Source organism: Lacticaseibacillus thailandensis DSM 22698 = JCM 13996, from assembly GCF_001436135.1.
GTDB lineage: Bacteria > Bacillota > Bacilli > Lactobacillales > Lactobacillaceae > Lacticaseibacillus > Lacticaseibacillus thailandensis.
Genome location: NZ_AYZK01000003.1, coordinates 115,344 through 173,014, shown reverse-complemented (window position 1 = coordinate 173,014; position 57,671 = coordinate 115,344). Strand labels below are relative to the sequence as shown.

Genomic DNA, 57,671 nt, shown 5'->3' with positions numbered 1-57,671 from the left:
AGCCGGTCGGAAACGTACCCCGTATCGGTCAGAATGGTAAACGCCTTGTCATCGTGGTGAAACTGGTAGAACTGGGGTTCAGCGGCATCGTGCGATACACCGAAACTCTCAATGTCGAGGTCGCCTAGGCTTAACGTGGTGCCCCGCTTGAAGATGGATAGCTGGTCATAGGGCAACTTGCCCACGCTCTTGGGCAACGCCGCAAAGGTGCCCTCATTGGCGTAAATACGCAGTTTCGGGTAGCGTCGAGCGAGCACCCCCATCCCCTGTACGTGATCCGTATGTTCATGGGTGATAAATAGGCTATCCACGTCATTCAGATCGCGCCCGATGCTAGCTAACAACGCCGCAATCTTTTTGCCGGAAAAGCCCGCGTCAACTAGCACCTTATGCTGAGGGGTCTCGATATAAGTAGTATTACCAGAACTGGAACTTGCTAGTACGCATACCCGCATACCGAAATCAGCATCTGCTGTCGTCAACATTATTACCTCCGTTGTGCGGCTTGCCAAAACAAACCACTATTGGTGCCATTCTATCACTTTTATGATGGTCTGTATTGCGGGCGCACGGTTCGCAATAGCGGTCTTGGCACCCTTTCTAACCCTGCTCGCGCACGCTAGCTGGGGGTGCCCATGACTGCGCTGTGCGCCTCACGCCCGTACCGGGCTAGCACGAACCGGGCGCAGTGTGGCAAGCCATAGTGCAGTCGCCAGTTCCAAATTCAAACAGCTAAATAACGGCTAACCATCCACACACAAAAAAATCCATTCCCCAAGTGTTTCACGTGAAACACCGCGAATGGATTTTGGCTTAACGTTCCTTAATGACGGCTTTACTCATCGCGTTAACTTTATGCACGGTCACGTTCTTCGAGTTTTTACTCGAAATGCCCACGGACCACGTCGGAATATACACCGTGGTGCCCTTCGTCGTTAGTAGCTCCGTGTACCCCAGCTTGGTCCACGTAACCGACGAATTATTCACAATTTCATTATCCCGGTACAGCGTCAACACCGCTTCCCGCGCGCTGATCAACTTCTGCGCGTGGTGCATCGTCTTCACGTTGGTCACGTAAGTCTGCGTGTACCCCGTGATCTTGTGGTCGCGCACGCTGACTGCCAGCCGCCCGTGGCCATCGACAATCACCCCGTACTGAGTTTTCTGACAAAAGACGTAGTTGGTTCTGCTACTCATGTCCGCTTCAAATTCATACTGGTTACCACGCCAAACATTGTTGGTATCCGTCACAAACTTACGAACCTGCGCTGCAATCCCTTTGTGGCCTAATGCCAAGGGGGTCTTCAACTTAGCGGTGAGTTGTTCCACGCCGTTAGTAGTCTTCACCGTCGTCTCCGTGTTGCTCTCCCGCACCCGGTCAGCAGTACTGTTTTGTAGCACCTTATTATCACTATTACCGGCCAGGTACGAACCACGACTATTCGTCTTGCTGAGTGACGGCAGTGAAATCTGGTCCCGCTTCATTTCCGACAACGTTTCGGTCGTGGCGCCGGTGGCTGTAGTGGACATAAACACCTGCCGGTTCTGGGCCAAGCTCCACCCGAGGAAAATATCCATGCACAAAAAGACGACCAGTAAAATCCACTCGATGCGTCGAAAGTCCATTGGTATCCCCCCTAGTTGTCCGAATTAATAAGCGTTGACAATGCTACTTTGCCACTCAACAAATCGTTATAGTCCACAAACGTGCCGTTAATATTAACGTAATACGTTGGCGTTAGGTTCACCACCAGGCCGCTGTTCGTATCGCGCTCCCACTTATACGCCACCGTCAAGTCATCAATGTCACTCGGCTGGGCACCCATGCTGGCCAATTTATTCAGTACGTCCTGCCCAGCTGGCAGCTTCACTGCCGTTTGGCTAGTGGGAATCGCCGCCTCCAGGTTACTACCGGAAAACTCGATACGCTTACTGCTCGTGTTGTGTACCACGCGCACGGTGCCGTTGGATGTCTGGTTAAAGACGGGCACCCCGCGCACGTATGTCCGGAAGGTGACCGCATTTTCCTGCGTATTATACCCAAAGTAGCGGATGCCCTGCTTGCTAGCAAAGCTCAGGCTCGATAACGAAGTGAACGCCGCGCGTAACACCCCACGGTAGCTGGTCGCTGGGGCCGCGGCCGCGAAGTCCTCGTACTGCATCAAGCTATCATTCTTGTCGACCGCCAGCCGCTGGTTACTGTTCACAGTGTAAACGGTCTGGTTACCTATTTGCTTGGTGTCCACCGCACTGGTCGACGTGTTATCCGTCATCAGTAGTGCAATGTAATGCGTGGCGCTTTGCTTATCGATCAAATAGGTTTGCGGTGTGACCGCAATGCTTTGGTCCAGCAACGCGACCTCGTGGTGGTCAAAACGCTGCTCAGTGACCGCATACTTGGTAGTAGCATCCCCGAGCAGGTCCGCTATCGCCCCGTAATTAGGCTGCTTGATCGATAGCGGCCGCACCGTTTCGTGGTAGTCGTTGACTAGGTACGTCCGCTGGTTCCGCGTATCAAAGACGATGCGGTCAAAGACGTAGTTGGCGGCCGCCTTGGTCGTGCGCTTAAACAGGAGCGTACGAATCAGTGACCAAGAAACACTGCCCTGATATGTTAGTTGCAGCGACTGCGGTAACGTCAGGAGGTGATTGTACGCGTTGACCGATAGCTGCTTCACCGGTCCCACTTTGGTGACTTGCCACTTGGCAAGTTTAGTCCGCGCCTGAGCCGGCACGCCATTCCCCTTAGCGATGAGCTGATACTTTTGGTTACTTCCTTGCCAGAGGGCCTCCGTAGGGAGAAAGGTGTTCCGTTCGACCGCCTCGTTGGTGGTCTTAGTGGCCTTCTGTACGGTAACGTTACTGCTTTGCTGGCGGGCAAAGTTGGACGGGTTGTACCAAATAAACCACGTCAACAGGAGACTAATGGCAACCAGGCCGGTCAAACAAAGTCGTAATATTAGGCTTCTAAGCTTCATCCCAGTCATCCCCCCCGTCAGCAATATCTTCATACGGTAGGGAAATGTAGAAGGTACTGCCTTTGCCTTCTACCGAGTCGACCCAGATGCGGCCGCCCATTGCCTCAATAACTTCCTTACTGATGGCCAGGCCGAGACCCGTACCACCCTGCTTCCGGGACCGCGCCTTGTCGACACGATAGAACCGCTCAAAGACGTGGTTAATATCTTTGGCGGGGATTCCCAACCCCTGGTCGCTAATTGAAAGAATCACGTGGTTATTCGTTTCGACCAGCCGGGCCGTGATGGTACCCCCATCAGGTGAGTACTTGATCGCGTTGTTCATGATGTTGTCCACCACTTGCATAAACTTGTCCTGGTCCACATCGACCCACAGGCTGCGCTTGGTGATCTCCCGCTTGATGGTGTAATGCTTGTGCGGCTGACCCTGGTCATCCAACAGGGCGTGCCGGGAATCACCCGCGTGCTCATTATCGGTCTGCAACATCATGTCAAAGCGATTCAGGATGTAGTTGAAGAACTCATTTAAGTTGATGGTTTCAATGTCCATCTTGCTGGTCCCCATGTCCAGACGGGACAGCGACAGCAAGTCGTTGATCATCCGGATCATGCGGTCGGTTTCATCCTGGGTCACCTTGAGAAACTTTGGGGCCAGCTTGGGGTCCTGCCATGCCCCGTCGTTCAGGGCCTCAATGTAGCTACGCACCGAGGTGAGCGGCGTCCGCAGTTCGTGACTCACGTTCGACACGAACTGACGCCGTTCGCGTTCGTTCTTTTGCTGCTCGGTAACGTCGTGTAGCACCACGACCAACCCACTGATGAAGCCAGTCTCCCGCTGAATCATGGAAAAGTCCGCGCGCAGGATCATTTCCTGGTGATCCTCGGTCTCCATGTTCAGGAGCAATTCCGTCTGGCTATCCAGTAGGTCACGTAAAGTGTATTCTTTGTTGATCTTGAGCATCCGTAGAATCGACATGCCAATAGCGTCCTCATTCTTGATGTTCAAGAACTCGAGGGCGGTTTCGTTGATGATAATGACGTTACCCCGACGGTCGGTGGCAATCACCCCATCGGTCATGTGCGCCAGCACGCTATCCAGCCGCCGGCGTTCGGCCTCACTGGCTTCCTGGGCTTCCTCCACACGCACGGACAGGTCGTTGACCGCAATGGCCAACTGCCCTAACTCATCTTGGCTGTATACCCGCACCTGCCCGGAATAGTCGCCCTGGGCCATGCGGCTAGCCTGCCGCTTCATGGCGTCGATTGGCCGGGTAATTGCCCGGCTAATGACAATGGCGATAAAGATGCCTAACAAGACCGCCACCATGCTGGCAATAAAGAAAATACGGGTGATCGAGCTAATGTTGTCGTAGACCGAATCCATGTTGGCCCGGATGTAGATGGCACCAATAACACTGTTATCGTCACCAGTTGAGTTACTGCTCTTGAGCGGCGTAATTTTTACGTAGTAGGACGACCCGCCCGCCTTCGTAAACCCCTCGTAGTTTTGGCCCGTATACAGGGTGTTCTTAACCTGAGTGGACCCATTTTTTTGCCCAATGACCGTCTGGGAGTTAACGTTACTGTCACCACGCAAAACTCCCTTCGCGTCCACCACCTGGATATCCGCGGAGTTCACAATGCTTGATTCATTTAAGGCATTACGAATTTGGCGGTCAGCCTTCGTGGTGTTACTTTCCTCGAGGGCATTGATCACCTTGTCTTCAACGTAGGTCTCAATCGTAATCTGCGACTTAAAACTATCGATATTCTGTTGCTCTAGCTGTTTGACAAAATACGCCCCGATCACCTCGACAGTCACGACGACTACAAGGATGAACACGAGCGCAATTTTGAAGTGAATCGAATGGAAAAACCGGATCTTTTTATTCATGCCGGCCACTTACCCCTGATCAGATTCTGGACTCCGTAAGTAATAACCCACACCCCGACGTGTCATCAACCAATCGGGATGACTAGGAGTGTCCTCAATCTTTTCGCGAAGCCGCCGCACCGTGACGTCGACCGTGCGGACATCACCAAAGTAGTCGTAGCCCCACACCGTCTGCAACAAGTGCTCACGGGTCATGACTTGCCCCTGGTGCCGGGCGAGGTAGTGCAACAATTCAAACTCACGGTGGGTGAGTTCAATGTTTTCACCACGCTTATTCACCGTGTAGGCTTCTGGCTTAATGACCAGGTCACCCACTTGAATATCCTTGTTTTCCTCTTCCTGCTCGGTTGGTGCTGGCGTTGAATTCTGGCGCCGTAAGTTGGCCTTCACGCGGGCGACCAGTTCCCGGTTGGAGAACGGCTTCGTGACATAATCGTCGGCACCAAGTTCAAGACCGAGCACCTTATCGATCTCGCTGTCCTTGGCCGTCAGCATAATAATCGGCACATCGCTGTCCTTACGAATCCGCCGGGCGACTTCCAAACCATCGATCTTTGGTAGCATTAAGTCCAGTAGGATGAGATCAGGCTTTTCATCAGCAAACTGCTGTAACGCCGCTTCACCATCAAACGCGGTAACAACGTCAAAACCTTCTTTGTTCAAATTAAACTTGACGATATCCGAAATCGGTTTTTCATCATCAACCACAAGTATTTTCTTAGCCATAATCGGCCCTCCATTAGGTGCTGTTCTGTTACTATTATACCGGTAAGACCGGTGAGTCGCAAAAATCACCCACCACAAACACACCGATAATTATTTCCCGGGAAATAATGGCGCAAGGAGGAGCAACATGTATCTAACAGTCAACCACACGACACTTTACTATACCCAGCATGGACACGGACACCCGCTGATCCTGTTACACGGTAACGGCACTAGCCACGCCATCTTTGCAGACCTCATTCCCCAGCTGGCGCCAAACTTCACGGTGTACGCGTTGGACGCACGCGACCACGGCCAAAGTAGCACCACGGATTACATTAGTTATCAGTTAATGGCCACGGATGTCAGGGACTTTATCCAAACATTGAACCTGCGCGCACCCACCGTCATTGGTGTTGGTGACGGTGGTATCAGTGCCCTCTTGGTCGCCAGCGCGCATCCTACCATCATTGGCCGGTTGATCCTGGCAGGTGTCCACACCCAACCACGTGACCTGCGGCTACGCAAGCGTATCGCCTTGGCGGCCGACTACTTCTCCCGTCCGCGGAAGAAACTGGGACTACAAATGTGGGGGCCCCACATTACCAATGAACAGCTGGCGCGGGTCAGCGCACCCACCCTCATCTTGGCGGGCGCCCAAGGTGACATCCACCTCCGGGCAGCACGGCACCTCGCCGCAGGCATTCCGGATGCCCACCTACGCTTGGTTGCGCATGCCAACCATATGTCCTACATTGAGGACACTGACCGTTTCTACAGTTTGATCCACGCCTTTCTGCAGGCATAAACAGGCCACCGGATGTTGGCGACGTATACGTCGTCGCACCCGGTGGCCTGTTTGTCGCTCAGGACTATTTATTTTCTTTACGGCCAAACCGCTTGGTGACGTTCTGCCACAGATTGTGGAACCGCTTGTTCATGGTCCCAGTCAACGTCGCCGCCTTGACGAGTTTGGCGCTACCTAGGTGGTCCCGCATGATTCGCAGCGCCTCCACGGCTTTGCTGGCTACAAAGTTGAAGCTGCGCCCGTCGTCAACATCAATAAAGAAGCCACGTATGTGCGTCTTCATGTAGACCTGTGCGCGCACCCGTTTGATGTTGGCCCAAGGAATCATGATGTACCCATGCCCACTATCAGCACGGAACTCGAGCCCCCCGTCACCCAAAATCAGAAAACCCGGTTTAGGGTCACTGGCACTCACCATGGAATTGACTTTAAAGGTCCCCTCCGCGGTATGGTTTAATATTTCGACTTCCACCATGATGTTTCCTCCTCATCGACAGCAACTATTAATAATTATGCCCTGATTATAACAAACCTCGTGAAAATAAAAACAGAACCGGCCTATTGCCGATTCTGTCGTTCAATAGCACATTGACGAGATTATGCGCCGAGGATACCTGCCCAGTAGGCCAGAATACCAACAACGAACAGTCCCAGAATGATAACGATTGGACTAACTTTCTTCCGTAGCAACCATACACATACCAGGGTGAGCAGCAAAGGCATCAGACCTGGAGTCAATTCATCAAAGATATCACCAAGAGTGGTAGTCTTTGTTGGCGTGACGGAGTTACCAGCGTTAACGGAAGCAATGACAGCGCGAATCTTGCCAACAGTCAGGTGACCGTGGTTAGCGGCATTGATGACTGGCTGGAAGTTAACCTGCGCGTCCTTGTCAACCTTAACGTTAGAAACAACGGCTGGGAAGTTCATGGTCATCCAACGAGGAACTAGGACACCCATGATGAACATACCTAGGACAGAAGCACCAACAGTGATCTTCTGCAGCAAACCACCAGAAACGTCGTTAGTGATCGCTTCACCTTGCTTGTAACCCATTTCTTGCGTGAACCACAGGAAACCCATACGGATAATCTGCCATACAACGAAGAACAGGATTGGACCAAGCCAGCTACCAGACAAGGCAAATGACGCCGTGAAGGCACCGAGGATAGGACGAGCGGTCGCCCAGAACACTGGGTCACCAACACCGGCCAGAGGGCCCATCATACCAACTTTAACACCCTGGATGGTTTGGTCGGTAACAGGAGCCCCGTTAGCACGACTTTCTTCCAGAGACATTTCAACACCAAGAATAGGTGCAACCAGGTATGGGTGCGTGTTAAAGAATTCCAGGTGACGCTTCAAAGCAGCGGCACGGTCTTCCTTAGTCTTGTACAACTTCTTCAGCGCTGGTGCGAGGGCAAAGGCCCAGCCAACGTTCTGCATACGTTCGTAGTTCCAGGAAGCCTGGAGGAATTGACTGTTCCAGAAGACCCAGAAACGGTCTGTTTTAGTTAACTTAATTTCATTAGCCATTATTATTTCCTCCCTTCCTAGTAATCATTCAGGATGTCGTCGATTGGGTCGCCGCCATCACTAGATGAAGAACCGCCGGACGTCTTGTTGAATTCTGGGTCAACCTGCAGGAACAGCAGGGCCATAACAACACCGATAATACCCATACCGATCAGAGTAATTTCGGATAGTGCAGCCAAGGCAAAGCCCAGGAAGAACCATGGCCACAGAGCAGGCGTAGCCATCATGTTGATAACCATGGCGTACCCAACGGCAACGATCATACCACCACCGACTTTCAAACCGTTGGTGACAACGTCTGGCAAAGCTGCCAGCAAGTCAGTCACAACGTGAGTTGGTACGGCAACGATCAGGGCTGCAGGAATCGCGATACGCAGACCCTGCAGGGCCAAAGCGATAAAGTGGAATGCGTAAACACCAGCAAATGAACCGCGCTTACCAGCACCGTCAGCACCATGAGCCAAGAAGGTTGCAATGGTACGAACGATAATGGTCAGAACCAAACCGGCAACAGCCAGTGGAATGGCCAACGCGACACCGTTGGAAACACTGGTACCCTTAACACATACCAGGATTGCAGCGGCAACGGATGCCAGGGCGGCGTCAGGTGCAACAGCGGCACCAATGTTCATCCAGCCCAAGGCGATCAATTGGAGAGACCCACCTAATGCCAAACCTTCAGCTGGGTGGCCAGATACCAGACCGATCAACGGGCAAGCCAAAATTGGCTGATGGAAATCGAATTCGTCCAAGATACCTTCCATACCAGCAAGGAATGACACGATTAGGATCCCAATAACAGAAATAAATGACATTGTGGTCCTCCTTATATAATTGCGGACGCGAAGACGCGTCGATTAAAAGTCAAATCCCGCTTTCTTAAGCAAGTTACCCAAGTTCTCAGGGCTGTCAGCAGGCACCTTGCGAACATCGAACTTAACGCCCTTGTCCCGCAATGCCTTAAATGCGTCAACATCCTTTTGGTCAACCGAGAGAACCTTGTTGATAACCGTCTTACCTTCCGAGTGCGCCATGGAACCAATGTTCAGGGTTGGAATATCAACACCCGCATTGACAACTTCCAGTGCATCCTCAGGAGTTTCAAACAGAATCAACGCCTTCGTGTTACCGAACCGAGGATCTTTGCAAACGTCGATGAACTTCTTAATAGGAACGACGTTTGCCTTAACCCCAGGCGGTGCGGCCTCCACAATCATGGTCTTACGTAACTTGTCTTTTGCGACACCATCAGAAACAACGATAATCCGGTTCGGGCCAGTAGTCTTGGTCCAAGTCGTTGCAACTTGCCCATGCAACAGACGTGAGTCGACACGTGCGAGCACAAGCTTGATCTTACCATCACCGACAACCGTGCCTTCAGGCAATGCAGCTGCGTGCTTCTTAGCAGCAGGTGCGGCCTTTGGCTTCGGTTCGAGGGCTTCTGGCTTAACCTTGACACCATCGCGTCCAGCGGCAACTAGATGTGCGGCCAGTTCGTGAGCGGAGTTCATCGTCAAACGAGAACCGTATGCTTCAATCAGCATCGGTAGGTTCAGGCCAGTAACGATTGCCCACTTGTCCTTGTGTTCCTCAAAGATTCCGCTTGCCTGATTGAATGGTGAGCCACCCCACAAATCAATCAGAAACAGTACGTCGTCTTCGGGGTCGAACTTAGTCGTAGCATCTAGAAGATGTTGCTTCAGATCGTCAGGACTTTCGCCGTTCTTGAACGTGACAACTTCGACCTTGTCCTGCTCACCGAAGATCATTTCACCAGACTGCTTGATGCCTGCAGCGAATTCGCCGTGGCTGGCTAGAATGATTCCGACCATTGTTTCGCCTCCCAAAATATATTTATTTAGAAAGCCCCACACTTTAGGTTTACCTAAATAATGTACAATTGCTACTAAACTCGAAATGTAAGGGGTTTTCTTAACAGTGTTAAGTATGCGCAGATAGGGCACGTTTTGCAAGCCCTTTCTTGACAAAACCAACTTGTGTTTCATGAAAAGTCACTAATAGCAACCAAAAGCTCAAAAAAATTTTTTCGAATTTTGTTTACTTTGTTTGCCTAAAGGGCAAAATGCGCAACACCATACCCACAAAGGGGTACAGCATTTTTAGTCATCCCTAATCCACCGATACTCATTCCATCACTACCCAACATTGGCGCGGAGAGGGGCAGACACGTCTTGACAGGTTGCGTAAAACCGGGTAATTTTAGAGGCAACATGATATATACCACGACGAAATAGAGGTCGCGGGGACGACCACAGCTAGACGAGTAGCGGATACGATGACTCTAGTTGAAAGCAACCCCGCCGAAACGACAGTTGCTCCGCAGCAACTGTCGTTGGGCCGGTCGACGAAAGTCGCCGGACTGTCTTGCCACTGGCAAGGAGCGCTATGATTGTTGGTTTTACTACTTATATAGTGAGATTAGCGGGCCCATTGAGTTGTTCATTCAATTCAATGGGTCTTTTTCATACCCCTGTTTCCCCTCACGGTATGTGGGCCGCGCCCAACGCGTAGCTTGATCGACCGTTAGCCACGGTAGTCAGATGAAGGGAGAACACCAATGAAGAAAGTTTGGTTCGCAATTGTGAGCGCACTGATACTGACCGGGCTGTGGGTCACCGCGCCTAGTCACCAAGTAAGTGCCGCCAGCAGTAGTCAGTATTACAAAATTGGTATGGAGGCCGGGTACGCACCCTTTAACTGGACACAAAACTCTAGTAAACACGGCGCCGTAAGAATCCAGGGTTCAAAACTCTGGGCCAATGGGTATGACGTACAGATGGGCAAGAAGATTGCCCGTGCGTTAGGCAAAAAGCCCATCGTCGTTAAGACAAAGTGGGACGGACTGTTACCGTCATTAACCTCCGGCAAGATTGACGCTATCATCGCCGGTATGTCCCCCACACCAGCCCGGCGCAAGTCGATCGACTTCAGTAACACTTACTACGCATCTAAACTAACTATTGTTGTACGCAAAGATTCCAAGTACGCCCACGCCACTAAGTTATCGGACTTTAAAGGCGCCAAGCTAACCGCACAACTATCCACCTACCACTACACCGCCATCAAGCAGATCAAGGGCGTTAAGCGTCAATCCGCCATGGATGACTTTCCGGCCATGCGGGTTGCGCTGGAATCCGGTACCATTGACGGGTACGTCTCCGAAATTCCGGAAGGGATCACAGCAGAGCACGCCAATAACAAGCTCACCTACATCCACTTTGCCAAGAACAAAGGCTTCAAAACGGATGCAAGTGACACCGACCTCGCCATCGGCCTGCGCAAACAGGACCCTAATGAAGCCAAGATCAATCAAGTTTTGGCGGGAATTTCCACCAAGGAACGGAACCACATGATGACTCAGGCCGTCAAGGATCAGCCCGTCACCAATTCGAGTGGCAATTGGTTCACGAACATTCTTAAGCAGTATGGTGCTATGCTACTGCGCGGGACCGGGATGACATTGCTGTTAGCGTTAATTGGTACGCTCGTTGGGTTCATCATTGGCCTGCTAGTCGGCATCGTCCGGACCATTCCCCGTGCAAAAAAGCCCGCCCAGCGGGGCTTGATGGCTATCATCAACTGGCTGTTATCCGTCTACATTGAGGTCTTCCGGGGCACACCAATGATTGTTCAGGCGGCCGTACTTTACTACGGGGCTGCCCAGGCCTTTGGGGTCAATATGGACCGGACCGTTGCCGCCCTGGTCATTGTATCGATCAACACCGGGGCCTACATTTCCGAAATCATCCGTGGCGGGATTATTTCCGTGGACGAGGGCCAGTTCGAAGCGGCCCACGCGCTCGGCTTCACCCATTGGCAAACCATGACCAAAGTCATCCTGCCACAAGCCATCCGCAACAGTTTGCCAGCCGTGACCAACGAATTTATCGTTAATATCAAGGACACTTCGGTGCTGTCCATCATCAGTGTGTCCGAACTGTTCTTTACCGCCGAAACCATTTCGGGGCAAAGCTTCCAGTTCTTCCACACCTACCTGATCGTGTGTGGCATCTATCTAATCATGACGTTTACCATCTCACGGCTCTTCCGTCTCATCGAAAAACACCTCGATGGGCCCAAAAACTACAACGTGATGAACAACCAGATGCAGGTGGAGACGCCATCCATTAAGGATACGGAAGGAGATGCTGAATAATGACGGAATCAGCTTTGCTAGAAGTACGCAACCTGCAGAAGCGGTTCGGCAACCACGAGGTGCTAAAAGACATCAACCTCGCCGTCACTAAGGGTGAAGTGTTAACTATCATCGGTCGTTCAGGGTCCGGTAAGTCCACCCTGTTGCGTGGGCTCAACCTACTAGAGCCACCAACCAGCGGCCAAATTCTGTTTCACGGCGAGAATGTTCTCGCTGATAACTTCGACCTCATCCGTTACCGCACCAAGGTAGGAATGGTGTTCCAAAACTTCAACCTATTCAATAACCTGTCCGTGCTCGACAACGTGGTGGTACCCCAAGTCACGGTCCTGAAGCGTGACAAAGGTGCAGCCAAAAAGCACGGCATGGAGATCCTCCAGCAAATGAATATGGGGCCCTTCGTCAACGCCAAGCCCGCCCAACTCTCCGGGGGCCAGAAGCAGCGGGTCGCTATTGCGCGTTCCGTAGCGATGGACCCAGAAATGCTGCTGTTCGACGAGCCAACCAGCGCGCTAGACCCAGAAATGGTGGACGACGTGCTCGCCGCCATGAAGGACCTAGCCAGCACCGGCCTCACCATGATCGTCGTCACTCACGAAATGGCTTTTGCCCGTGATGTCTCTGACACGGTCATCTTCATGCATGATGGCGTTGTTGGTGAGCAGGGCACGCCAGCACAAATCTTTGAGCACCCGCGTGAAGCCGCCACCCGGGACTTCCTTAAGCGGTACCTGAACCGGGCTTAACAGCATAATACTGCCAATTACCTTGACTACTAACAGTGGCCATCACCTGAACGCACCGGGTGGTGGCCATGACTGATGTGGGCCAATTATTTCCCGGGAAATAATTTCTCTTGATGCTGATAGTCCTTAGTGATTGTCAGTCACCCCGTTTTCGCCTAAGATAGGGGTTAAGTTATGCCGTAGGAGGGCAACCATCATGAACGTTTTTCAGGCACTCAAGTTATTGCAGGTCAACCACCGGCCCGTGAGCCAACACGAACTCGTTATCACCGATCCCAGTGGCAAACCCGATGCAGCCATGTCAGACCTACTGGCTGACGTGGTGGGTAAACTAGCGATTTTTGCCGACCTGGATAGCGCGCTGACCCCCGCAGATCTGATTAAGCAGTTACACGGTTGCACCCCCTTACCCGGCGATGTCTTGGCTGAATACAATAAAATTCTGACCCAAGAATTAGAGCACGTGAACTTTGCTACCCGCAAAGGCGTAATCGAACTGGTTTATCACCCCTTCGTTTAAAATAATGTTAGTCTTGCCCGGATGCCTGCATGCATCCGGGTTATTTTTGTCCGCTCATGATTAGTAGCGGTCAATCCGCCTGACAGGCTATTTTCAACTTTCAAATCAGCTAAAAAGCCTTGATTTCTTTAGGAAAGCGCTATCAGCGTTTCCAGAAGCAGCCGCTTTGCCAAGACATTTTCAAAAAACACTTACACAAACGTTCTTTTTCTGTTAACATAACCAATTGTTGAAACGCACCATCACCAATTGCGTGGGTGTCGTCGCGTATAGCCGTTGATTTTGATCACGGCTATGCCACAGGGGGCGACACCAGCAGTCTATTCGGGATATATATGCGCCCCGCGCGTCTATTGGTATTAGTGCCGCTATTTTGATCAAGCGTATAGACTAGCAGCCTGGTCGTTACCGGACCGCTATTTTTTGTGCGTCAGAGGAGGAGCATTACCAATGGAACAAGTATCAAGTACTGCCGTCAACCTGGATAAAGCCCGCGTTGACGTGCGCCACCCCATGCTCGCAATGGTCAGCATGTGGGTTGGTGCCTTTATCGGGATGTTCAGTGAAACGTCCCTAAACATTGCCCTGCCAAGCCTCATGAAGAGTCTCAACGTCAGCACCGCCACGATTCAGTGGCTCGTCACTGGTTACATGTTGGTCATCGGGATCGTGCTACCGTTCTCAAGCTTTCTGACTAAGTGGTTTACCACCCGTCAGCTAATCATCTTTGGCCTGGCCGACTTTATCGTCGGTGCCGTCATTGCTGCTACCGCTAGCGTCTTTCCGGTGCTACTGGTGGGTCGATTGATTCAGGGTATCGGGACCGGGATCATCCTGCCCCTGATGTTTACGGTGGCCATGTCCATTTTCCCACCCCACAAGTTGGGAGCGGCTATGGGGACCAACGCGTTAGTCATCATGTTCGCCCCAGCAATTGGACCCACTTTGACCGGGATCATCCTCGCCAAGTTGTCCTGGAACTGGATCTTCTGGGTCTTTGTCCCCGTATTGGCCGTTGGCTTGATTTTTGCCTTCACCAGCCTCAAAAACGTTGGTAACATCACTAAGCCTAAAGCTGACTTCCTATCGATGGCTGAATCCGTCATTGGTTTCTCAGCCATTGTCTTCGGTGTTAGTTCCGCCAGCTCTCGTGGCTGGGGTTCACCCGTTGTGCTCGTTGCCCTCGTTATTGGGGTAATCGTTCTGGGCTTCTATGCTCACCGTCAGTTACACCTCGACACGCCGGTGCTGAACCTGCGTGCCTTCAAGATTCCTGCATTTACTACCGGTGCCTTGTTGGTCATGATCGACTTTGGGATCATCCTTTCCGCCATGTACCTATTGCCAATGTACATTCAGAACGGTTTAGGTTTGGTCGTTGCGTTAACCGGGATCATCATGTTACCTGGTGGGGTGGTCAACGCCTTAGTTTCCGCCCTTGCTGGTCGCTTATACGACCGCTTTGGTGCTAAGGCTCCGGCCCGGATTGGCTTCATCATCGCCTTTATTGGTGCCGTGATGCTGGCTACCGCTTCGACGACTAGCTCCATTGCTTACGTCATTGCGGCCCACGTCATCATCATGATTGGTGCCCCACTGGCCATGTCCCCATCCCAGACTTACGCCCTCAACTCCTTGACCGGCGCCCTGTCTGCCGATGGTAGTACCATCATGAACACCATGCAGCAGATCATCGGTGCCATCGCTACGGCCGTGGCTACTAGTTTGCTAGGCATCGGTGAAGCGGCATACAGTGGTCATGGTACCGCTGCTGCGTTCACTAACGGTGTGCACTACGGCGCCTACTTCACGGTTGCCTTGACCATCGTCGGCTTCATCATCGCACTCTTCATCAAGCGTCCTGCCTACAGTAAAGACGTTAATCCTGAAGATTAGTATGTAATTATTACGGGCGACATCCTTAATGGATGGCGCCCGTTTTTTGTTGACAAATCATGCGTGCAAATCCGTCGAATCATGAAGATCATCAGTCTGGCTGCGCAGTTGCGATTGCCACAACTAGCGGTGAAGGTGTCATGGCCCCAGCCGATGTCTCCACTGGGGATGGCGTGGACAAATTGCCGCAAACCGCTCTAGAACAAAGTGCCCGCGGTCGACCAGACTGGCGTGCCCTTGGGCTCACGGGCTGCACTGCCTACTTCAAAACACATCACCAGCCAGCTAACATTACCAACAGTCCTCCGTACACGAACGCATACCATGGCCAACTTTCGCTAGCTACGCGGCGGCTACGGGGAGCGTCAAGCTCTTTACCCAAACTATCGCCATGAAGTACGCTAAGGATAATATCCGCGTCAACGCCATTGGCCCTACGCAATCAATACGCCCAGACCGTCAACATGGTACCCATGCATCGAATCGGTACGCCGGAGGAAATTGCTACTGGCGCAGCCTGGCTTGCTTCCAGCGAGTCCAACTACGTCGCCGGCATCACGTTGTATCCCGTCTTTAAGAAAGGTCAAGGCTAAATAATTCAATCCCCCTGATGGCGCTAATAGCTTGTTAATCACTGGTAGCGCCCCCATGCGATGGTGTTACTTTTTTGTATACCGTCGCGATGGGACTGGTGGTCAAGTACCGTTAGCGGACCGTCCATGATTGAACGGCAATAAAAAAAGCAGTGTTTCACGTGAAACACTACCGTGGGATAAAATCTGAATGGACGGGGAATTGGCCGGACGCCGCCCCAATGGCTAACCGTAAGGCCGCTGCCCCCACATCCCGGAAGTGATGATCAATGGTCGGTATGCCCAGTAGCTGACCAGACAACTGGTTCTCCTGCCCCATCAACGCGGGCGCTTGGAGATGGTTGTCCCGGTAATACTGCAAAATGCCCGCCGCAATGTCATCGCCATTGGCAAATATAAAATCAGGGGCTAAATTCTGGGAGTGGTAATACTCCGCCGCCGCGTAACCGTCACTGTACGACATAACCCCCGTGCGCACGAGTCGCGGTTCTGGCGCCGTACCGAAAACGCGTGTGTAAGCAACGATGGTGGCGCTGCTCGTGGCGCTAATATCGACACCGCGCGGGAGTACCAGCCCAACGTTATGGTAGTGCCGACGCTGAATCCAGCGAAACGCCGCTCGATATGATGGTCCGCGTTCCGTGTAGGCCGCGCTAATATCAATGCTGCCTGGGTCGTGGCAGACCACCACTTCACCATACTTTTTGTAGGGGACCATATCCGCCACCGGCATCGTGTGCGAAGTAAAAATCAAACCGTCAAAGGCACGACGACGTAATTGGTCCAGGTAACCGTGTTCCACCTGGGGCTCATAGCGTGATGGCAGCATCAGGACGTTGTACCCCGCCGCGAAGGCTGCCGCCATGATACCCCGAATAATGTCGGTGTAGTACGGGTGCTCCACGTTGGGGACCACCACGCCAATATTTTTGGTTCTTCCCCGGCTGAGATCCCGGGCTACATCGTTGGGCACGTAATCAAGGTCGTTGATCACCTTCTGAATGTTACGCCGTACCCCGTCGGAAACGTAATTTTTATGGTTGAGGACACGCGACACGGTGGACACCGAATACCCGCTGATACGCGCAACGTCACGAATGGTTGTCAATATGGCCCTCTCCTTCTTAATGTCCTAGGGAATAGTATAACATGCGCACCGGGGAACCAGGGCTGGGAGGCGACCCACCCATGAGCTCCCCGCTACGCATGTTACGTAACGGGCGTCACGTTTGACGCTTATCGTTTATCCGGTTGTCACAAATATGCACCAGCCTAATTAGGGCCGTCATTACCGGTTAATTTCTTTCCATAATGTCTTCAAACCACTGTTACTACTCTTGAGCGTATTCAACTCATCAATGTGATCGCTGATTGCGACGCGTGCGTTATTAAGCAGCGTCTGGTACGCGCTGTCATCATTAACCGGTAGCACAATGGCAATAGCAATATCGACGCTACTGTTATCATCACCCCACTGTACCGGTGAATCAAAACTCAGTACAACCGCTTCAGGGTGGGTCAATGTTGAGGAAGTTGCCCGGAGAATGACCGCTTCATCGCCAATGATAACCGCGTCCTGCGCACCGCTGGCAAAAAAGCCGCTCTTCAATTCTTGTTCGGCTAGATCCAACTTACCAGCCACGCGGTTTGCAATTGCCTTCAGGGCTGCCAACTCGTTGTTTTCGTCTAACGCCACGTTCGCAACAACGTTCTTCTTCTTCAGTAGAGACAGCATAATAATTTCCTCCTTGATTCAATCCGTTAGTTAATTTCCTGCAGGCCGGAACGGCAACCCCGCGGTAGTTGCAACCCCTTTCAACCTTGCAAACACAGTGTAATTTGTCGAACGCGTTTCAGGTCAAGTGTTTTGAGCAAAGTTTTTTATTTTTATTTTTGTAGGCTAATCAACGGGGTTTGACATTGCTCACTGCCATCAATATTGTTATTCTTAATAGGAGTTGCTATAATGACGGTATTAGCTAACAAATAGTAAGTGTCGGGCAACTGTCCGCACCGGTGGAGGAGACCAAGATGGCAAAGCAGCAACGTTCTGGGCGACAGCATGTATGGCTCTGGCGGGTTTTAATCGTAATTTTGCTCATAGTGGGGTTGGCACTCACCTTTAACCAGCAAATCAAGGTGTTTACCATTAACTTACTATCGCAAAATCAGTACAGCTCGGCACAAAAGCTGACCCGCACCGACATTAAGCGTAACCAACGTCACCGTGCCAGCTACAACTTTAAGCAGGTCAACGCATTAGGCCTCAGTACGGTCACCAAAGCAGCAACTGACCGGAACCTCCACCCCATCGGTCTACTCTCCATCCCCAGCGTGAAAATTGATCTCCCCATCATGGCTGGACTGAGTAACGAAAATTTGGCGGTCGGTGCCGCTACCATGAAGGCCAAGCAGCACATGGGCAAAGGTAACTACGCGCTGGCGGGGCACCACATGGTCAACAAGCATATCCTGTTCTCACCCCTGACCAACATTAAGTTGGGCGAGCGTATCTACATCACCGACAAGAAGCACGTGTACACCTACAAGGTCACCCTCAGCAAGACCGTGTACAAGATGCAGGTCCAGTACATCGACAACGTTAAGGGCAAAAAGTTGATTACGTTGGTCACCTGCGCGTCATCGCTGGTCGGTGAGGAGGATCGCCACATCGTGCAGGGCCAGTTGCTCCAAAAGCAGGTAGCAACTAAGGCCCGGCTGGCCGTTTTTAAGAAGTAACATTAATGCACACAAATAGTGCCCCAACCAGGTCGTCTGACTCTGGTTGGGGCACTTTACGTTTGGTTTAGTTTTAAGGAGTTTAGTTAAGATTGGTGGTGCAGATGAGTGAACCAGCACCGCACGGGTGATGCGTGCTGCTTCTCCACACCGAAACTTTAGTCGTGGTAGACGCCTTCAGACCACTTCTTGTTTTCTTCATCGAAGAAGTGTGGGTTGTCCTTCTGGTCAGGATTTGGCGTAGCAATGTTGTCGATCTTGTCGATCAGCTTCTTGTTCTCGTCGGATGGCTTGTATTCAGCATTCAGGTAGTAGTCGATAATGTCGAAGACGAAGTCACGGCCCAGCACGATGCCACCAAAGCCAAGGACGTTAGCGTTCAACTGTTCCTTTGCGTAAACGGCCTGCGCAATGTCACCAACCATAGCAGCGCGGATACCTTCGTTCTTGTCCGCCGCGGTACTGATACCAATCCCAGTACCACAGAGAACGATCCCCAGGTCGGCGCGGCCATCGGCAACGTCTTCAGCAACCCGCTTGCCGTAGATTGGGTAGTGGGTCCGCGTGTGGTCATAAGTACCTTCGTCAATCACCTGGTAACCTTCAGCCTTTAGGTAGTCGGAGATCAGGGTCTTCAGGTCGGTAACAATGTGGTCATTACCAAGCGCAATAATTGTGTGCTTATCGGTCTTCACATCCGCAAATTCTGGTGCTGGCATATCTTTTTCAAACATTGAGTATTCCTCCTAAAAATTATCTGAATTAAATTATCAGAACGATGAACTAAATCATCTTTTCAAGCATGTCCAGGCGTACCTTGTGACGGCCACCAGCATAATCAGTGTCCAAGTACCGCTTAACAATTGAGTATGCTAGCTTCTCGCCAACAATGCCGGAACCCAATGCAATTGCTTTGGCACCATTGTGCAGCGCGGTCATGTGTGCGGTCCGCTCCTCGTTGACGTTCGCGGTCACCATACCCTTGACCTTGTTGCTTGCCATCGCACTACCAACACCATATTCATCGAACATGATGGCCTTCTTCACACCGTTGTCCAAAACCTGCTTGGTGACGGCCAACGAGGAGTCAACAAAGTCGGCAGCAGGCTTCTCGGTGACGTCGATCACGTTATAGTCGTGGTCCTGCAGGTACTGCTTAACCTTTTCCTTGAGTTCAAAACCAGCTTTGTCGGATCCAATTACAACATCCATCAGACATATCTCCTTTAGAAAAATTTGTTAACAGTTACAACTTACTTCTTCGCGGTCAATACCTGCGTGTGCCGACCGTAGTCAGCACGCTGATCGGCATCGATCCCAGAATCCGTAATCAAGGCGGTGACGTCATCCAGACTATAGAAGGCGTAGAAGTCTTCTGTGTCTAGTTTGGAATGGTCCGCCAGAATGTACCGCTTGCCGGCGTTGGCTAACGCTAGCCGCTGTACCTGACCCTCGTCGGCGTTGGCATTGCTGATGACCCCGTCGCAAACACCGTTCGCAGAAACGAACGCTTTGTTGCTCCGGAGATTTTGCAACATCTCCACCGCCAAGTTACCAATAAAGGCACCACTATGATCACGGTAGGTTCCCCCAACCAGGCACAGCTCGTAACGGTCTGCCTGACCCTTCCAGGTTTCAAAAACGGGCAGGCTGTTGGTTACGATCCGCACATCGCTAATAGATAGGTAGTTAGCGATAAACTCGTTGGTAGTCCCAGGGCCGATAAAGACCGTATCGCCGGGCTCAATCAGGCTCGCCGCCGTGGCAGCAATCTGCCGCTTCTCGTCCACGTGTAACTCACGTTTTTCGAGTCGCGTCAGTTCCTGACTTTGCTCCTGGGCTAACCGGGGACTCTGCGCGCCACCGTGAACGCGAATCACCGCGTTGTTCTCAGCCAATTCGGCCAAGTCACGGCGAACCGTCATCGTGGAGACGTGCAACGCCGCCCCGATTTCGTTGACAGTGACAATGCCTTTACGGTCAACCAAGTTACGGATAGTTAATAAACGTTGTCGTTTTAACACACGCGCATCACCTCCGCTTAGTTCATTTGTGTTCGTATTTGTTTGTATCCCAAGTACACTGTTAAAGTATCACCTGTTGAAAGCCTTGTCAATGCCTTAATGTAGCTTTTGTAATCGCTATAAAAAAAGCGCTTTATAGGGTTGACTGTTGAAAGCGCTTGTATATAATTGAGTGTGTAATCAGGTAAACACAAACGAACAAAAACTAACGGAGGTGATGCCGCATGCCCGATGTAGCAAACAAGACGCTCTTCGATCCCACGGCGGTATTCGTAACTGAGCAGACTACGCAGGAAGGTATCTTTAAGGAAGTTTCCGACCAACTACTGGCCAAACAGTACGTCAAGCCGGAATTTCTGAAGAACCTATGGGAACGGGAACAGAACTACCCGACCGGGATTGACATGTCTGTCGTCAATCCTGATTACCCGAACGTCGCCATCCCGCACACTGAGGGTAATTTCGTCAACGTACGGTTGGTTGTTCCTATTAAACTGGTCACGCCCGTCGACTTTGGCAATATGATCGAACCGGCCGACAAGTTTCCCGTTTCCTTCTTGTTCATGATTTTGAACAACGATCCCGACGGACAGGCTAATGTTCTCTCGGAGATCATGGGCTTCTTGACCACGACGCCCGCTGAAGACCTACAACACTTCTTCAACGAGACCAATCGGGCCGCGATTTACTCGTTCCTGAACACATTCTTTAACCAAGGGTAACAATCACCATAATAGGTAACTAACAAATTAGGAGGAATTTATCATGACAGTAAAGATTCTTGCAGCTTGCGGTGCCGGTGTTAACTCTAGCCACCAGATTAAGGACGCTTTGGAAAGTGAAATGAAGAAGCGTGGCTACGACGTCAAGTGCGACGCTATTATGATCAAGGACTTGAACGAAGACATGATGAGCCACTACGACATTTACGCACAGATTGCGAAGACCGACATGTCCTTCACACCAAAGATTCCAGTTGTTGACGCCGGTGCGATCCTCTACCGGATGCCAGCCATGAGCAAGCCAGTCTTTGATAAAGTTGAGAGCATTATTAAGAGCGAAGGTTTGAGCTAAAACCCACCCGCCCATATCAATATTTAGTGAAGGACTGCCCAGCAGTCCTTCACTGCGCACTTATTTAATTCTGGGTTCCACTTATTTAGCAGTTAAAAAACTGCGCAGTTTCTTTCTATATTATTCTGTTGGGTTTCACGGCAATATCGCAGTTGACCGCTGCGTTACATTCTCAAAGGGGTGAGATGTACCTATGCAATTTATTATTCATTGGTCGAACGTAATCTTCAAACCTATCATCAACCTCGGCGCTGCGCCTATGATGTTAATCGTCTTGACGCTGATTGCCTGGGCCATCGGGGTTAAGTTCTCCCGGGCCCTCGAAGGTGGTATTAAGTTAGCGATTGCGTTGACTGGTATCAGTGACGTCATCAACTTGCTGACCGGCGAGTACAGTACCGCGCTGCAAGCATTCGTTAAGTCCACCGGGATCAACCTCAGTATTACTGACTTAGGTTGGGCCCCACTGGCCACGATTACTTGGGGCTCGCCATACACGCTGTTCTTCCTGGCCCTGTTGGTGATCGTCAACTTGATTATGTTGGCTTTGAAGCTAACTGACACGCTGGACGTCGATATCTTCGATGTTTGGCACATGTCCTTCACGGGTTTGATGGCCATCTTCTTTGGTGCTAACCTGCTGACCGCTACGTTGCTGGTTATCTTCATCGGTGTTATGAAGATCTTCAACTCTGACCTGATGAAGCCAACCTTCAACGACTTGCTGGACAACTGGGACAACCCAATGACCACGACCCACTTGAACTACATGATGAACCCTGTGATCATGGTCTTCAACAAGTTGTTTGACGTCCTGTTCCCATGGCTCGACAAGTTCGACTTTGACGCTGCCAAGTTGAACGAAAAGATCGGGTTCTGGGGCAGCCGTTTCGCCATTGGTTGCTACCTTGGTGTGTTCATTGGCTTGATGTCTCGTCAGAGCGTCAAGGAAATCTTCACGCTGATGTTCGTTGCCGGTGCCTGCCTGGAACTGTTCTCCATCATCGGTTCCTGGTTCATCGCTTCTGTTGAACCACTGTCCCAAGGTGTTACCGACCTGGCTAACAAGCGTCTCCACGGCCGTGTTCTGAACATCGGTCTTGACTGGCCATTCATCGCTGGCCGTGCCGAAGTTTGGGCTGCTGCCAACGTCCTTGCACCAATCATGCTGCTCGAATCCCTGGTTCTGCCAGGCAACCGTATCCTGCCACTTGGTGGTATCATCGCCATGGGTGTTACCCCAGCGCTGCTGGTTGTTACCCGTGGTCGTCTGATTCGGATGATCGTTATTGGTGCTATTGAACTACCTATCTTCCTGTGGGCTGGTACCCTGTCCGCGCCATTCGTTACTAAGATGGCTAAGCAGGTTGGTGCCTTCCCTAAGAACTTGGGTGGCCACCAAGAAATTGCTGAATCCACTAAGGAAGGTCCTTTGGAGCAATTCCTGGGCTACCTGCTTGGTAAAGGCCAAGGTGGCGATATGAAGATGCTGATTGGCTTCTTCGTCGCACTGGCTGCATACCTGCTACTCTTCCTGTGGTACCGTCGTCAGATGCTCAAGCGTAACCAGCAGTACGCTGACGAAGGCCACCACGTTAACGACAGTGTCAAGCTGCGTAAGACTAACGCAGAAGAAGCTGCCAAGGGTGATGCTTAGTGTTTGAATGATTCAGGTGGAACCACGTCGTCGACCAACGACGTGAAGCCTCCGCGCAATGGCGCGGGGGCTTTTGTTTGTCTAGAAATCAAAGTCATTGCACCTGATCAAGCAGTCCGCTCGTATTACTTTAGGCAATGGCCGATGCAAAGTAACCACAATCGTACTCAATTGATCCCGCAATCCACCATCTGGCCGTTAATTTCAACTATTTTGCCCTCACTTAGGTGTGTACTACCGCCCAAAAGCTGCAACATTGTCGTAATATGACCAAAATGTTGCCGCTTTTGGGCAATTTTTAGACCAATTTACGACCCTAATACTACAAAAACGGTTACATTTAAAAGTAACACCTGTTTCGTTGCATTCAAGTTACAACGTTGCAAAACAAGCCCAATTTGTAACCTTCTTGCGGTCTACATGACACACCCAGAAGCTATACTGCAGACAGTTGATAAACACAGGCAAAGAAATTAGGAGTGAATGATTATCAAAGCAGCTAATATGAAATGGATTGTTTCCGCAGCGTTCGCAATTGTTCCTGCAACATTGTTGGCACAGCAGAGCAACGTACACGCCGCAACAAACGATAATAACACCATCACGGTTCAGGCTGGGGATACCCTCTCACAGCTGGCCGCAACCCACAAGACGACCGTCAGCAAGTTGGTTAATGCCAACAACATCAAGGACGCCAACTTTATTCTGACCGGCCAGAAATTGCAGTTAGCTAGTGCCGCTACCAGCGTTGCTAGTTCCGCTGCAACAACCAACGTTACTAGTTACACCGTTCAGAGTGGTGACACGCTGAGTGCCATCGCCGCAAAGTTTAACGTGACCCTGACTAACCTGGTTAGTTACAACCACCTCGCCAACGCTAACACGTTGACGGTTGGCCAGAAGCTGAGTTTGGTTCCAACTGCTACTAGCGCCGCATCCAGCGCCGCTACTAGTGCTGCAACCTCATCAGCTACTAGTTCCGTAGCTAGTTCCGCTAATAGCTCTGTGGCCAGTTCCGCTACTAGTTCAGCCGCACCGGCAGCCAGCTCCGCAGCACCTTCTGCCGCTAGTTCCGCTGCTTCCAGCGTCGCAACCACTACGACGCAGGCGGCAACAACTACTAGCACGACAACGGCCAACAACAGTAGCAACACGACTACCACTGGTAGTAGCCGTCAGATGAAGCTGAGTTTCTATGACCCAGCCGTCATGGGTTCCAACATGGGCTACGGTGGTGTCGCCGCTAACCTCTCCGTTTACCCAAAGGGCACGCGGTTGAAGATCACCCTGTCTAACGGTACGGTTTGGTACCGGACGGTTAATGATACTGGTTCCTTCGCTTACAGCAACCCTAACCAGTTGGATGTTGCGATGCCAAGTAGCCAAATTCCTTCCGCAGGTATCCTGTACGCATCCGTTCAGGTCATCGGCTAATTACAGAGTAAGTTTAATTCAATCCCAAAAACACGGCCCACGGGTCGTGTTTTTTTGTTACACGAAAACATCCCTTGAGAAGCTGCGCGGACCCTGACCGTCACCACCCTTACCAGTGCGCCAGTACCCGCACCTTTGCCCCGCACTCACCATCAGTACCAAACTTTCTGAAATTAATCTGTGATTTGCACTAGACAACCATGAGTTGTTCGGGCATAATGGTCACATATCAAAAACACATGTCTACACTGCGTAGACAAATTGCGGTGAGTTGGAGGGATTGGCATGTTTCAACGCTATAAAAGTGTACCGCTTATTATGCGGATCGTAATTGGGATTATCATTGGGGCTATCTTGGGGCTCACGGTGCCATCATGGACCTTCATTAACATTCTCGGTAGCCTCTTTGTGGGTGCCCTGAAGGCCATCGCCCCGCTACTGGTGTTTATGCTGATCCTATCAGCCATTTCCAAGTACGAGCAGGGCGCGAAAAATCACTTTAGCTCCGTAGTCCTCCTGTACGCGGGGGCAACGTTGATTGCGGCGCTAGCCGCGGTGGGTGCATCATACATCTTCAAGATCCACCTGATTTTCCCTCAGGCAACTAAAATCGCTGCCAAAGCACCACAGGACTTAGGCAGCGTCATTAGTAACTTACTCACCAATGCCGTCAGCAATCCCATTGCGGCCATCGTCAACGCCAGCTACCTCACCATTCTCTTCTGGGGCCTCGTGATTGGCTTCGGTTTACGGCACGCGCACCAAGGCACCAAGCAGGTCATCGCTGACTTTGCCCAAACCATTGAACGGGCCGCGCAGTTCATCATTGAATTTGCTCCGTTCGGGATTGTCGGTCTACTCCACAATTCCATCGCCACAACCGGTCTGGCGGGTATCGCGCGTTACGGGCAGCTCGTGCTGCTCCTAGTGGGCACCATGGCGTTTACCTACCTGGTGGTTTACTCCGGTATGGTGTTCCTGATGACACACCAGAACCCCTTCCCGTTGGTCTTATGGACCCTGAAGGTATCCGGAATCCCTGCGTTCTTTACCCGGAGCTCGGCGGTAAACATCCCGATCAACCTGCAGGCGTGTGCTGACCTGGGGCTCAACGAAAAGTCGTACGCCGTCTCCATCGCGCTCGGGGGTACCGCCAACAGTGGTGGGGCTGCCATCACCGTTTCAATTATGACACTGGCTGCAGCCAACACCTTGGGCATCCACGTCTCCTTCCCGTTAGCGCTGATTTTGTGCGTGCTGAGCGCCGTTTCCGCCACCGGTTCCTCCGGGATTGCCGGTGGGTCACTGCTGCTCATCCCAATGGCCGCCAGTTTGTTTGGCATTAGCAATGATGTTGCCATGCAGGTGGTCGCCATTGGCTTCATCATCGGGGTGATCCAGGACTCCGTGGAAACGGCAGTCAACTCCGCGTCGGACCTCCTCTTCACGGCAACCGCTGAGTACCATGACCTGATGAAGGAGGGCCACCCCGTAAACATTCGGGCCGCCATTGCCCGGGCTGACCATCACCGTGCACAGGCTAGCGACGATTTGAAGTCACCCGCCGCGGTTGAAAGTGCTGAATAAGCCCATACTAAAAGCCCTGACCACCTCACTTGAAGTGATCAGGGCCTTTTACCTTGCATGCTTACTTAGCCTTTTTGGAGTTCAAGTTTTCGTTATCAAATGTCCCGTCCTGATTCCGCATTGAACTGGCGCTCCGGAACGCTTTGTAAACCCGGTGGAACCGCCGATCCAATGACAACAGACGAAACAGGGCAAAGACGGTGATACAGATTACCACGCTAGTAACCATGGGAATCTGTACCTTCTTTGCGAACGCGTTGGTGGCGATGACCACTACCGCCCAAAATAAGTAGGCATTGTGCCGTTGTTTCGATGTTAATTGCTTCGTTGCCATGTGCGATTACCTCCCGTACCACGTCATCTCGTTAACCCAATTATAGCGCAAAGTAACCGCTAACAACAGCATAAAATCAACATTTATGAACAAAAGCGCACAGCACCACTGCGCACTAAACAACCATTACGGTGACGCACCCACTCGACCTACGCCCGGCCGATGATCCAGCAAATTGCCAGACCAATTACACCCACCACCACCGCAACTATGGGGTAAGCGCTCAGCCACAATATCGTCGCGACGGCCGCCGTCACGATTAATACTAGTAGGATAACCAGAGCGTCACTCATCGCCCGTAACCGCATGGCGCGTACAGCCAGTTAGACCGTACCGCTCAATATCCTCTGCACTGAATTTACAGGCGTTGATTGCCTCTGGGCGGCGCACCAGGAAGGTTTGTGGCAGGATGCACAGTTGCCCGTCCATGACCGCGTACAACGCCTGAAACGGCGCTGGCAGCTTCCCTGGTACCACCACGTAGTACCGTTGCGTTTGTTCACTCGTTGCATCCATCTGTCATCAGCTCCCTAATATCAGAACATACTTTTATTATAGTATGCCCAGGAGTTGTGAAGTAGCCTTGACGAAAACTTCATTAAATCACCACAAGCATAAACTTTACCTTAAGGCGCAGTGTCCGCCACACAGCCCGTGGCCAGTATGCAGCCTATAAATTAAATTACACCAATCAATGTAAGCCTTACCAACAAATTATGGTACATTGTTTATGTACGGGAAAGGAAGGAATAACGATGTACAAAGCTGATGCAAACCGATACGACCATTGCGCTCCACGTCCCGCTGGCCACAGCGGGTTGGTGCTCCCACCTGTGTCCTTGGGTCTCTGGCACCACTTTAGTTCGGCCGACCCCCTGGCGGACCGGCGGCAGCTGATTCTCGACGCCTTTGACCGTGGTGTCTTCCACTTTGACGTGGCTAACCACTACGGCGATGGCGACGAAGGTAGCAGTGAAACGTTACTGGGCCAGGTTCTAGCTCATGACCTGCGCCCTTACCGTGATGAATTGGTCATTGCCACCAAGATTGGCTATGAGATCCACCCCGGCCCCTTTGGCGATGGCACCTCACGCAAAGCCATCCTGCAGGGCATCGATGACTCGCTCACCCGTCTGCAATTGGATTACGTCGACATTCTGTACGCCCACCGATTCGACGATACGGTGCCACTGGCGGAGACCGTCCGGGCGCTGGATGACGTAGTGCGGTCCGGGAAGGCGCTCTATATTGGCGTCTCCAACTTTGAAACCGCGCAAGCCCAAAAGGCCATCCAACTGTTCAAAGAACTGGGTACGCCGTTTGTGCTCGATCAGATGAGCTATAACGTTTTGAACCGTAACGTCGAGGATACGGGCCTCCTAGACACGTTGCGTCAAGGTGGTGTCGGGGTCGTTGCGTACGGCCCACTGGCGGAAGGGCTGCTCAGTGGCCGTTACCTGGATGGCATTCCGGCAGACTTCCCGATCCACCCGACCAACAAACACATCTTCGCCCACGGACTCGATGCGGCCACCAAGAAGCTGAACGATCTCAACGCCATCGCCACGGCCCGGCACCAGACCCTCGCCCAGATGGCACTAGCTTGGTTGCTCCACGACCCCGTTGTCGCCAGCGTGGTGATTGGCACCACCAACACGGCACACCTGGAGGACAATCTCAAGGCCGTCGACAACACGCAGTTTAGTGATGATGAGCTAGCTGCCATCGACCGTATCGTCCGCGCATAATTTCACCAAAAAAACTCTGGGGCCAATCACCCCAGAGTTTTTTTCTGATCCATATTTCAAAAAAAGTGGGCGTACACCATCAGCAGCACTACGAGGTTCACCACGGCCATACCCCATGGTAACCAGGTACGCAACTTGCTGATCTTGCGGCCAATCACCCCGTCGATTCCGGCCACCACGATCATCATGATGCTGACCGCCGCCAGGTAGGCAAGGTTATGAAACGTGAACACGCCGCAGCAAATAAGCGCCATGGCGACGCTACGCGAAAAGCTGTACAACGCGTTATTCCGCGCGGCGGACCCATCATTAGGCACCGACATGAGTGCAAAGCAAGCAAAGCCTAGGCTAAGAATGCTACTAAGAGCTGTAATGATGGCACAGATCGTATAAAAGATAGTAACCCCTCCAAATAAGCCAGTCCGCCCGACGTCAGCACGTGGCGACTGCAATGTAATGGTCGTGCTACCATCATTTTACACTAACCCGTCCCGGCTGCAGCAGCCTATTTCGCGTTACGCGTCAGCCCCTTCAGCTTAGTCAAAACGGCATCCATATCCGGCAAAATGGCATCAGCACGGGTCTGGTCGATGACGTACTTCCGCGGCTTGAGCGCCCACGTCTCCATGTGGGCACGCTTAGCCGCCTGAATTCCGTTGACGCTATCCTCGAGCACCACGCACTCTTCCGGCTGAACGTTGAGTTTCTGCGCGACGTTAACGTAAATTTCTGGGTCCGGTTTGTTGTGACTCAACTTTTCACCGTACTCCACTACGTCAAAGTAACCCTTGAGCTGGCACTGCTCTAACATCCGGTTAATGTGGGCCGTGACGCCAGCCGACGCCAAGGCAATGCTATAACCATTAATTTGTAAGTACTCGAGCACTTCCTTCACCCCGGGGTTCAACAGTGGCGCGTAGTTAACTGGGTGCTTAGCTTCATACTTGGCAAACTCGGCCTGGGCATTCTCCCGCTGCGCCTCGTCAGGGAAGAGCTGCACCCAGCCCTCGTCGTCACCCAAACCGAGGTAATCACTCAACTGCACGTTTTGTGGTTCCAACCCCAATTTGTGGAAGAAGTGCATCCGCCGGTCAAAGTAGTACTGCTCACTGTCGACTAACACGCCATCCATATCGAAAATAACGGCTTTCTTCATCGTGATACCCCCATACATTATGTCTTTGCACCACTAGCGAAAGCGGTTAACCTCACACTACAATAGGTGCGCATGCAATTCAAGCGCTTTCAGATTTATTTCCCGGGAAATATTTGCGCCACGCTGAAGCAACCACCACTACGTATAAATATGTCCCCGTTGGCGTTAAAACTGCTATGATAAACATATTAAACGACCAGCAGGAGGAATTATTGTGGCCTTAGATACTTTCCCTGGCGACTTTGCCCAGAGCTTTTCCATCATTCACCGTGCGTTTCAACGTGACGTTCTGTCCCGTTACAAAAAAATGGGGCTTAATGCCACCAGCGCCTACATCCTCTTACTGCTACACCAGCAGGGAGATAGTAGTCAAAACGACCTGGCGCGCACCCTCGTCATCAACAAGGGGCAGATTGCCCGCGAAGTCCACCGCCTCAGTACGGACAGCTACGTGTCGCAAACCCAGTCGCCAGACAACCGAACGACTAACATCATCCACATTACCACCGCTGGGGAAGCCATCATCCCGGAGATTATCGCCATCCGTAACCAATGGTGGCAAGCCCGCCTGGAGCATAATCATATTGACCCCGATGATTCCTTTCAGGCAACCCTACAAAAGCTGTCAACGGAGTTAAAAGACCAGCACCACCAATCATAGCACCGCGAAAATAGGGACCAACAGCGTAATTGCCGTTGATCCTTATTTTTACGCTTATGCAAAAAAGTCAGTGGGTACCAAGCCTGACCATAGTTGCTTCAGCGTATCGATGGCATCCAAGTGTCCCACACGGCGAGTACGCTTCAGGAATACGCGGCAATCCGCCGCGGCTTTGGCATCACCATCCACCAACATTAAAGCAAGGAGCCATGATCCTATAGCCGTCCAGGCCTCTGGTGACGCGTTTTGTCCGTGGGGTAACCAATCTAATTGCTGTAAGAACTCATGCGCGTCTTCCTTATTATCGGCTTTAACCAGACGCACTAACGAGCGATTTAATCCGTCAAAGAAGTGACCCCGACCCAATAAAAATTGCGGGGAATTGTCCAATATACGACGGCCATGCTGGAACAACGGAATCATCTGCGCGGGGGTCAACCACGAACCCAATGCCTGTACCGCCATCAGTTCCATAATCTTCCACAAGTCGGACTGCATTAGTAGCGCGAAGACGCGATCCGCATCACGCCGCATTGTTGGCGGGTCCCCTACGCCCGCCAGCGTGTAAAGAATAAACATTTGCTCCCTTAATATGGACGTCGGTTTATCCTGCACTTCCAACTCAAACTGTTGGCACACCGCCATAGGCCCAGGATACCTAATCGATGGTGCAAACTGGCTCAGCTTGACGTACGCTGCCCGTAGCCCTATCACCCCTAACGGATGATTATCCGTGCGCCCCAAATAAGTGAAAAATTGTGAGGGTTGTAGTCCCAATGCACCTAGGAGCCGTGTTAATCCACCAAACGCAAGCTGTGTGTCCCCCGTTTCAAAACGACGTAGCGCACTAACACTAAACTCCTGGCTGATATCATGTAGCGTGAGGCCAAAGTACTGACGCTGGTTACGGAGCAACTCACCAATGGTGTGGCTGGCCGTCATCGTCATGGGATGATCAACGATGCTGTAGTTGTGGTAAACCCGCGCGTGTTGCATCCGGGCAAACATGTTCTTAAACCAGCGGGCATCATCCACACCGCCCATAACCATCAAATCATCCACCATTTGGTGAACACGCGCTTCATTAGCTACTGTTGGCTCCCGTAACCACCGCACCGCGGCTTCACCATAGGTCCAGTTTGGTAAGTACTCTAAAGTAAACTTATTGTCCCAATAGTGCGTAAAAATGGGCTTCAACTTGGCCTCAATGGCATCGACCAAGGATATATCACGATCCATAATCGCACCCAACCACACCATGAGTAACCGAATCCCGTAAAGTGGCCATTTGGGGCCCAACCGTTCGATCCGCTGCCATAACAAAGTTAACAATTCGTGACTCGCCGGGCCACCTACAACTTTCAGAATGGAAATTTCTAGCATCATATAATGTTCGGGCAACGCTAACCGGTCGGCGAGGCATTGTTCCTGCGCATCACTAAACCGAAAATCTGGTTGTCCCCAATGCTCGGCAGCATCTAACAGGACCGCCGCCAGTTGTGTCAACGTGTTGTGCTCGGGATGCTCAACGAAGTAAGCCTTGCGCCGTTTCACCACACTTTTAACATTATGAGCGAGCGCATCGTCAAGCACCGTCAACGGAAAATTACCCGGTTGTGCCTCGTAGAACGCCAGAAAATCGGTATCCTCCAACCCCAATCGGGCCATTAGGTCAACGGCTTTGACAGCACTAATGTCTTGTTCCCCGTGCTCAAAGCGCGACAATGTCGACGCCGACCAGTTGCCCGCCGCTGCGCGTAACGTCACACCACGACCAACACGGATGTCATGGAAGAATTTACCTAATCGTTGTAAGTAATCACTTGCAGTCTCGACCATGCTACAACCCCTACCTTTACGCCAAATGCTCGTATGCACTTCAACATTCCCGCTTAAATAACGCCTCCGGAACGAGATCGCCCCATGATTCCTGCATCGCATCCACCGCATCAAGGTGCCCGACCCGCCGCGACCGCGCTACAAACGAACGGCACGCAGCCATGGCTTTTGGCCCAGGCGATATCAACGCGCGGGCAAACAACCACGAACCGGTGGCCGTCCACGCACCCGGCGTGAAGTTCGCCCCCCGCGGTAACCAGTCAAACTGCTTGAGAAACATGCGGGCCACACCGTGCGGGCTAGTCTTGGTCACATGCACTAATGCGTAATTGAGGCCCTCAAAGAAATAGGTGCCGCCCAACATTTCCGGCGACTTCACCAGGAGCCGGTGTCCATGCTGAAACAACGGCACGATTTGCTCCGGCGCCAACCAATGGACAAGCGCTTGCGCGGCCAACATTTCCATTACTTGCCACTGGTTCGATTGCATTAATAACGTGAATATAGCTTGTAACCCCCCGCTAATTTCAACGGGCAGCGCTAAACCGGCGACTGTGTACAACACAAGCATCTGTACCGATAACACTGACTGCGGCTTCTCTGGTATTTGTAAAACAAATTGCTGACAAATTACCACTGGTGCTGGTTGTTCGCTATCAGGAACGTAATGTTTGAGTCTAATATACGTCGCTCGCAACCCAATCACCCCCAAAGGATGACGGTCAGTGCGTCCCAAATACGTAAAATACTGTGATGGCTGCAAGCCCAACGACCCCATCAAGCGCATCAAACCAGCAAACGCAATTTGCGTTGCTCCAGCTTCGAAACGGCGCAAAGCGCTAACGCTAAATCCCTGACTAATATCCCGTAAACTAAGGCCAAAGTAATGCCGCTGATTTTGCAGTAACTGCCCTAAAGTATGGCTGACGGCCAGCGTCAGTGGGTGATCAACCAGGGTGTCGTTATGGCGCACGTGTGCGTGCTGCATCCGGGTAAACATATTGTTAAACCAGTGGGCATCATCAGCGGCGCCCATCACCATTAAATCGTCAATCAATTGCTGGATACGGGCTGCATTGGCCGCCGTCGGGTCCCGCAACCACCGCACGGCAGCTTGGCCATACGCCCAGTTTGGTAGGTACTCGAGGGTAAATTTATTCTCTGCGTAATGCGTAAAGATAGGTGTCAGCTTGGCCTCAATTCCGTCAATGAGGGGCATATCCCGATCCATGATTGCACCGAGCCACACCATAAGTAGCCTTATTCCGTAATACGGCCACTTCGGCCCCATACGTTCAATACGCTGCCACAGCAAGGTCAACAGTTCATGGCTTGCCGGACCTCCGATTACTTTAAGCATCGCCACTTCCAAGAATGCGTAGTGTTCGGGTACGGCCAGCCGGTCAGCTAAAAGCTGTTCTTCCGCGTCACTAAACCGGAAGTCCGGCTCCCGCCAATGTTCCGCCGCGTTCAGACACGTCGCCACTACTGAAGTAAGCGTATTTCGTTCCGGGTGCTCCGCAAAGTACGCGGCGCGGCGACGCACCACCATTGCCGGTTCGTACGACAGCGCCGCGTCCATAGCAAGCACCGGCAAGTTGCCCGGCTGCCGGTTATAGAATGACAAAAAGTCAGTATCCTCTAACCCCAACCGGGCCATCAGTTCCACGCCCTTATCCGCACTAATATCGTGCTCACCGCGTTCAAAGCGCGACAACGTGGATACCGACCAGTCACCCGCCGCTTCCCGTAGCTTGACCCCACGGCCCACGCGGACATCATGGAAGAATTGACCCAGTCGCTGTAAATATGTACTTTGTTCCGTACCCATACGCTCACTCCCAGCTAGTTGCACAGTGACGTTACCCAATAAATTGCTACCGTTTAACATAACATTATAACTAATTATTCTTACTTGCAGTACGGTTACGTCCAAGAAACTTTGTTCCGTCACCACTGACAGGCACCACGACGCGCTGAAATCCGCCCGCAGTACTGCGCCCACCAAAAAACCGGCTGCCCATGGACCGCCGGTTAGTACGTACCACCTAAATATTCGTCCAAGTAACCGCAACAGCCATTGACCACCTATCAATCCGCTTGCGGCCGGTACTATTAATGCAATAGTAGTAACAGCAGCAACGCCACAATCGCCGGACTACCCTGGGTCAAAATAATCTGCTTATTAGCCGTCAGCGCACCGAAGATGGCGGCGACCACGACGAAACCCACAAAGACGAGTTGCATACGGTACGCAGCCGCCCCGGTGAGGCCATAACGCGCGTACAGTAGACCTACGCCGACAAAACCATTATAGAGTCCCTGATTAGCCATCGCCGACCGTGCCGTCCTCGTGGCGAGATACTCCCGGGACAGCCCAAACGCCCGCCGTGCCATTGCCGTCTGGGTCCCAAATATTTCTAGCCCCATAATGAAAAGTGCTTCGAGTGCTACCAGTACGACAAAAATATCCGTCACCATTGCGTATTCAACCTCCATTACGTCCAGGTCCATTGTCCGTACACGTACTAAGTAATTGATAACCTGGCCACCACCATCTAGCGATCAGCCCGAATAAAAAAAGCGCCCCACCAGTCAAAACTGATGAGGTTCTCGCCGATATTTGCTGGGCGGTCAGGGGATCGAACCCTGGACACCCGGATTAAGAGTCCGGTGCTCTGCCAGCTGAGCTAACCGCCCATGTTACTGCCTGTCGCCTTGACGACTTAAATATATTATCATGCATACGCCCGCCACGCAAGGGGTTGCGCACATTTTTTCAAGATAACGGTCATCAGGCTACGGCCTACCCATCCACGCCGTGTTCACGCCGCCATTTAGTTAGGCGTTGGACCATGGTCTGGTATTCCCGTCGAAAACGATCATGGTACAGGTTCGCGTAGTACATCACACCCGCCAGGGTTTGCTGGCGCGTTGCCAACGTGATGGGAATAAACTTTTCCGTGGGTGGCACTAAGCTGGCATCAACCACCTCACCCAACACGAGCTGCGCCGTGGAGGTTGCCGCCATAATGTACAGCGACAGTACGTATCCCCGTACTGCTGGGGGCCTATCCAACGTGGTAATCATCTCGGGGTACTTGGCCAACACGGCGTTTTCCGCTAAGTGTGCGACCGTGTCGACCGCCGCATCATCAGCCTGTTGCTGCCTGACCATCACGCACACCCCCTACTTCGGGATCGCCTGCCAGTGTGATCCAGACATGACGGATATCGTCGATGGCTACCCGCCGACCGTCGATAAACACATCGTTATCCTCATAGCCATCCACCATGCCGGAAAACATCTCGTCTAATTGGCCATTCGTATCCACGTGGCGGGTCTGCACGGTCACCTCACGACCATTACGAAACCCCTCATCGAGGATGGTCGTGACGTACAGCGTACTCTGCTCGGACAGCGGTTGCTCCGGATGCATGTAGCGTTGGTGCATCTTATTCAGCGCACTGGTATGGTCACTCAGGTAGTAACCCTGCCACTTCTTCATCCCCCGATCACGGTATTGGTGGGCAAAGAAGTCCTGGACCAGCCCTGGTGTCACCGCCGTGTACATATCTAGTAACCCGTAGCGTCGTTGCTTAGACATCCCCATCACCTCCAACGAGTTGATACCCTTATTATACGAACATATGTTCGTATAAGCAACCTGTTGCTGGCTCCACCCCACTAAAAAGACGGCGTGCCACCCGACAGGATGACGTACGCCGTCTCAATCACTTTGCGCTATTACTTACATTGCTGGATACCCGTTTCCAGCATCGAAATTTGTTCAATGGTTTCCTCGTCCCGGACGATCTTCGGCGCGCCTTGGGCCAACGTGGCGTATATGCCCGCGTACACACGGCTATAATCGCCCCGCACCGTGGGCACCTTCTCCTCGTGGTATTGACCGTCATCATCATAGTAGATGAGCGTCCCGTAATCTTCGGGCCGATCCAGGCCAAAGTCGTCGTGGTCTGGCATGTAAAAGTGCTTCAAGTCCACCTCCTGCCGGTCCATTGCGGCTTTGGTAAACATCCCCCGCCGGCCATAAACCACGAAACTCGGCCGTGCTTGCACGCGGAAATAGCTCGACGCCACGCGCACCTTGGTCCGACCGTAATACATATCGATATCAAAGTAATCGTTCATGCGACCGGGGCCCAGCAACTGCCGAACGTCGTAATGGGTCCGGTCCGGGTGCCCAAAGTAACTGATGATTTGGTCGAGCGTGTGGCACCCGTGGCCGTACAGAAAACTATCAATTTTGCTGAAGCTAGTCGCCTGCTCGGGCACGTACGGCCGGTAGTAATCGTAATTGGATTCCAACTCAAAGAGGTCACCCAGCACGCCGCTCTTGATCACCTTTTGCACGGTCAACCAGTCAGAATCAAAGCGCCGGTTCTGGTAACACTGGATGAACAGTCCGCGTTCATGGGCGAGATCAAACAACTCCCGCGCTTGCGCGGACGTTTCCGTGAACGGCTTTTCCACCAGCACGTTCTTGCCGTGCGCCAAGACATCCTTGGCCGTCGCGTAGTGGAACCGGCTCGGCGTCGTCACCACCACTAAATCAATACTATCGTCACCGTAAATATCATTGAGGTCGGTCGTGTAGTGCACCCCATCAATCTTGGCCCAACGGATGCGCCCGCTTGGTGAATAGATCGTCTTAACGTGAAACTGGTCCTTGAGTTGGAGCACAAACGGCAAGTGGTAGCGGTTGGTGCTCTTACCATTACCAATATAAGCAACATTCAGCATACGTAGCAGTCCTCCTTGTAATCGTTACCACTAGCATAGCCCAAATCCGGGCGGGTGACTACAGTTGCGCCGCTGACACCGCGTTGGTTACGGTTGGACACCTTTCCCCTTTGCATGTAGACTTACAGTGACTAGCTGCAAAGAAGAAGGGTGCCCACATGAAGATTGCAATTGTTACCGACAGTACCGCCTACATCACACCGGAGCAGATTGGTGACCTCCCCATTCGCGTCGCCACGACCCCGGTGATCATTGACGGAACGACGTACAACGAGGGGGTCGACATTACCACTTCGGAGTACTACGCGCACCTAAAAACGGCCAAAGAGTTCCCGCACACCTCGCAGCCGCGGTTAGGTGACGTGATCGACATTCACCACCAGCTGCTCGCAGAGGGGTACGATACCGTCATCAACATCTACCTATCCGCCACGATTTCTGGGATCAACAGTACCGTGAGTGCCCTCGCACGGGAGACCACCGATCAGCACATCATCGTGTATGATTCCCAGATCACGGTCATCCTCATGGGCGAGATGGTGTTGACCGCCGGACGGATGGCCGCGGCGGGCGCGAGCGTGGATGAGATCATCCACCAACTGGACATCCTGCGTGCTTCAACCGGTGAGTACTTCATCGTGAACGACCTGCAGCACCTCGTGCGGGGTGGGCGCCTGAGCAACACCGCAGGTATCCTGGGTAGCATGTTGCGCATCAAACCCCTGCTTACTTTTGATGACACCACCCATAAAATCGTGGTGGCGGACAAGGTGCGCACCCTGCCCCGCGCTTACCGTCACGTGGAAACACTGTTTGCGCAAGCTCAAGAGGACGCGGACTACCCATTACGCGCGTGGGTCATCGACGGTAACGATCCCCAGGCTGGGGATGACTGGCAACACAGTCTGCAGCAACAGTTTCCCGATGTCCGCATCCAACGGTCCTACTTTGGGCCGGCCATCGGTACCCACCTGGGCGCCAAGGCTATCGCGCTGGCGTGGATGCGGGACTTGCACCAAGACTAACCGTAGCGGACAGATTAAACCAAGACGCTCCCACCACATCCCCGTATTGGGAACGTGGTGGGAGCGTCTTTACTTTAAACTTGTTTCACGTGAAACTTTTAGACACGACGCCGCTTAGTCATCCCGATACCCAGTAAGCTCATTAATGCTAAACCAACCATGGCTAATGTCGCACTGGCAGTATCACCAGTTTGTGGGAATTGCTGCTGATGATGCGTCACCGTTGTGCTTTTTGCTATAGTCTTGGTGCTACCAACCGGAATTGTCCCGGCTTTATTGATAGTACGTATCGGTACACCCGCACTACCCACGTGTTGTACTTGCGTAACGTGGACTTCTCGCTCAGTGGCTGTTGCATTTGCACCAGTAGTAGCATTACCTTGAACCTGTTCGTTTGACGCTGGTGCCTGCTTAGATTTGCCTGGCTTGACCACTAACGGGCTGACCTTTTGTGCCGTCGTATCCACGACCCGCATCAATGCCAGCCTTGTTTGTGCTTGATCCAGCTTGTTCTGGGCCGCTTGGGCTTCGACAGTTGTGCTGGCCAGCGCAATTTTAGCATCCTCCAGACTATTAGCGAGTGCTGTTTGTTTTGCTTCAGCATCCGGTAACGCTTCACCCACATTGTCAACATCAACCAACGCCTGTTGAGCGGCTGATTGAGCGGCGGTTGCTACCTGAACGACTTTAATTGCCGCAGCAACCGCCGTCTGTGCTTGATCCGTTGCGCGTTGCGCCGCATCAACTGCCGCTTGGTCAGCTGATAGTTTTGCTTTGGCCGTTGCTAAAGCAGCCGTAGCAGTCTGCAGGGCGGCTTGTGCCTGAGTGACGGCCGACTGATCAGTAGCAGCAGGCGCCTGTAATTGGTCAAGTGCTGTTTGCGCTTGCTGCATCGCAGCCTGAGCAGCGGCTTGCTGCTTCTGTGCTGAAGCTAGATCCTCGGCGGCAGCTGTTTGCATTTGAACAAATTGCTGTAGCGAGGAATCGGCCTTAGCCACCGCAACATTGTCCTGTTGAACCGCAAAGCTAGCATCTGCCTGGGCCGCCAAAGCAGTAGATCTAGCATTAGATGCATCAATCTGTGCTTGCTTAGCCTGTGCTACCACCTGACGCTGCGAGGTGATTTGTTCCGCTAAACCAGTATCAACTGTGGGAATAGGGTATGACGCAGTGATACGCGAATCATTATTGGTAAGACCAAAATTTACAAAATGTAGGCTAGTCTCTCCGACGTGGTCATGTGAGATACCCTCGTACATCGTAACCTGATCACTTGGACCATCAAGTAAGGTGTTCCAATTGAGTACATTGTGCGTATGACCAAACTGCGAAGCCTCATCATTAAAAATACAACTCAATAAGCTGTAGTAGAGGCTTTCCTTTTCAGCATCTAGTGACGTAAATGGTTCGCCTCCAATATTGGAATACGGTAATCCACTTTCACTGATTCCCAGGATATTGTTTTCACTTTCAACTTTCGCAAATGCTGGAAGATCGTGATCACCCGTAGCTCCCATATCAAACTTGTCCTGATCATATTGATCAGCCATATCCTGAGCAACCTTGACCGATAAATCGGTGACCTGCCACTGGTTAAAGTTCAATTGCTTGCATAATGGGTTAAGTAAGCTGGCTGCAAAGATACTTAGTTCTCGCTCAATTTCTGGGCTGTCTAGATTAGTGGTCACCTTCTCATCAGCCTCGTTGTGATGAAATTCCGCGTTTAAGTCAAAACCCGGTGCCAAAATTGCCTCAATCTGGTCATTAGTTAGCCCTCGATTAAATAGTGTTCGGTCCACACCGGCCGGCAGCACAATTACGTTTGCGGACGACTGTGCCTCTGCCTTCTGTTCTTCTGCAGCCAACGTCTTTTCAGCGGTCGATACTGTTGTGTTAGCATCCGCAATCTTTTGGTCAACTTGATTCAACTTAGCTTGTGCCGCATCCAGGTTAGCTTGATCCTTACTCAATTTTGCCTTGGCCGCTACATCCTCCTGTTGTGCCGAAGCAACCGATTGGTCGGCTAGCTTCTTAATAGTGGCCTTGTTAGCAGCAGTCTGGTCAGCCTGGTTGGCTTGCTGCTGAGTCTGACGTAACTTCTGCTTAGCATTAGCCAACGTTGTGGCATTGACTGGTGTCGTATTTGTCTGAGCCTTCTCATCCGCTGCCAATGCAGTTTGACGATTATTGACCTCCTTTTGCGCTGCAGCAACCGCGGACTGATCCTGACTTAGCAATGTTTGTGCCTGGGCTAACGTGTTCTGTTTGCTGGTTTGGTTATTTTGGGCCGCTGTTAATGTTTGCTTGGCGGCGGCAAGCGCGCCTTGTGTTTGCGCCAACTGTGCTTGTGCCGCTTCCAGCGCTGCTGGCTGATCATCTTGAGTGGCCTTCAATTTCGCCACTTCAGCCTGCTGATCAGCTAGTTGCGTCGTCAAACTACTAACTTTGGCTTGAGCTTGCTGTAACGCTACCTGAGCTTGTGTTACCGCCGCCGTTGCGGAGTTAACATTTGCCTGTGCTTGCTCTAATTGTGCCTGCGTGACTGTTATCTGGTTTGTCTGTGCTGTATCGGCACTGACACGATGCATTTGATTTATCCAGCCCGTACCAACTAAGGCAACTGCCGCAGTACCAACCACTGCGGCCTGTTTAACGCTCAACTTCATAATCGGTCCCTCCATGAGTACAAAATAGTACCAAAAATCACCCAGTATTGTTTCAACTACAAATATTGTTATTTCATCAACATTATCCTTCACCAAATTGATGAAGAAACTAAAGTCACGCAATTTTGAGCACTAAGTTAACCAAACATTGCATATATGTAATTTTGTGCCAGATAGTTTTCTCATCAAAAAATTCCCATAGATAAAACCAGCCCCTCGTTAGCATACTTTGCTAACGAGGGGCTGGTTTTTGGTGAAACAGCTTCAAATTATAGCTGTGTCACCCCGATACGGTGTTCGTCGACCGGCCGCGGTGCGTACTGCTCCGTGGTTGGCCCTAACGTGATGCCGCAGGTTGGCACAAAGCCGGCCGGTAACTGCAGTTGAGCGACAGTGTCGGGCGACTGCACGAGCCCCGCAACCGCGCCCCAGATATAGCACGTACCCAGGCCGAGGTCGGTGGCTGCTAGCGCCATCGTGTGCGCGATAATTGCAGCGCTGGAGTAATCCGCGTTGCTCAACTCACCACCATTAGCGTCGACCGAAACCAACACGAAGACCGGGGCACCGTACAGCATTGGGCCTCCATCACCATGAAAGGCCGCGGCAGCCGCCGTATTAATGGCAGCTAACGTGTCCGGATCCTCAATCACCGTTAAGTGGTACCGTTCAAACTGTCCCATTGCGACCGGTGCCGACTCGGCCGCCGTCAGAATCTGCTTCAGTTGCTCTGTGGTTGGCTTTGCACCCGTGTAATTGCGAATAGCGTGCCGCTGGTTAATCGTTGTTAAAGTGTCCATAAATGCCTCCACGCTCCTTTGGTGTCCTGTGTGTATTGCCACCCTTATGGTAGCGCATTCACCAAGCTGGTCAACCATTGTTTACCCTGCGCGTGCACGTCCAGATTGATAACTAATTACACCGCATGCTTACTTTTGCGCTATACTAAAAGTAAGCGCAATCATAACCGGCTTGTTGCCATCAGCGCCACAACCGTTTGACGGGCGCCACTTTCACTGAACGTTAAAGGGGGATCATTTATGCAATATACAACACTTGGTCATACCGGTTTGAAGGTCAGCCGTCTAGTCTTGGGCACCATGAACTTTGGCCCACGGACCAGCGAAGAGGACGCGGACAAGATCATGGACCGCGCTCGGGAACTAGGTATCAACTTCTTCGATACTGCTAATGTTTATGGCCGGGGCGCCAACCCTGACGCGCACGCTGGTTGGACCGAAGAAATTGTTGGCCGCTGGTTCGCTAAGGGTGACGGCCGCCGTGAGAGCACCGTCCTCGCCACTAAGTTCTACAACCACATGGACGACCCGAGTTACGGGCCTAACGACCCAGCTGGGGTTTCCGCCTACAAGCTCAAGCGGAGCCTGAACGACTCACTCCGGCGCCTGCAGACCGACCACGTGGAATTACTACAGATGCACCACATTGACCACCACATTAACTGGGACGAAATCTTTGGCGCCTACGAAGACGTTATCGCGCAGGGCAAAGTCCTGTACGCGGGTTCAAGCAACTTTGGTGCCCGTCACCTTGCCTTTGCCGCTGCACACGCACACGACCGCCACTTCCTGGGCCTAGTGTCCGAGCAGCACAAGTACAACCTGCTGACCCGGCTACCAGAACTTGAATTGCTCCCGACGATCAAGGACCTGGGGATGGGTATGCTGATTTGGAGCCCACTAGAGTCCGGTCAGCTGGCGGAAAACATTCTGCACCCAACGGACCCAAACGGCCGGCGCGCGGCCCAGAACAAGCTGCTCAGCGCGGCCCGCAAGGCACAGTTGCAGCGCTACGAAGACCTGTGCAAAGAGCTCGGCGAAACCCAGTCGACCGTAGCTTTGGCTTGGTTGCTCCAGAACCCCGTGGTGACCGCGCCAATCATCGGCCCACGCACGATGGAACAGTTAGAAGCCGCTGTCCACGCCCTGGACGTGCACCTATCACCAGACGTACTGGAAGAACTCGACCAGATCTTCCCACCAGTCGGCGCCGCACCAGAGGCCTATGCTTGGTAATGCCCGCGTCCGTTGCAGTTCAACCTGATTAGGCCAAAAGCGGCCTGTCACCCAGCACTATCTGGATGACGGCCGCTTTTTTTGGTTATCGGCACCAAGTGACACTACACCGCGTTCCACGTGAAACGTCCCCTTGCTGCTAGGCAATATTGTGCCTGGTAGCCACCCATCAGGGGTGACCGTTAGTTACCCCGTAACTCCCGGAGCAGCCCCGCCTGGAGCTGGGCCAACTGCGGCGCCAAGTACACGTGGTAAGTGTCTGGGTTCACCAACCGCAAGACCGGGGCCGGCAACTCCCGTAACCACGTTTGACTCCGGTGCTGAATCGCAAAGACATCATCCACGCTAGCCGCGGAGGTCACGGACTGCAGCAACGGGCGCGCCTCATAGTCGGTTAACGTGACCTCTTTGTGCGTACTTAACGGGTCACTATTGACCGCCGTCAGCGGCTGACCGGCCACCGCCTCGTCAGCCAAGGCGATAACGTCCGCAAAGGCGGTGTGGGCACCAGGCCGGTACAGGCGGTACACCTGCTTACGGCCCGGCAACGTAACTTTGGCCTTGCTGGCACTCAGTTTCATCTTCGGCACCACTTGACCGTCCTGCTCGATAGCCGCCAGCTTGTACACCCCGCTGAGGACGGGGGCTGACGAACTGGTAATCAGCTCTTCACCCACCCCAAAATTATCAATGGGGGCGCTCTCCTGGAGCAACGACGTGATGATCTGCTCGTTCAGCGCGTTGGACGCGGTGATCTTAGCCTCGGGGAACCCGGCGGCATCGAGCATTGCCCGTGCGGCTTTGGCAAGGGCCGTAATGTCGCCCGAGTCAATGCGGATTCCGACCGGCTGGTGACCGGCCGCCGCCAACTCCTTAAAGACCGTGATGGCGTGCGGGACCCCAGAGCCCAAAACATCATACGTGTCCACCAGCAACGCGCTGTTGTCCGGATACATCCGGGCCCAGGCCCGGAACGCGTCCAGCTCACTGTTGAATGACTCCACCCAACTGTGGGCCATCGTCCCCGCCGCGGGGATGCCAAACATCTTGGCGGCCAGAACGTTAGACGTGCTTCCACAGCCGCCGATCACGGCTGCGCGCGTCCCGTATACGGCACTATCCGGACCCTGCGCCCGCCGCGCCCCAAACTCCATAACGGGCCGGCCAGCTGCCGCAAAATTAATTCGCCGCGATTTAGTTGCAATCAACGACTGATGATTTAGTATATTTAGTATTAGGGTCTCAAGCATTTGCGCCTGCGCGATGGGACCAGTAACGGTCATGAGCGGCTCCCGTGGAAAGACCGGTAGCCCCTCCGGCACCGCCTGCACCGTGCAATCCAGCTTGATGGTTCTGAGCATGGTTAAAAACCGCTCATTATACAAGTCCAGCGAGCGCAGGTAAGCCAAGTCATCCTCGTCGAAATGAAAGTTATTCAGCGCCTGCACCACCTGCTGGAGCCCCGCAGCCACCACGAAGCTCCCCTGGTCTGGGACCTGGCGAAAGAATACGTCAAAGGTAGCGCGGGTGGGCGGCAACTCGGCTCAAAACCGTTGGCCATCGAGTACTCGTATAGATCCGTTAGTAAAGTTAAATTCCGCATGTTTCCATCCTTTTCCGGGGTGTTAAGGTGTCTTGACACCCCGCGCCATTGTTCGTAATTGTACCACTAATCACCGTCTGTGGTGACCCACACAGATACATAACGTTCAGGCTATTCAAGCAGTAATACTGCCAACACACGGAGGAACTCATCATGAACAAAACCGATCGCCGCACCTTTATCCAGGGGCTCATTAGCAACGCGAGTGCACCCATCAGCGCCACCCAAATCGCCCGGCGCCTGAATGTCAGCCGGCAAACGATCGTCGGCGACGTCGCCTTACTACGCGCACGGGGTGAAGACATCATCGCCACCCCCGCGGGTTACCAATACAACCACGTTAACGCGAACGAGGCGCTGATCGTTTGCCGCCACCTCCCCGCGGATACGGCGGACGAGATGCAACGCATCATCGACAAGGGTGGTATCATTCGTGACGTGATCGTTGACCACCCGCTTTACGGGGTGTTGCGCGGTGAACTTAACATTAGCACGCCAGGCGACATCAAACTCTTTGTCGCCAAGATGGCCGCGCAAAAGGGACACCTGCTATCGGAACTGACTAGCGGCGTGCACTCGCACACCATTTTGTACCAGGATCAGCCCCAGCTTGACGCCATCCGCGCCTCACTGCGAGCCGCGGGGTACTTATACGAATAACACCCAGAAGGAGGCACCCGCGTGGTGGGTACCCCCTTTGCATGACCCCCAGTTCCCCATCGCGGATACCAAGCAGCGGCCGCGTAGAAAAATGGCGGCGTTTTCCCCAAAAGCAGCATAGGACCTATTGCAAAATAGGCGCCGCCATCCGCGCTAAACCCCACCCCACCGGCATTGATGTATAGAAAGCAAAATAGGCACCACCAGAACCATCGCAGTGCATCAACGCTGCTACCCAAAATGGCGCCTATGAAAAAATATGTCCTATGCCGTTAACGCTTTTTTGGCCACAGCGGTTTGTGCGTCGCAACGCACCCCTTCACATTGCGGGGGCGGCGCGGCCATCCTTCAGTAAAACAAAGCAGGCGCGAGCAGGAATTTTCAAATTTCTGCTCGCGCCTACTTGATTATATGCTGAATGAATAATGGTTGTGCTTTACTCGCCGGGACCAGATCCTTACCGCGGATCGCTAGCTGCGAGCCGCAACAAGTGCGGACGCCCATAATAGTAACCCTGCCGGTACTCAATACCCATGCGGTCGGCCACCTGGTCATCGTGTCGGTCCTCAATACCTTCCAGCACAAAGCGGAGGTGGTTTTGATGGGCCACACTCGTCCAGAACGAAATCCGCCGCGGCACGATTGGGTTCGCAAACCCCTGATCAAAGTTCTGAATGGCAAACTTGATCTCATCGACAAACGGTAAGAGCGGTACTGACGTCACCTCGGTATTCTCACCACAGTCGACGTCATCCAAGCTAATTTCAATCCCGCGCGCGTATAACTGTTGGAAGGCCGCGCGGACCGCCCCCATCGGGACAACGGGGTCGGACCGGTCTTCCGTTATCTCGACGACGATTCGCAAGGGCCGCACCCGGTTCTGCACGGCGATGACGGCCGCAGTCACTTCCGGTTTGACCAACTGTACGCGGTTCAGGTTCACTGCGACGTACTTCATCTTGAGTGACAACCGGTCCGCAACTTTGAGTAACTCGTCGGCAATGATCGCGGTTGGCAGTTTGGTAAAATCCGCCGGTGGCCGCCAGCCATTTTCAGTATATTGCTTCATAAACAACTCATAACCAGTCACTGCTGCGTTAAATTTATCAATTTGTGGCTGTACAAAGTAACGATACATCGAGTAGCCCCCTGTCGCCTCCACGTAGGGCGGGTGCCACCAGGGGCAAGCACCGTGATACGTGCGATTACCTTAATTTTAGCGACCTTACAGGTGATAGTAAACGCTACCACAATAAATAATGGTAATTATTGGTAATAAGTCACCTATTTTTCACTAAATTGGCGGCACAGGCGCGCTACTGCGATGTAAGTGGTACGTTCAATGAGAAAATATAGGCGTTCATAACGTAAACGTACGGGGCGCCCCAAAAGTCGCGGTGGGTGCTGGCCAGCACCGCCGTTTCCTGACCAAAATACCCTGCGGTGACCGTAATTCGGCGTCACAACGTTGACAACTGGTGTTTACAGAAAGTGGATCCCCGCTACGCCAAAATCTTGCTGCGCCGGTACAATACGAGCCCAACCAGGAAGGTCAGCACGTCAGCGGCCGCCTGGGCCCAAATTACTCCGTTGAAGCCCATCAGGCGCGGCAACACCAACATGACGACGGCAAAGATGACCCCTTGCCGCGAAATGGACATAACCAACGCCCCCAGAGACTGCCCGGTTGACTGGAACACCGTCGTGAACACCAGAATCGCCCCGACGAACGGTGTCGTGAGTAGCAGTGCCCGCAACATTTGGCTACCCATGGTCACGATTGCTGGCTGGTTCATGAATAATCGCAAGACGGGCCGCGCCGCCAGCATCAAGACCACCGCGCACACGACGGCGTAGACCACTTCAACTTTGAAATCATAGTGCAAAATGGCCCGGAGCCGTTCGCGATTGTGCGCACCATAGTTATACCCCACGAGCGGCTGGGCGCCAAAGGCAAAGCCGACCATGATCAGCATCACGATCATGTAGACCTTCTGCGCGATGCCCATCGCCGCCACTGCGTTCGCCCCGTATGGCGCTAGGTGCTGGTTCAGCAGCATCGTGCCGAAACTTTGCATGAAGTTGGTCAACGATGCAGGAATCCCAATGGCGATGACCTCCCAGAGTGCCGTGCGGTCAATGTGTGCGGCCCGTACACTTAAACTGAGGTAGTGGGACTTGGTGGCCATGAACCACACTAGTAACCCCGTGTTCAATACGTAACCAATAACGTTGGCCAACCCAACACCGCCGGCCCCCCAGTGCAGCACAAACAGGAAGATCGGGTCCAGGATGATGGTAAAGATGGTGCCCGCCATCGTCGCTATCATCGATTGCCGGGCCATCCCCTCCGTCCGGATGATGTTCCCGGGCACGAGGGACACGATGATGAAGGCCGCACCACCGACCAGCATCTGGTAGAAGGCCCCCGCGTACGGACGCGTGGCTGCCGTGGCCCCAAGTAGCGTCAAGATGGGCCGCTCAAAGCCGAGCATGAGGGCGGTCACTACCAGGCTCAGACCGATAGCCGCGTAGAAGCAAAAGCTACTAACGCGGCGCACCTCGGCGTAGCTATGTTTGCCCATGAGCCGCGAGAGTAACGCGCTCCCGCCGAGGCCAAAGATGTCACCCAGGGCCAACATGAACGAAAATAACGGCGCTCCCAGCGCCACGCCCGCCACCAGGTCGGCGTTGCCCGTTTTGGCAATGAAGAAGGTATCAGCGAGGTTGTACACCATGCTGGCAACCATCCCCACCACGACTGGGAGTGCCAGTTGCATGTAAACTTTGGGTACCGGTGCTTTTTCAAATAGTTCGTCCACTCTATGTAAACCTCCGTTTCGTCGTGACAGCATCATACGCTACGCGTCGCAATACTCCTAACATACAACAACATCGCCATTGACGTAACCATAAAAGAACTCCTCTGCGTCTGCCGAGGAGTCAACAACCTCCCGCCACAATGGCAATTTAATCCGTCAATCGATCTTGTAGCCTTTGGATAAACCGTTCCGCAATGGGAAAAAACGTCTGGTATTTTTCCATATAATGTACATTTTCGTGCTCAACCGTGGCCGTAACGGTCGGAATACTAAGTCACTACCAGCACTGGGGGATAATGAGCCCCTCGAATGTGAGTAATACGCCTAACCCATTACGGACAAATATCGTTATAAAAAAGATTAGTCGTACCACACTGAACTCAATGATGGTGGTATTAACCGCACCTTAAGTCCGTTTGATAAGCTTGAATCATTCTTCAACCAATACCTTAGGTAACTACCGAGTAAATCATAATATTCACCAAAGCCACTAAAAAGCACCGACCAAACAGATGGCTAACAGCCGCGTGGTCGGTGCTTTCTGTCTTGGGGGAGTGATTTGCCCCCAATTCCTGGATCAATTGGCGGCCCAGAATGATTACGCTGGTTTCTGTAATAAAAAAGTGTTGGTAGCTACTTACGCAACTACCAACACTAACTACTGGAAATATGCTGGGCGGTCAGGGGATCGAACCCTGGACACCCGGATTAAGAGTCCGGTGCTCTGCCAGCTGAGCTAACCGCCCATGGAACTTGTCGTGACGTTCACGACTTAAATATATTATCACTAATATGTAGACCCGGCAAGGGTGACACGCATTTTTATACGGAAAAGGGTAACAAAAATGCGCTCCCTCAGCGGAAGCGCACTGCACATACTCGTTCAAATATCGCCAACCACGTGACCTGACACACTTGGGGGTCAGCCAATAACTTTTACTTCAACGGCACGTCCACAACCCAGCCATCAGGACCCTTTTCGTCGCCAAACTGGATGGCGGTCAACCGGTTGTACAACTTGGTCGTGTACGGCCCCACTTCGGTTTCGGAGTAGAACACGTGCTTGTGACCATGGTGCGTAATGGAACCCACTGGCGAGATGACCGCCGCCGTCCCCATCGCGCCGGCTTCACTGAACTTGTCGAGGTCGTAAATACTGATAGTCGTCTGTTCGGGAATCAGCCCAAACTCCTTAGAAAGTTCCAGGAGGGAGAACTTGGTAATGGATGGCAAAATGGAAGGTGACTTCGGCGTCTGGAAGCGACCGTCCTTGGTGATGCCAAAGAAGTTGGCCCCACCTAGTTCCTCAATGTTTTCGTGTAACCTGGGATCCAAGTAGACGGCATCCGAGTAGCCACCTTTGTGGGCAATATCGCCAGGGAGCAGACTGGAGCCGTAGTTGCCGGCAACTTTGGCCGCACCAGTCCCACCGTGGGCTGCCCGATCATAGTCACTCGTCACGTAGGAAGTTGGCGTCAGACCACCTGGATAGTAGGCCCCGACTGGGGTAGCAAAGATTTCAAAGGTGTAAGCATCAGCCGGGTGCACCCCAACCATTGGTGTCGTCCCAAAGTAGAAGGGACGCAGGTACAACGTGGCACCCGTACCGTAGGGTGGCACAAAGTCCTGGTTGGCCTTGACGACCTGCTTAACGGCGTCCAGGAACATCTCTTCGGGCACGTGTGGCATCTTCAGCCGGTCAGCTGACGTGTTAATCCGCTTAGCGTTCATATCCGGGCGGAAGACGTTCACACCTCCGTCTTTGCGGCGGTAGGCCTTCAAACCTTCAAAGACTTCCTGACCGTAATGGAAGGCCTGGGCGGCTTCACTCACCTGCAAGTATGAGTCTTCTTCCAACCCACCCTGGGACCACTTGCCGTCCTTGTAGTAAGCGCGGTAACGGTACGGTAGGTCATGATAACCAAAACCTAGTTTGCTCCAATCAAAATCTGATGGTTGTGCTTTTGCCATGAGTATTCCCCCTATTGTGTGCACGTGGTGCCATAACGGCCACGACGGTATCGGCAACCGACCCGAATCATTCGGATCCGCAAATCAATTAACTATAGTTGTACCACATTTTTTGAGAATATGATTAGATTATTGTAATTATTAACCAGTTCGTCCCCCAGTAGGGCGTCTGGCTGCGCCAAGATGCAAATAGGCCACCACGATGACGTCCCGTGGCGGCCTACTGATTATTATTCTTGTTACTACTAATCAAACAGTGGATGGATCGATTCGTTCTTACTAATCAGGGTAATGGCCCGACCAATCAAGTCACCCACGGAAATGATGACCATGTTGTCGAGGCGATCCTCTTCGGGAATATCAATCGTATCCGTTACCACGATCTTCTTCAACCCAAGCTTGGACAACCGTTCACTGGCGCCAGCGGACAGCACCGCATGGGTCGCACAAGCGTAAATGTCGGTGACCCCGTGCTCCCGCAAAGCCTCAACGGATTCTACGATGCGCTGTCCCGTGTCGATCATGTCGTCCACGATGATGGCGGTCTTGCCCTCCACATCACCGATAACACCGATGTTCTCGTCACCAGGACGGCTATCAACGATTGCCAGCGGGGCGTCGAGGTGTTCCGCTAACTTCCGTGCCAGCTTAGTCCCAGAGTGATCCGGGGCGATAGCCACCACGTTGTCGTTAATACCATGGTCAATGAAGTAGTTGGCCAACAAACCGAGCGCATTCAGGTGGTCCACGGGAATATCAAAGAAACCCTGAACCTGATCTGCATGGAGGTCGACGGCAATCACCCGGGCGGATCCGTCCATTTCCAGCATGTTGGCTACCAGTTTGGCCGTAATGGGCTCACGGGAGCGGGCCTTCCGGTCGGCACGGGCGTAACCATAGTAAGGAATGACCACGTTGATCTGGTGCGCACTAGCCCGCCGGAGTGCATCAATCATAATCAGCAGTGCCATCAAGTTTTCGTTAACCGGATCCGACACGGACTGAATGACGTACACATCAGCGCCCCGGACACTTTCTTCCAGGTCAATTTGAATTTCGCCATCCGCAAAGTGCTTGACGCTCGCGTTTGACAACGGTACGCCGACTGACTGGGAAATCTTTTCAGCAAGCGGTTCGTTGCTGTTCAACGCAAACAATTTCAGTTTTGACATATTTCCTCCGCTAATCCACTCTTATTATCACAACAATTATACACGACTGGTGCACGCGTCACCACCGCCCGTTAAGGTATAATGTGCTTATTAGTAATCGTCACGGAAAGGATGGCATAACGATGAAGACTCGTACCATTGTGGGACTGAGTGTGCCCCTAATTGCGACTGGTGCCTTGGCAGCAACCGCCGAGAAGTTTTACCAGTTCGCCTTCAAGCGCATCGACTACATTCCTAACGCCGGCGCCACCATGCTCAAGTATGCGCCAGACTATTACACCGACGTCAACTGGGTCAAAATGCGGCCCGACCTCGCCGTGTGGCACCAGGAAGCGCCCGATGGTGAACGCCTGAGTGCCCTGTGGGTTCCGTGTCGAGGCAGTCACAAAGCCGTGGTGATTGGCCATGGCTACAAGGGCACTGGTATCACCATGAGTAATTATGCGCGTATGTTCCACCGGATGGGCTTCAACGTCTTGATGCCGGACGACCGGGGCCACGGCGGCTCGGGCAGTAACTACATCAGTTTTGGCTGGCTCGACCGCCTGGACTACCTCCGCTGGATCGACCAGATTGTTGCCCATCTGGGCAGCGAGGTAGCCATCCTCTTGTTCGGTACGAGCATGGGTGGCGCCACGGTCAGTCTCGTGAGCGGCGAAAAGCACCTGCAGTCGCAGGTCAAAGCCGTGGTGGAAGACTGCGGGTATTCCAGTCTGGACGGCGAATTCACCTACGTACTCAAACACGTCTTTCACCTTCCCCGGCGGCCCATTGTTCCGTTGGCGAGCCTGATCAACTACCGCCGCCTTGGCTACTTCTTTAAGGCGGTCGACGTGGCGGGGGCGCTCAGCCGCAGTAAACTGCCACTGCTAGTGATTCACGGTCAGGAAGACACCTACGTGCCCACGTTTATGGGTCGCGAAAACTTTGCGGCCGCGGGTGGGCCCAAAGACCTGTGGCTGGTCCCCGGTGCCGCGCACGCAGAGAGTTACTGGGTGGATCCGAACCAATATCAAAATCACATCGCCAGTTTTCTTGACACTTATTTTCGCTACTAGCATTTCCCGGGAAATAACGCCCGGTACTAAGGAGGCACTACATGCAAACCGCTGAATTCCGCTGGTCGTGGCGTTGGCTCGTCCGGCAAACTCTGTCTGTGCTCCTGATGGCAGTCTGCACCATTGGCCTCTTCTTTTATCAAGTTCCCATCGTCATAGTGACGCGCTGGCTGCGCGCCGCGGTCGGTCCCATTACTGAACTCCAGCTGCTACACCAATACGATTGGTGGCTCGCCCTCATCACCATTACCGCAGCCCTGATACAGTTCGGCGTACTCATGTGGCTATACCGGCGGCAATTACGTCGGGCTAACCCCCTTGGCATTCACCGTCGTCGCTTTCGGATTGAAAGTTTATTCTTCTTGGTGACCATGTACGCCGTGATCATTGGGGCTAACCTGGGCTACAACCACTTTAGCCACTTTACCCAGGCACACAACCAACAGTTGATTACGTCCAGCTTTAATTACATGCCATTAACCTACTTTGTCATGATTGCACTGTTGGCACCGTTCCTCGAGGAGCTCACCTTCCGCGGCATTTTCATGAACCTGTTCTGGCGGCGTAATAACCGGTTAAATAACATTATGGCGTGTGTAACGAGTGCCCTGTTGTTTGCGTTCATGCACGAACAGCACCTGTCCCTTGCCTACCTGTTATACTTTTCACTTGGTCTGGTATTAGCCGCTACCTACCGGTACCATCATGACCTCCGTTATTCGATTGGCCTACACATGTTTAACAATGGTATCCCGGCCATTGCCATGCTTGTGCAGACCTTCGTCCATTAGTGGTTAGGCAACGTTACCGGTAAATATACATTGTGCTGAATAAGCCCGGCACACCAGGCTTGTGAAATACAGCCGCACGCGTAATCCCAGCCATGCCAATGGCTGCAGCAATCATCATTATTGTGTTGCACAAGCATAAGTGGACTTTTATTTGTAATATTTATGGCCCTAATTCTCTGCTATAATTTGCAGTGCGCATTAATCAGCGTCACCTATCCCGGGATGGGTGACCAATGGAGGGGTCTCATGATTGAACAAACAACTTTAACGAACCGTATTGCCATCAATGATAGTACTTTTATCACAATCTCTCCGAAAAAAACATACAATCTGGAAGTGTGGGAGTACGCAGACGACGGTACCAAGCTGCACCGGATGGGCCGAATGGATTACAAATTCCGCAGGGATACGTTTGCAGGTTTTCTCTACCGTCTGTTCCCGGACATTGATTTCATTCAGATTCACGCCTTACAAAAGCAGATCAATCCTTTCTTTGACTTTGAAGTGTAATTATTTCCCGGGAAATAATTAGCAGTGCACCAGCCAAGGAACGAAAAAAGCTCACCATCAACCGATGGTGAGCTTTTTGTTTGACCCTAGGCGTTGACCCGCTGGCCCTGTTCAATAAATACAGCTAAGATGGCAAGATCTGCCGGGTTCACCCCACTGATTCGGCCCGCTTGGGCGAGCGTAGTGGGCTCAATCTTACTCAACTTTTGCCGGGCTTCCGTGGCCAGGCCGGAAATCTGGTCGTAGTCTACCCAGGCCGGAATCTTCTTGGCTTCCTGACGGCGTAACTTAGCAATCCGCTGCTCGTCCTTCCGGATGTAACCCTGGTACTTTTCCTGAATCTCAACCTGTTCCAGCACCTGGTGATCCAAATCGGGCACGTCAATTAATTGCCGTAAAACGTCGTAATCGACCTCAGGCCGCCGTAAGAACTCAGCAGCGGTGACGCTGTCCTTCAGCGGGGCATCACCATGAGCCGTCAGCCACGGGTTAGCCACGGCTGGCTTAATGCGCACCTTGTTAATCCGTTCACGTTCGGCGTTGATGGCATCGCGCTTAGCACAGAAGCGTGCGTAATCCGCGTCGCTGACCAGTCCCAACGAGTGGCCCTTGTCCGTTAACCGTAAGTCCGCGTTATCATGCCGCAAAATCAGACGGTATTCCGCCCGGCTCGTCAGCAAGCGGTACGGCTCGTTAGTCCCCTTGGTGACCAAATCGTCGATCATGACGCCAATATAGGCCTCATCACGCCCCAGAATGAACGGATCGCGACCCTGAACGCGCAACGCAGCGTTGATACCAGCGATCAGGCCCTGCCCAGCGGCTTCTTCATACCCGCTCGTCCCGTTCATCTGTCCGGCAGTAAAGAGGTTCTGCACCCGCTTGGTTTCCAGGTTGGCCCGCAGTTGCCACGGCTCGATGATGTCGTACTCAATCGCGTAACCCGGCCGCATCAAACGGGCATTCTGGAGTCCCGCCACGCTGTGGAGCATCTGCAACTGAATCTCTTCGGGCATGGACGTAGAAAAGTCGCCGACATAGTACTCATCCGTGTCCCGACCTTCTGGCTCGAGGAACAGTTGGTGCCGCGGTTTATCCGCAAAACGGACCACCTTGTCCTCAATCGACGGGCAGTAGCGCGGACCGACGCCTTCAATGACACCAGAAAACATCGGAGCACGGTCCAAGTTATCACGAATAATTTTGTGAGTCGTACTGTTGGTGTAGGTCATCCAGCAGGACAGCTGGTCCTTCAGGTACACCGAATCCGGGGTACTAAAGCTAAAGTGGTGCGGCTCCTTGTCGCCCGGCTGCTCTTCGGTCTGGTCAAAGTCGATGGTGTTGCCATCCACACGCGGCGGCGTCCCGGTCTTGAAACGGCGAAGCTTGAAACCCAGTTTCTCCAGGTTCTCGGACAGGTGGATGCTTGGTAGGGAATTATTGGGACCACTACTGTACATTAACTCACCAATGATGATCTTGCCCCGGGAACTCGTGCCGGCCGTCAGCACCACAGCCTGGGCGTGGTAACGCGCGCCGGTGGCGGTCACGATGCCCTTGCAAACGCCGTCTTCGACGATCAGCTTTTCCGCCAATCCCTGACGTAATGTCAGGTGTGGTGTCTGTTCAATCGTATGCTTCATGGTGCGGTGATAAGCGGCTTTGTCCGCCTGCGCGCGCAAGGCCCGCACGGCCGGGCCCTTGCCCGTGTTGAGCATCCGCATCTGTACGTAGGTTTGGTCAATGTTGCGCCCCATTTGACCACCGAGGGCATCAATTTCGCGCACCACGACCCCTTTGGCGGGTCCCCCGACGGACGGGTTGCACGGCATAAACGCCAGCATGTCCAAATTAAGGGTCACGAGTAACGTTTCTTGCCCCATCCGGGCGGCGGCTAGCGCAGCTTCACAGCCGGCATGGCCTGCACCCACTACGATCACATCATACGTAGCCGCATCGAATTCTTTTACTGCCTTTGGTTCTGTCACAATCGTTCCTCCTACTACTTGCCCAAACAAAATTGACTGAATAACGTCGTAATCAATTCGTCGGGCGCTGCATCACCGGTTATTTCACCCAGTCGGTCCCACGCATCCGTGAGGTCCATCTGTACCATATCCAGTGGCACCTCGTTGTCCAGTCCCGTGAGGACGTCCCGGAGTGACTGCCGGGCCTGCCGTAACAAGCCCGCCTGCCGTGCGTTGGTGACCATCACCTCGGCCTGCCGGTTGGCAATGCCGCCCATAAACATGGTGCTGATACGCTCTGCTAAGGCGTCCATCCCCGCTGTCGTGACCACGGAGGTCGCCAACACGTCAGCCGGTTCTACCCACTCTGCCAGGTCCGCCGCCGTAAACGCGGTCGGCAGGTCCTGCTTGTTGAGTAACACGATGCGATGTTGCTTCTGAGTCGCTTGTAACAGTTCGCGGTCCTCATCCGTGAGTGGGTGGCTGGCATCCAGCACCAGCAGCACGAGGTCTGCGGCCGCCAACGCCGCCCGGGAGCGTTCGACACCAATTTTTTCCACCTTATCGTCGGTATCGTGAATCCCGGCCGTATCGACCAGCCGCAACGGGACGCCGCGCACGTTGACATACTCTTCCAGCACGTCACGCGTGGTACCCGCCACGTCCGTCACAATGGCTTTGTCTTCGTGCAGGAGGTAATTAAGCAGGCTGCTCTTTCCCACGTTAGGACGACCGACGATGGCCGTAGCCAGGCCGTCACGCATAATCTGGCCCTCCGTCGCCGTCTGGAGTAACCGGTCAATGTCCTTGATAACCAGCTCGGCACACTGGCGCATGGCCTGGGCCGTCATCTGGTCCGTGTCGTACTCCGGGTAGTCGATGTTGACCTCCTCCTGGGCGAGGACGTCTAGCACTTTCTGGCGGGTCGCGCGAATTTCGGTCTCCAAACCACCAGCGAGTTGGTGCTCCGCTACGTCCATTGCCCGGTCGGTTTTGGCGCGAATAATATCCATCACGCCCTCCGCCTGGGTCAAATCGATGCGCCCATTCAGAAAGGCGCGCTTGGTAAACTCACCGGGTTCGGCCATCCGGGCCCCCGTGCCAACAACTAGGTGTAGCACGCGGTTGGTGGCCAAAATACCCCCGTGGGTATTGATTTCGACTACGTCTTCGCAAGTGTACGTCTTGGGCGCCCGCATCACGCTGACCATGACCTCATCGATCACGGCGTGCGTATCGGGGTCGACAATGTGCCCGTAATTGATCGTGTTCGTGGCCACCTTGGTCAAGTCGCGACCACGAAACAGCGCGTTCACCGTCTTGATGGCATCCTGACCAGAGACACGAATAATGGCAATGGCCCCCTCACCAGGCGGCGTAGCAATCGCCGCAATGGTATCAAACGCAGTTACATTCTGACTCATAACGCTCCTCCTTACCGTAATTACTCGTAACGGGAACAAAAAAAGCGCCCACCACCCCCACCACGTCGGGGGTGACTAAGCACTTTGACTGCCTCGTCACTAGATCGGAAGCGCACTGCCAAAGTAGCAGCGCGACCCAACCAATACGTTTTCTATTCTGTCGTTAAATATACTCAATTACCCGGGCACTGTCAAAAGCGGCTACCGCTGGGGGCTCACGATCACCGCGCGATCGTCGCCACGCCCCTCAGAGCGCGTCTCCACGTGCGGATTATCGCCGAGCTCCTGGTGAATCACCTTCCGCTCAAAGGGAGGCATCGGGTCTAAATACACGGGCCGGCCCGTAGCAACCACCTCGAGCGCCGTACGCTTTGCCAGCCGCCGCAACGTGGCCCGACGCCGTTCACGGTAGTCGCCCACATCTAGCGTCATGATCCACTTACCATGGCTATGGCGGTCATAGACCGTCTGCGCCACGAACTGCAAAGCGTTGATCGTCCGGCCGTGGCGTCCAATTAGGGACGCCTCCCGGTTGCTGGTAAGGTGAAACGTCATCCCGCCATGCACCTTCTCGTGGCGGACCGTGACCTTCATCCCCATGTCGGCCCCCACGGCCTGGAGCATGGTGGTGATGGCCTGCACGGCCGCGTGGTTGGCGGCTGCGTGCTTGCTGACGTGACTGCCCACCTGTTCCGACGAGGCAGCCGCATTCAGGGCCAGTTCACGTTCGTCGGCGTGGTCCGGCGTACTCTTACGCGCTTCTGCCCGTGCAGCCGACTCAACAGCGGCGGTCCGCACCAGTGACGCCGTCGGTTCCGGCGTTACCGGATCGACCCGGGTCAATTCAACGATGGCCGGGTGGGCCCCCAAGCCAAAGAAACCGGCTTTGCCCTCCTGAATGACCCGGACCTGCACCTGCTCCCGCGTGACCCCCATGGTGAGGATACCGGTATCAATAGCAGACGCGATGTTTTTACCCTCAAACTGCGGCATAGTGTCCTCCCATTAACGTCCTAACGCTTCAATGCTAACGGGGCCGGTGACAACGCTCGTCCCGGCCCCGTATCAATCACTTACTATCGTACTACTTGTGTC

At 53.0% G+C, this 57,671-nt stretch carries 53 protein-coding genes, 2 tRNA genes, 2 pseudogenes and 1 riboswitch (2 of these 58 cut by a window edge); of the genes and pseudogenes, 20 read left to right on the top strand and 37 right to left on the bottom strand.

Features of this window, described 5'->3' with window-relative positions:
• The 5 genes from FD19_RS06125 to yycF form a co-directional block, all read right to left on the bottom strand.
• A protein-coding gene (locus tag FD19_RS06125; protein WP_420836031.1) for an MBL fold metallo-hydrolase crosses the window boundary here: on the bottom strand, window positions 1-482 show its 5' portion. 337 nt of this gene lie to the left of the window's left edge; 482 of the gene's 819 nt are visible here — the first part of the coding sequence; its start codon is at window positions 480-482; its stop codon lies off the left edge, out of view.
• 331 nt (window positions 483-813) lie between these two features.
• Entirely contained in the window at window positions 814-1,626 is an 813-nt protein-coding gene (locus tag FD19_RS06120; RefSeq protein WP_054750448.1) for a two-component system regulatory protein YycI, read from the bottom strand.
• 11 nt (window positions 1,627-1,637) lie between these two features.
• A complete protein-coding gene (locus FD19_RS06115; RefSeq protein ID WP_162205188.1) occupies window positions 1,638-2,978 on the bottom strand; it encodes a YycH family regulatory protein in 1,341 nt (446 codons plus the stop codon).
• Window positions 2,968-4,872, bottom strand: coding sequence for a cell wall metabolism sensor histidine kinase WalK (gene walK, locus FD19_RS06110; protein ID WP_056969363.1), 1,905 nt, complete (start codon window positions 4,870-4,872; stop codon window positions 2,968-2,970). The genes FD19_RS06115 and walK overlap by 11 nt, the downstream gene beginning before the upstream one ends.
• 9 nt (window positions 4,873-4,881) lie before the next feature.
• Complete coding sequence (yycF, locus tag FD19_RS06105; RefSeq protein WP_054750444.1) at window positions 4,882-5,598, bottom strand: response regulator YycF; 717 nt, start codon at window positions 5,596-5,598, stop codon at window positions 4,882-4,884.
• 127 nt (window positions 5,599-5,725) lie between these two features.
• Between yycF and FD19_RS06100 the strand changes: the two genes are divergently transcribed.
• Window positions 5,726-6,385, top strand: coding sequence for an alpha/beta fold hydrolase (locus FD19_RS06100; RefSeq protein WP_056969362.1), 660 nt, complete (start codon window positions 5,726-5,728; stop codon window positions 6,383-6,385).
• A 64-nt stretch (window positions 6,386-6,449) separates the two neighbouring features.
• On the opposite strand, the gene FD19_RS06095 is transcribed toward FD19_RS06100, so the two are convergent.
• From FD19_RS06095 to FD19_RS06080, 4 genes are all read right to left on the bottom strand, one after another.
• Window positions 6,450-6,860 carry a DUF956 family protein gene (locus FD19_RS06095; RefSeq protein WP_054750440.1) on the bottom strand — a complete coding sequence of 137 codons (411 nt, stop codon included), beginning with the start codon at window positions 6,858-6,860 and terminating at the stop codon, window positions 6,450-6,452.
• A gap of 122 nt (window positions 6,861-6,982) precedes the next feature.
• Window positions 6,983-7,921, bottom strand: a complete 939-nt coding sequence (locus FD19_RS06090) for a PTS system mannose/fructose/sorbose family transporter subunit IID (protein WP_054750438.1) — start codon at window positions 7,919-7,921, stop codon at window positions 6,983-6,985.
• A 17-nt stretch (window positions 7,922-7,938) separates the two neighbouring features.
• Window positions 7,939-8,736, bottom strand: coding sequence for a PTS mannose/fructose/sorbose transporter subunit IIC (locus FD19_RS06085; RefSeq protein WP_056969361.1), 798 nt, complete (start codon window positions 8,734-8,736; stop codon window positions 7,939-7,941).
• Window positions 8,737-8,778: 42 nt separating this feature from the next.
• A complete protein-coding gene (locus FD19_RS06080) occupies window positions 8,779-9,753 on the bottom strand; it encodes a mannose/fructose/sorbose PTS transporter subunit IIB (protein ID WP_054750436.1) in 975 nt (324 codons plus the stop codon).
• Window positions 9,754-10,165: 412 nt separating this feature from the next.
• Window positions 10,166-10,336: riboswitch (Lysine riboswitch) on the top strand.
• A 163-nt stretch (window positions 10,337-10,499) separates the two neighbouring features.
• Here FD19_RS06080 and FD19_RS06075 point away from each other — a divergent pair.
• From FD19_RS06075 to FD19_RS09725, 5 genes and pseudogenes are all read left to right on the top strand, one after another.
• A complete protein-coding gene (locus FD19_RS06075) occupies window positions 10,500-12,098 on the top strand; it encodes an ABC transporter permease subunit (protein WP_056969360.1) in 1,599 nt (532 codons plus the stop codon).
• Window positions 12,098-12,844, top strand: coding sequence for an amino acid ABC transporter ATP-binding protein (locus tag FD19_RS06070; protein ID WP_054750434.1), 747 nt, complete (start codon window positions 12,098-12,100; stop codon window positions 12,842-12,844). The genes FD19_RS06075 and FD19_RS06070 overlap by 1 nt, the downstream gene beginning before the upstream one ends.
• A gap of 196 nt (window positions 12,845-13,040) precedes the next feature.
• Window positions 13,041-13,364 (top strand): hypothetical protein, encoded by a 324-nt coding sequence (locus tag FD19_RS06065; protein ID WP_054750433.1) that lies wholly within the window; start codon window positions 13,041-13,043, stop codon window positions 13,362-13,364.
• Window positions 13,365-13,814: 450 nt separating this feature from the next.
• The gene (locus FD19_RS06060) at window positions 13,815-15,260 is read left to right on the top strand and encodes a DHA2 family efflux MFS transporter permease subunit (RefSeq protein WP_056969359.1); all 1,446 of its coding nucleotides are present in this window, start codon (window positions 13,815-13,817) and stop codon (window positions 15,258-15,260) included.
• A 201-nt stretch (window positions 15,261-15,461) separates the two neighbouring features.
• Window positions 15,462-15,853, top strand: a pseudogene (locus FD19_RS09725) (SDR family oxidoreductase); the annotation flags it as partial.
• A 169-nt stretch (window positions 15,854-16,022) separates the two neighbouring features.
• Here the strand turns inward: FD19_RS09725 and FD19_RS06050 are convergent.
• Together FD19_RS06050 and FD19_RS06045 are read right to left on the bottom strand one after the other, a co-directional pair.
• Window positions 16,023-16,961 carry a LacI family DNA-binding transcriptional regulator gene (locus FD19_RS06050; RefSeq protein WP_056969358.1) on the bottom strand — a complete coding sequence of 313 codons (939 nt, stop codon included), beginning with the start codon at window positions 16,959-16,961 and terminating at the stop codon, window positions 16,023-16,025.
• A 180-nt stretch (window positions 16,962-17,141) separates the two neighbouring features.
• A complete protein-coding gene (locus FD19_RS06045; RefSeq protein WP_056969357.1) occupies window positions 17,142-17,588 on the bottom strand; it encodes a PTS sugar transporter subunit IIA in 447 nt (148 codons plus the stop codon).
• Between the two features lie 296 nt (window positions 17,589-17,884).
• Here FD19_RS06045 and FD19_RS06040 point away from each other — a divergent pair, with 296 nt between their 5' ends.
• The gene (locus tag FD19_RS06040; RefSeq protein WP_054750425.1) at window positions 17,885-18,592 is read left to right on the top strand and encodes a class A sortase; all 708 of its coding nucleotides are present in this window, start codon (window positions 17,885-17,887) and stop codon (window positions 18,590-18,592) included.
• A gap of 158 nt (window positions 18,593-18,750) precedes the next feature.
• On the opposite strand, the gene lacB is transcribed toward FD19_RS06040, so the two are convergent.
• From lacB to FD19_RS06025, 3 genes are read right to left on the bottom strand one after another with little or no spacing between them, the layout of a single operon-like run.
• Window positions 18,751-19,326: a galactose-6-phosphate isomerase subunit LacB gene (lacB, locus tag FD19_RS06035; RefSeq protein ID WP_054750423.1), complete on the bottom strand. Its 576-nt coding sequence runs from the start codon at window positions 19,324-19,326 to the stop codon at window positions 18,751-18,753.
• A gap of 49 nt (window positions 19,327-19,375) precedes the next feature.
• Window positions 19,376-19,804: a galactose-6-phosphate isomerase subunit LacA gene (gene lacA / locus FD19_RS06030; protein ID WP_054750421.1), complete on the bottom strand. Its 429-nt coding sequence runs from the start codon at window positions 19,802-19,804 to the stop codon at window positions 19,376-19,378.
• A gap of 41 nt (window positions 19,805-19,845) precedes the next feature.
• On the bottom strand, window positions 19,846-20,616 hold the full coding sequence (locus FD19_RS06025; protein ID WP_054750419.1) for a DeoR/GlpR family DNA-binding transcription regulator: 771 nt from the start codon (window positions 20,614-20,616) through the stop codon (window positions 19,846-19,848).
• Between the two features lie 224 nt (window positions 20,617-20,840).
• Here FD19_RS06025 and FD19_RS06020 point away from each other — a divergent pair, with 224 nt between their 5' ends.
• From FD19_RS06020 to sstT, 5 genes are all read left to right on the top strand, one after another.
• A complete protein-coding gene (locus FD19_RS06020; RefSeq protein ID WP_054750417.1) occupies window positions 20,841-21,338 on the top strand; it encodes a PTS sugar transporter subunit IIA in 498 nt (165 codons plus the stop codon).
• A gap of 43 nt (window positions 21,339-21,381) precedes the next feature.
• Window positions 21,382-21,690 (top strand): PTS sugar transporter subunit IIB, encoded by a 309-nt coding sequence (locus FD19_RS06015; RefSeq protein ID WP_054750414.1) that lies wholly within the window; start codon window positions 21,382-21,384, stop codon window positions 21,688-21,690.
• Window positions 21,691-21,883: 193 nt separating this feature from the next.
• A complete protein-coding gene (locus tag FD19_RS06010; protein WP_056969356.1) occupies window positions 21,884-23,347 on the top strand; it encodes a PTS galactitol transporter subunit IIC in 1,464 nt (487 codons plus the stop codon).
• Between the two features lie 483 nt (window positions 23,348-23,830).
• On the top strand, window positions 23,831-24,781 hold the full coding sequence (locus FD19_RS09965; RefSeq protein WP_082619517.1) for a LysM peptidoglycan-binding domain-containing protein: 951 nt from the start codon (window positions 23,831-23,833) through the stop codon (window positions 24,779-24,781).
• A gap of 285 nt (window positions 24,782-25,066) precedes the next feature.
• A complete protein-coding gene (sstT, locus tag FD19_RS06000) occupies window positions 25,067-26,368 on the top strand; it encodes a serine/threonine transporter SstT (RefSeq protein WP_054750410.1) in 1,302 nt (433 codons plus the stop codon).
• A 61-nt stretch (window positions 26,369-26,429) separates the two neighbouring features.
• Here the strand turns inward: sstT and FD19_RS05995 are convergent, their stop codons facing one another.
• Window positions 26,430-26,702, bottom strand: coding sequence for a hypothetical protein (locus tag FD19_RS05995; RefSeq protein WP_054750408.1), 273 nt, complete (start codon window positions 26,700-26,702; stop codon window positions 26,430-26,432).
• A gap of 285 nt (window positions 26,703-26,987) precedes the next feature.
• Window positions 26,988-27,218, bottom strand: coding sequence for a hypothetical protein (locus FD19_RS05990; protein ID WP_054750406.1), 231 nt, complete (start codon window positions 27,216-27,218; stop codon window positions 26,988-26,990).
• Window positions 27,219-27,457: 239 nt separating this feature from the next.
• Between FD19_RS05990 and FD19_RS05985 the strand changes: the two genes are divergently transcribed.
• The gene (locus tag FD19_RS05985; protein ID WP_054750405.1) at window positions 27,458-28,450 is read left to right on the top strand and encodes an aldo/keto reductase; all 993 of its coding nucleotides are present in this window, start codon (window positions 27,458-27,460) and stop codon (window positions 28,448-28,450) included.
• 56 nt (window positions 28,451-28,506) lie between these two features.
• On the opposite strand, the gene FD19_RS05980 is transcribed toward FD19_RS05985, so the two are convergent.
• Both FD19_RS05980 and FD19_RS05975 read right to left on the bottom strand, forming a co-directional pair.
• Window positions 28,507-28,773 (bottom strand): hypothetical protein, encoded by a 267-nt coding sequence (locus tag FD19_RS05980; protein WP_056969355.1) that lies wholly within the window; start codon window positions 28,771-28,773, stop codon window positions 28,507-28,509.
• A gap of 182 nt (window positions 28,774-28,955) precedes the next feature.
• Window positions 28,956-29,606 carry an HAD family hydrolase gene (locus FD19_RS05975; protein WP_054750401.1) on the bottom strand — a complete coding sequence of 217 codons (651 nt, stop codon included), beginning with the start codon at window positions 29,604-29,606 and terminating at the stop codon, window positions 28,956-28,958.
• Window positions 29,607-29,820: 214 nt separating this feature from the next.
• Between FD19_RS05975 and FD19_RS05970 the strand changes: the two genes are divergently transcribed.
• Window positions 29,821-30,267 carry a MarR family winged helix-turn-helix transcriptional regulator gene (locus FD19_RS05970; RefSeq protein WP_056969354.1) on the top strand — a complete coding sequence of 149 codons (447 nt, stop codon included), beginning with the start codon at window positions 29,821-29,823 and terminating at the stop codon, window positions 30,265-30,267.
• A 54-nt stretch (window positions 30,268-30,321) separates the two neighbouring features.
• Here the strand turns inward: FD19_RS05970 and FD19_RS05965 are convergent, their stop codons facing one another.
• The 7 genes from FD19_RS05965 to FD19_RS05935 all read right to left on the bottom strand — a co-directional run bounded on the left by FD19_RS05965 (window position 30,322) and on the right by FD19_RS05935 (window position 36,871).
• Window positions 30,322-32,106 (bottom strand): helix-turn-helix domain-containing protein, encoded by a 1,785-nt coding sequence (locus FD19_RS05965; protein WP_056969353.1) that lies wholly within the window; start codon window positions 32,104-32,106, stop codon window positions 30,322-30,324.
• Between the two features lie 40 nt (window positions 32,107-32,146).
• Window positions 32,147-33,937 carry a helix-turn-helix domain-containing protein gene (locus FD19_RS05960; protein ID WP_054750395.1) on the bottom strand — a complete coding sequence of 597 codons (1,791 nt, stop codon included), beginning with the start codon at window positions 33,935-33,937 and terminating at the stop codon, window positions 32,147-32,149.
• A gap of 284 nt (window positions 33,938-34,221) precedes the next feature.
• The gene (locus FD19_RS05955; protein WP_173585374.1) at window positions 34,222-34,587 is read right to left on the bottom strand and encodes a DUF1304 domain-containing protein; all 366 of its coding nucleotides are present in this window, start codon (window positions 34,585-34,587) and stop codon (window positions 34,222-34,224) included.
• Between the two features lie 146 nt (window positions 34,588-34,733).
• Window positions 34,734-34,806: transfer RNA gene (locus tag FD19_RS05950), tRNA-Lys, on the bottom strand.
• A 106-nt stretch (window positions 34,807-34,912) separates the two neighbouring features.
• Window positions 34,913-35,284 (bottom strand): hypothetical protein, encoded by a 372-nt coding sequence (locus tag FD19_RS05945; protein WP_054750393.1) that lies wholly within the window; start codon window positions 35,282-35,284, stop codon window positions 34,913-34,915.
• Window positions 35,262-35,714 carry a hypothetical protein gene (locus FD19_RS05940; RefSeq protein WP_054750391.1) on the bottom strand — a complete coding sequence of 151 codons (453 nt, stop codon included), beginning with the start codon at window positions 35,712-35,714 and terminating at the stop codon, window positions 35,262-35,264. Before FD19_RS05940 ends, FD19_RS05945 begins: the two co-directional genes overlap by 23 nt.
• A 140-nt stretch (window positions 35,715-35,854) precedes the next feature.
• Window positions 35,855-36,871, bottom strand: a complete 1,017-nt coding sequence (locus tag FD19_RS05935; protein WP_054750389.1) for a Gfo/Idh/MocA family oxidoreductase — start codon at window positions 36,869-36,871, stop codon at window positions 35,855-35,857.
• A 158-nt stretch (window positions 36,872-37,029) separates the two neighbouring features.
• On the opposite strand from FD19_RS05935, the gene FD19_RS05930 reads away from it, so the two are divergent.
• Entirely contained in the window at window positions 37,030-37,896 is an 867-nt protein-coding gene (locus FD19_RS05930) for a DegV family protein (RefSeq protein WP_054750387.1), read from the top strand.
• 98 nt (window positions 37,897-37,994) lie between these two features.
• Here the strand turns inward: FD19_RS05930 and FD19_RS05925 are convergent, their stop codons facing one another.
• Window positions 37,995-40,562 (bottom strand): LPXTG cell wall anchor domain-containing protein, encoded by a 2,568-nt coding sequence (locus FD19_RS05925; RefSeq protein WP_056969352.1) that lies wholly within the window; start codon window positions 40,560-40,562, stop codon window positions 37,995-37,997.
• Window positions 40,563-40,831: 269 nt separating this feature from the next.
• A complete protein-coding gene (locus FD19_RS05920; protein WP_054750381.1) occupies window positions 40,832-41,362 on the bottom strand; it encodes a nitroreductase family protein in 531 nt (176 codons plus the stop codon).
• A 240-nt stretch (window positions 41,363-41,602) separates the two neighbouring features.
• On the opposite strand from FD19_RS05920, the gene FD19_RS05915 reads away from it, so the two are divergent.
• The gene (locus FD19_RS05915; RefSeq protein WP_054750379.1) at window positions 41,603-42,598 is read left to right on the top strand and encodes an aldo/keto reductase; all 996 of its coding nucleotides are present in this window, start codon (window positions 41,603-41,605) and stop codon (window positions 42,596-42,598) included.
• A 182-nt stretch (window positions 42,599-42,780) separates the two neighbouring features.
• Here the strand turns inward: FD19_RS05915 and FD19_RS05910 are convergent.
• Window positions 42,781-44,201, bottom strand: a pseudogene (locus FD19_RS05910) (nicotinate phosphoribosyltransferase).
• 153 nt (window positions 44,202-44,354) lie between these two features.
• On the opposite strand from FD19_RS05910, the gene FD19_RS05905 reads away from it, so the two are divergent.
• A complete protein-coding gene (locus tag FD19_RS05905; RefSeq protein ID WP_056969351.1) occupies window positions 44,355-44,861 on the top strand; it encodes a transcription repressor NadR in 507 nt (168 codons plus the stop codon).
• 457 nt (window positions 44,862-45,318) lie between these two features.
• Here the strand turns inward: FD19_RS05905 and FD19_RS05900 are convergent, their stop codons facing one another.
• The 5 genes from FD19_RS05900 to FD19_RS05880 all read right to left on the bottom strand — a co-directional run bounded on the left by FD19_RS05900 (window position 45,319) and on the right by FD19_RS05880 (window position 50,826).
• Entirely contained in the window at window positions 45,319-45,999 is a 681-nt protein-coding gene (locus FD19_RS05900) for an EAL domain-containing protein (protein ID WP_054750377.1), read from the bottom strand.
• A 364-nt stretch (window positions 46,000-46,363) separates the two neighbouring features.
• On the bottom strand, window positions 46,364-47,683 hold the full coding sequence (locus FD19_RS05895; protein WP_054750375.1) for an MATE family efflux transporter: 1,320 nt from the start codon (window positions 47,681-47,683) through the stop codon (window positions 46,364-46,366).
• A 673-nt stretch (window positions 47,684-48,356) separates the two neighbouring features.
• Window positions 48,357-48,429 (bottom strand) — tRNA-Lys (locus FD19_RS05890).
• 190 nt (window positions 48,430-48,619) lie between these two features.
• Complete coding sequence (locus FD19_RS05885) at window positions 48,620-49,654, bottom strand: branched-chain amino acid aminotransferase (RefSeq protein ID WP_054750373.1); 1,035 nt, start codon at window positions 49,652-49,654, stop codon at window positions 48,620-48,622.
• 245 nt (window positions 49,655-49,899) lie between these two features.
• A complete protein-coding gene (locus tag FD19_RS05880) occupies window positions 49,900-50,826 on the bottom strand; it encodes a ribose-phosphate diphosphokinase (RefSeq protein WP_054750371.1) in 927 nt (308 codons plus the stop codon).
• A gap of 122 nt (window positions 50,827-50,948) precedes the next feature.
• On the opposite strand from FD19_RS05880, the gene FD19_RS05875 reads away from it, so the two are divergent.
• The 3 genes from FD19_RS05875 (at window position 50,949) to FD19_RS05865 (ending at window position 53,185) form a co-directional block, all read left to right on the top strand.
• Entirely contained in the window at window positions 50,949-51,884 is a 936-nt protein-coding gene (locus FD19_RS05875) for an alpha/beta hydrolase (RefSeq protein ID WP_056969350.1), read from the top strand.
• Between the two features lie 41 nt (window positions 51,885-51,925).
• On the top strand, window positions 51,926-52,675 hold the full coding sequence (locus FD19_RS05870; RefSeq protein WP_054750369.1) for a CPBP family intramembrane glutamic endopeptidase: 750 nt from the start codon (window positions 51,926-51,928) through the stop codon (window positions 52,673-52,675).
• Window positions 52,676-52,921: 246 nt separating this feature from the next.
• The gene (locus FD19_RS05865; protein ID WP_056969349.1) at window positions 52,922-53,185 is read left to right on the top strand and encodes a hypothetical protein; all 264 of its coding nucleotides are present in this window, start codon (window positions 52,922-52,924) and stop codon (window positions 53,183-53,185) included.
• Window positions 53,186-53,271: 86 nt separating this feature from the next.
• On the opposite strand, the gene mnmG is transcribed toward FD19_RS05865, so the two are convergent.
• The 4 genes from mnmG to yidC all read right to left on the bottom strand — a co-directional run.
• Window positions 53,272-55,173 carry a tRNA uridine-5-carboxymethylaminomethyl(34) synthesis enzyme MnmG gene (mnmG, locus tag FD19_RS05860; protein ID WP_056969348.1) on the bottom strand — a complete coding sequence of 634 codons (1,902 nt, stop codon included), beginning with the start codon at window positions 55,171-55,173 and terminating at the stop codon, window positions 53,272-53,274.
• Between the two features lie 14 nt (window positions 55,174-55,187).
• Window positions 55,188-56,576 (bottom strand): tRNA uridine-5-carboxymethylaminomethyl(34) synthesis GTPase MnmE, encoded by a 1,389-nt coding sequence (gene mnmE, locus FD19_RS05855; protein WP_056969347.1) that lies wholly within the window; start codon window positions 56,574-56,576, stop codon window positions 55,188-55,190.
• Between the two features lie 201 nt (window positions 56,577-56,777).
• Entirely contained in the window at window positions 56,778-57,569 is a 792-nt protein-coding gene (gene jag, locus FD19_RS05850) for an RNA-binding cell elongation regulator Jag/EloR (protein WP_054750367.1), read from the bottom strand.
• A 91-nt stretch (window positions 57,570-57,660) separates the two neighbouring features.
• A protein-coding gene (yidC, locus tag FD19_RS05845) for a membrane protein insertase YidC (RefSeq protein WP_056969346.1) crosses the window boundary here: on the bottom strand, window positions 57,661-57,671 show its end. 781 nt of this gene lie beyond the right edge of the window; the window shows 11 of its 792 coding nt (coding positions 782-792); its start codon lies off the right edge, out of view; the stop codon is at window positions 57,661-57,663.

Bases quoted from the DNA above. Each gene is read 5' to 3' on its own strand.
- FD19_RS06120 (WP_054750448.1), bottom strand. From the start codon at position 1,626: ATGGACTTTCGACGCATCGAGTGGATTTTACTGGTCGTCTTTTTGTGC.
- FD19_RS06115 (WP_162205188.1), bottom strand. From the start codon at position 2,978: ATGAAGCTTAGAAGCCTAATATTACGACTTTGTTTGACCGGCCTGGTT.
- walK (WP_056969363.1), bottom strand. From the start codon at position 4,872: ATGAATAAAAAGATCCGGTTTTTCCATTCGATTCACTTCAAAATTGCG.
- yycF (WP_054750444.1), bottom strand. From the start codon at position 5,598: ATGGCTAAGAAAATACTTGTGGTTGATGATGAAAAACCGATTTCGGAT.
- FD19_RS06100 (WP_056969362.1), top strand. From the start codon at position 5,726: ATGTATCTAACAGTCAACCACACGACACTTTACTATACCCAGCATGGA.
- FD19_RS06095 (WP_054750440.1), bottom strand. From the start codon at position 6,860: ATGGTGGAAGTCGAAATATTAAACCATACCGCGGAGGGGACCTTTAAA.
- FD19_RS06090 (WP_054750438.1), bottom strand. From the start codon at position 7,921: ATGGCTAATGAAATTAAGTTAACTAAAACAGACCGTTTCTGGGTCTTC.
- FD19_RS06085 (WP_056969361.1), bottom strand. From the start codon at position 8,736: ATGTCATTTATTTCTGTTATTGGGATCCTAATCGTGTCATTCCTTGCT.
- FD19_RS06080 (WP_054750436.1), bottom strand. From the start codon at position 9,753: ATGGTCGGAATCATTCTAGCCAGCCACGGCGAATTCGCTGCAGGCATC.
- FD19_RS06075 (WP_056969360.1), top strand. From the start codon at position 10,500: ATGAAGAAAGTTTGGTTCGCAATTGTGAGCGCACTGATACTGACCGGG.
- FD19_RS06070 (WP_054750434.1), top strand. From the start codon at position 12,098: ATGACGGAATCAGCTTTGCTAGAAGTACGCAACCTGCAGAAGCGGTTC.
- FD19_RS06065 (WP_054750433.1), top strand. From the start codon at position 13,041: ATGAACGTTTTTCAGGCACTCAAGTTATTGCAGGTCAACCACCGGCCC.
- FD19_RS06060 (WP_056969359.1), top strand. From the start codon at position 13,815: ATGGAACAAGTATCAAGTACTGCCGTCAACCTGGATAAAGCCCGCGTT.
- FD19_RS06045 (WP_056969357.1), bottom strand. From the start codon at position 17,588: ATGCTGTCTCTACTGAAGAAGAAGAACGTTGTTGCGAACGTGGCGTTA.
- FD19_RS06040 (WP_054750425.1), top strand. From the start codon at position 17,885: ATGGCAAAGCAGCAACGTTCTGGGCGACAGCATGTATGGCTCTGGCGG.
- lacB (WP_054750423.1), bottom strand. From the start codon at position 19,326: ATGTTTGAAAAAGATATGCCAGCACCAGAATTTGCGGATGTGAAGACC.
- lacA (WP_054750421.1), bottom strand. From the start codon at position 19,804: ATGGATGTTGTAATTGGATCCGACAAAGCTGGTTTTGAACTCAAGGAA.
- FD19_RS06020 (WP_054750417.1), top strand. From the start codon at position 20,841: ATGCCCGATGTAGCAAACAAGACGCTCTTCGATCCCACGGCGGTATTC.
- FD19_RS06015 (WP_054750414.1), top strand. From the start codon at position 21,382: ATGACAGTAAAGATTCTTGCAGCTTGCGGTGCCGGTGTTAACTCTAGC.
- FD19_RS06010 (WP_056969356.1), top strand. From the start codon at position 21,884: ATGCAATTTATTATTCATTGGTCGAACGTAATCTTCAAACCTATCATC.
- FD19_RS09965 (WP_082619517.1), top strand. From the start codon at position 23,831: ATGATTATCAAAGCAGCTAATATGAAATGGATTGTTTCCGCAGCGTTC.
- sstT (WP_054750410.1), top strand. From the start codon at position 25,067: ATGTTTCAACGCTATAAAAGTGTACCGCTTATTATGCGGATCGTAATT.
- FD19_RS05995 (WP_054750408.1), bottom strand. From the start codon at position 26,702: ATGGCAACGAAGCAATTAACATCGAAACAACGGCACAATGCCTACTTA.
- FD19_RS05990 (WP_054750406.1), bottom strand. From the start codon at position 27,218: ATGGATGCAACGAGTGAACAAACGCAACGGTACTACGTGGTGGTACCA.
- FD19_RS05985 (WP_054750405.1), top strand. From the start codon at position 27,458: ATGTACAAAGCTGATGCAAACCGATACGACCATTGCGCTCCACGTCCC.
- FD19_RS05980 (WP_056969355.1), bottom strand. From the start codon at position 28,773: ATGTCGGTGCCTAATGATGGGTCCGCCGCGCGGAATAACGCGTTGTAC.
- FD19_RS05975 (WP_054750401.1), bottom strand. From the start codon at position 29,606: ATGAAGAAAGCCGTTATTTTCGATATGGATGGCGTGTTAGTCGACAGT.
- FD19_RS05965 (WP_056969353.1), bottom strand. From the start codon at position 32,106: ATGGTCGAGACTGCAAGTGATTACTTACAACGATTAGGTAAATTCTTC.
- FD19_RS05960 (WP_054750395.1), bottom strand. From the start codon at position 33,937: ATGGGTACGGAACAAAGTACATATTTACAGCGACTGGGTCAATTCTTC.
- FD19_RS05955 (WP_173585374.1), bottom strand. From the start codon at position 34,587: ATGGTGACGGATATTTTTGTCGTACTGGTAGCACTCGAAGCACTTTTC.
- FD19_RS05945 (WP_054750393.1), bottom strand. From the start codon at position 35,284: ATGGTCAGGCAGCAACAGGCTGATGATGCGGCGGTCGACACGGTCGCA.
- FD19_RS05940 (WP_054750391.1), bottom strand. From the start codon at position 35,714: ATGTCTAAGCAACGACGCTACGGGTTACTAGATATGTACACGGCGGTG.
- FD19_RS05935 (WP_054750389.1), bottom strand. From the start codon at position 36,871: ATGCTGAATGTTGCTTATATTGGTAATGGTAAGAGCACCAACCGCTAC.
- FD19_RS05930 (WP_054750387.1), top strand. From the start codon at position 37,030: ATGAAGATTGCAATTGTTACCGACAGTACCGCCTACATCACACCGGAG.
- FD19_RS05925 (WP_056969352.1), bottom strand. From the start codon at position 40,562: ATGAAGTTGAGCGTTAAACAGGCCGCAGTGGTTGGTACTGCGGCAGTT.
- FD19_RS05920 (WP_054750381.1), bottom strand. From the start codon at position 41,362: ATGGACACTTTAACAACGATTAACCAGCGGCACGCTATTCGCAATTAC.
- FD19_RS05915 (WP_054750379.1), top strand. From the start codon at position 41,603: ATGCAATATACAACACTTGGTCATACCGGTTTGAAGGTCAGCCGTCTA.
- FD19_RS05905 (WP_056969351.1), top strand. From the start codon at position 44,355: ATGAACAAAACCGATCGCCGCACCTTTATCCAGGGGCTCATTAGCAAC.
- FD19_RS05900 (WP_054750377.1), bottom strand. From the start codon at position 45,999: ATGTATCGTTACTTTGTACAGCCACAAATTGATAAATTTAACGCAGCA.
- FD19_RS05885 (WP_054750373.1), bottom strand. From the start codon at position 49,654: ATGGCAAAAGCACAACCATCAGATTTTGATTGGAGCAAACTAGGTTTT.
- FD19_RS05880 (WP_054750371.1), bottom strand. From the start codon at position 50,826: ATGTCAAAACTGAAATTGTTTGCGTTGAACAGCAACGAACCGCTTGCT.
- FD19_RS05875 (WP_056969350.1), top strand. From the start codon at position 50,949: ATGAAGACTCGTACCATTGTGGGACTGAGTGTGCCCCTAATTGCGACT.
- FD19_RS05870 (WP_054750369.1), top strand. From the start codon at position 51,926: ATGCAAACCGCTGAATTCCGCTGGTCGTGGCGTTGGCTCGTCCGGCAA.
- FD19_RS05865 (WP_056969349.1), top strand. From the start codon at position 52,922: ATGATTGAACAAACAACTTTAACGAACCGTATTGCCATCAATGATAGT.
- mnmE (WP_056969347.1), bottom strand. From the start codon at position 56,576: ATGAGTCAGAATGTAACTGCGTTTGATACCATTGCGGCGATTGCTACG.
- jag (WP_054750367.1), bottom strand. From the start codon at position 57,569: ATGCCGCAGTTTGAGGGTAAAAACATCGCGTCTGCTATTGATACCGGT.